The organism is Streptomyces sp. NPDC104226 (assembly GCF_055584085.1).
In genome coordinates this window covers 55,856-112,719 of sequence record NZ_JBVJMS010000017.1, presented here as the reverse complement: position 1 = coordinate 112,719, position 56,864 = coordinate 55,856, and the positions used below count along the sequence as shown (strand labels likewise).

The following is a 56,864-nucleotide window of genomic DNA, read 5'->3' as shown; positions in this document are numbered from 1 at the left end:
TCGGCCTGCCCCAGCGCGCCCAGCGCCTCCACGATCATCGCGATCAGACTCCCGTGCGCCGCACGGATCTTCTCCCGCGCCCCGGCGTCCAGCTCGCTCGCCGAGATCGCCACGACCGCCCGGTGCCTCTTGTCACCCACCAGCCCCAGCTGGCTGCGCACATACGCCTCGATCTTCGCCTCCGGCGCCTCCGCCTCGGACATCGCCGCCTCGATCTCGGCCGCCCACACGGGGAAGTCCACCGCGCACAGCTCTTCGACGACGGCCGCGCGGGACCGGAAGTACTCGTAGACGGAGGACCGGGCGAGGCCGGTCCTCTCGGCGAGGGCGGGGAAGGTCAGCGCTTCCGTCCCCCCTTCGGACAGCAGGGAACGCGCGGCGTCCAACAGGGCGCCGCGCTGCATCGACCGGTGCTCGGCCACGGAGGCCGCTCGAATCCTGGGCACGCATCCACTCTACGGACGTACCGCAAGGCCGTCGTCCGCTCCCGGCCCCGCCCCTGCCCCGGTTCAGCGCCCTACGTCCGCCAGCTTCGCCCGGAGCTGCAGGACCGACTTGGTGTGGATCTGGCTGACGCGGCTCTCGGTGACGCCGAGGACGTTGCCGATCTCGGCGAGGGTGAGGCCCTCGTAGTAGTAGAGGGTCACCACCGTCTTCTCCCGCTCGGGCAGCGTGTTGATGGCCCGCGCCAGCAGCCGGCGCAACTCCCGGTCCTCCGCGACCTCCACCGGGTTGTCCGCGGCGGTGTCCTCCAGGGTGTCCATCAGGGAGAGGCGGTCGCCCTCCCCGCCCACGTGCAGCAGCTCTTCGAGGGCGACCACGTTGGCCAGCGACAACTGGCTGAAAACGGCGTGGAGATCCTCCACCGCGATGCCCATCTCCCCGGCGACCTCGTGCTCGGTGGGGGTGCGCCGCAGCTGGGCCTCCAGCGTGGCGTAGGCCCGTTCCACGGCGCGCGCCTTCTGCCGCACCGAGCGGGGGATCCAGTCCAGCGCCCGCAACTCGTCGATCATCGCGCCGCGGATGCGGGTGATCGCGTACGTCTCGAACTTGATGGACCGTTCGATGTCGAACTTCTCGATGGCGTCGATCAGCCCGAAGACTCCGGAGGAGACGAAGTCGGCCTGTTCCACATTGGGCGGCAGGCCGACGCTGACCCGGCCCGCCACGTACTTCACGAGGGGCGAGTAGTGCAGGATCAGCTGCTCCCGCAGCCGCTCGTCACCCGAGTCCTTGTACGAGCGCCACAGCACCTCCAGCGACGAGGGCGCGGTGGACCGCTCGCTGCCGCGCGCAGCGGGGGGCACCGCAGCGCGGTCGGACCCTGAGGTGTGCTGGGGCATGCTTCGCCTTTGCCGGAGCCGGATTCCTTGGGAGCGTAGCGTGACGGAAGTGTCGCGGTGCGCGAAGAGTACGGGATCGCACGGGCCCGCAAAGGCGCCCCGACTCGCGCGGGCGACCCGGGACCGGCGCCTGGCGCACGGTCCCGGCGGGTGCCACCGGGAAGACCGCGTCTCTCATCGGCTTCACTCTTTCACCGGAACGCCCCAGGTCAACGACCGCCTCGCCGGGGAACTCCGCCTTATGCGCCTCCTCTCGGCCGCTTCGAGGTCAACTGCCAGCCGTCGCCCTGCCGTTCGACGAACCCCAGAGAGTGAAGTTCGTACAGTCTGCCGATGACTTCATCGGTGCCCGTGCCCGCCGCGAGGGCCACTTCCCCCAGGTCGGCCGGGCGCCCCGCCGGGAGGGCTTCGAGCACCCGGACCGCGTCGGGACCCAGCAGGTCCCGGGCGATGACGGGGCCCCGCCGCTCGGGGGCCAGCTCCCCCATCGCCCCGACCAGCTCGACGACCTCCGCCGCGTCCGTGACCAGCACGGCCTCGCCGCGCAGCAGTTCGTGCACGCCGGCCGAGAGGCCGCTGGTGGCCGGGCCGGGGATGCCCATGGTGATCCTCCCCAGGGCCTGGGCCCGCCGGGCGGTGACCAGGGATCCGCTGCGGTGGGCCGCCTCCACCACGACCGTGCCCCGGGTCAGGGCTGCGATGACGCGGTTGCGCAGGACGAACCGGCTCGGCGTGGGGTGGCTGCCCGGCGGCAGTTCTCCGAGGAGCAGCCCCTGGGAGGCGATCCGGCCGAGCAGTCCGGCGTGCCCGCGCGGGTAGGGCACGTCCACCCCGCAGGCCAGCACGGCGACCGTGGCTCCCCCGGCGGCGAGCGCCCCGCGGTGGGCGGCGCCGTCGATCCCGTAGGCGGCGCCCGAGACCACCACCCAGCCGCGCTCGGCGAGTTCGCCCGCCAGGCCCTGGGCCATGTGGGCGCCGTACGGGGTGCACGCGCGGGCCCCGACCACCGCCACGGAGCGCAGGGCCCAGGCCCGCAGGCTCGGCCCGCCCCGCACCCACAGCCCGATGGGCCGGGCGTCGCCGAGGTCGTCCAGCTGGCTCGGCCACTCCGCCGACCCGGGGCAGACGAACCGGCCCCCGGTCTCGGCGGCGAGCGCCAGGTCCCGCCGGGGATCGGCCGCCGCGGCCCGGCGGCGGTATCCGCCGAGCCGCTCGGTGCCGACCCCGCTCAGCACTCCGGGCTCCGGTGCGGGCCCGGTCAGCAGCCGTATCAGCCCGGCGGCCCCGAACTCCCGCAGCCAGCGCCCGCCGTGCTCCTCACCGGGCTCCAGGACCCGGGTGAGCGCGGCCCGCGCGAGCACCTCGCCGGGCTCCGCCTGCGGCTCCGGGCCTGCTTCCGGTGGCACCCGTACGGGTCCGGGACCCGGTCCGGATGCCGGACCCGCGCCCGGGCCCGACGCCTCGGGGGTCATGAGGCGGCGTCCAGGTGCGCCGCGGCTCCGCGGGCGACCCCGGTGCGCAGTTCGAGGGCGACCGCCACGTCCAGGGCGTCGGGCCGGTCCCGGCTCCTCAGGTCGGCCACCGTCCAGGCGACCCGGAGCACCCGGTCGAGCCCCCGCGCGGTCAGCAGCCCGCGCTCCAGGTCCCGCTCGGCCTGGGCCAGCGCTCCGGGGGCGGCCGGCCAGCGCGTCCGCAGCTCGTGGCCCGGGACCTCCGCGTTGAGCCGCCAGGGCGTGCCGTCGAGGCGGGCCGCCGCCCGGTCACGGGCCTCGCGGACCCGGTCGGCGACCACCGCCGTGGCTTCGCCGCGGCCGCCCCGTCCCAGCAGGTCGGAGCGGGTGACCGGCTCGACCTCGACGCGCAGGTCCACCCGGTCCAGCAGCGGCCCCGACAGCCGGGCCTGGTAGCGGCGGACGACCGAGGCCGGGCAGTCGCATCCGGTCCCGTGCAGGGTGTGCCGCCCGCAGGGACAGGGGTTGGCGGCCAGCTTGTGGGCGTAGTTGAGATCTGACCGTTGACCGTTTCAGCGCCTTGCCGTCAACGGCGACGACGTCTTAGCACAACGCCATGTTGTTTCCTGTTCAACGAAGCCTGCTCACGCTGTTGATGTTCGTCACCTTCGATGTGGACTCCAGCGCTTCCTGGAGCCGGACGTTGCGAATAGCAAGGTGCTGGATCTGTGCCGCGGCGAGGGCGAGCTGAGTGGTCAGATCGCGGTTTCGTCGGCGGAGCTTCGCATTGCGAGCGATGAGCTTGTCGTGCTCGGTCGGGCCGCTGCGTGGGACCGCGGGAGCTGCGCGATGCTCGGAGATCTCGCGGGCGATCTCGGGATAGCGGCGGCGGAAAGTGGTGTTGGTCAGGTCGAGCCGGCGGGCCAGCATGAGGACGCTGGGCCTGGTGTTGGTCTCACGGCAAGCGTCCAGCACCTCCTGGAGGTGCTTGCGGATCAGAGCCTCGGGCAGATCGGGGACTCGGCGGGTCATGCCGGGACGGCCTCCTGCCCGTTGTCAGTGAGGAACTCGACGACCTCGGCCCGCCGATGCTGGATGACCTGCCGCCGGAGGGGAGGCATGAGTGGCCGGGAGGCGAGCCGCCGGTCGATCTGGGCGATCACTCGTTGCCAGGCGGCCACGTTCTCCGGAGTAAGCGCGACGTTGCGGCACTCCAGGGGCAGGCAGCCTCCGTGCGAGGGAAGACCTTCGCTGTTGCCGCGCCGCGCCTTCTCGCAGAGGGCTTTGGCCGGGTCGTTGACGCAGGTGATGTATTCGCCGGGATAGACCGCCGGATCGTTCCGCTTCATGATCCTTTTCAGGCGGTGCTTGTCCAGGGCGATCTGACCCTGGAACTGTGCGCGGTCACCGAAGTCCTTCAGCCGTCGAGCAGCCTCTTCAGCCGAAGGTCCGGCGAGGTCGAGGTGCTGGTGGGCTTCGATCATTTCCATGTAGACCTCGCCGCGGGTGATGGCCTGCTCGCTTTCGACCTCGGCTCGGAAGCCGGAGTCGCTGGTGCCGGCATAGCCCTCGAACATCTGGATTGAGTGATGCCGATATTGCAGGGCTCCTGCAATGACGCCGCCGGGGCGTCGGGCGATGTGCCAGGCCAAGGTTCGCCTGAACTGCCGGGTCTGCAGCCGGATCGCCCGGCCGGGGCCGGCCGCGACGGTGTCGGTGCGATTGTGCTCGGTGCAGAGGTAGTTCACGAATTCAGCGAACTGGTTCAGGTTCTTGTTGGTCGTGGTGTTGCCGAGGGCGAGGTTGGTGCCTTTGTGGCTGCCAGCGCTGTGGAGAAGGCGACCGAAGAGATAGTCCTCGTCGGGCGCGTGAAGGTCCTCGAGGGCCTTGATCGCGCGAGCGACAGCCTCGTGGACGACCCATGTCGCAGGAACGCCGGTGACCTCGTCTTCTCCTTTGAACGCCAGGCTGTTCAGCTTCCATCGGTATGGGCGGTCGTCGTCGTCGTACTTGACCTCCAGGGATCCTCGCTTGAGGTGCTTAACCTCGCAGTCCCGCATCCCGCTGAGGAAGGCGATCACGATGTAGCAGGCAGCCTGCAGATGGCGGGCGAGGCTGGCGAGGCTGTGGACTGCGGTGTGGTTGGTGGTGATCGACGTAACCCAGGGCTGCCCGTCCAGGCGCCCTTCGATGTTCACGACGTAGGCACTGTCGGTGACGCCGACGGCGGCCACTGCCGTATCGATGGCTTGCCGGTGCTGGCTGATGGAGTCGCGGTGGCAGCCAAGGACCCGGGCGAAGTAGAGGACGTTGGGCTTCCCTCGATAACCGGGAAGAGGACGCCCCGCAGCGACGTGCTCGTCGAGGAGCCGCTGCAACAAGGGCCCCGCGTGGCCGTAGGGTGCCCTCGGCCGGGTATCGGCGGCGCGTCCCTCGTGCCAGTGGCGATTGGCCTCAAGGATGTCGGGGGCGAAGTCGTCGATGAACCGCAGGGCCCAGCCGAGGAGAGGGCCGAGGACAGTCTCGGGGAGCCGGTCAGTGTCGTTGTCCCCTTTCCTCTGGTTCGGCGTGGACTCGCTCCAGCCGTCGATGTGGAGTGGGTCGAACCGAAGGGCGTGCTGGCCCAGATGCCGGCGCCAGCGCCAGAACAGTCGCAGAGCCGACCGGGACCGCTCGCGTTGCGCCTGGTGGTTCGGGAAGCGGGCCAGCAGGTACTTGCGATATGCATCGAGGTCGCCGGGTGTGAGCTCGGAGAGCTCGTTCTGTTCAGGCGGCCACCGGCGGTCCAGCCACTTCAGGAAGCGTTTGAGCTCGGTGAATTTGCCGCGGATGGTTGCGATCCTCGGAGAGTCCTCACCATCCGGCGCTTCCAAGGACAGCAGCGCATAACACAGCTGCTTCGCGGCAGGGCGGAACCGCTGCGGCAGGGTGGGGAAGTTCAGGATCAGAGCGCATTCGTGGGCCTGGTGCCGGGCGGCGGTCAGTTGCCAGACGTCGTCGCTGTAGCGGGAGGTGTCCTCTAGCCGGGATCCGGACCGCAGTTCACGGCCATGCAGAACGTACGGATCCTTGAGTGCAATGGCCGTGGGGTTGGCGGCGAAGGTGGTGATGCTCATGGCAGTTCCCAGGGTGCTTCGACCAGGTCGAGGAGGGCATCGGGCAGGGGTTGCCGGCGTGCTTCGGCGACCTGGGCCGGAGTGAACTTGGTGAGGACGTCATAGCGAACGGCGACCCAGGCAGGTCCGTAGCGTCTCCACCAGTCGTCCTCGCTCATGCGCTGACGCAACGTCCCCAGGCCTTCCAGTAAGCCCAGGAGTCTCGGCAGATGAGTCCGGGTGACGAGACAGTTTCCGCAGTGGAAGCAGTCGAGGAATGAGTCGCCGCAGGGGGTTCCCGTCTCAGGGTGGTGATCGTGGTCCTTGCAGGCGGTCCAGGCCGTGTCGAGATCGCCACTGGCAAGCTCGCGGGCGGTCGCCCCGGGGAGCCCCGCGTCTTCAAGCTGCTCGGGTGACTCAGCGTCCGGGATCACGGTGGGCTCCCCACGACGGCCGATAGCGGTCGCGTGCGCATCCCAGGCCGCCTGTTTGGCGTCCTCGAGCGCTTCAGTGATCACTTCCTCGGCCCACTCGCGGGTGGCTTCATCGGGCTTGAGGTAGTTCTTGAACAGCACCTGGGCCGTGTTGCTCTTCGCGGACGAGGGCAGGTGCCCCCCGAGTTGCTTGGTGCGACGAGCGTCGACGCTCGTCTTGATCTGGTTGAAGGTCACCTTGAGTGGCGTCGGGCCGCTGGGGGGCGACTCCTGGTCCGGGGTGCCCTTCGGCTTCTCAGCCTGGTTCTTCTTCGTCTTCGGGACGGGCCGCGGGTCCGCAAGTACGGGCTTGGATCGGGTGGCCGCCCAGCCCGACAGCTCCATCGCCGCCCCCTTACGAAGGCTGAGCTCGAAGGGCGCCCAGTGCTCGTCGCGGCCCGTGACCCCCTGCTTCAGGCCGTTGCGCCAGAAACACACGGCTGCGGACGAATGACAGAACCCTCGACTGCGGGCCGTCAGCTCCAGCAGGAGGAGATAGAGGCCGCCGGGCGTGTGCAGTGCACGCTCCTTCGGTCCGATTTCCCAGGTCACCGTCTCGGTCCAGCGCTTGGTCCCGCGTCGTCGCTTGACCGCGACGAGCTCGACCGCGCGGTCCTCCAGGATCCGGTGCTTCGCGGGAAGCTCCTTGAGTGTCTCCCCGTTGCGCTCGGAGAGGAGAGCCAGCAACACCATCAGCGGGGCGAGGTCTCGCCAGGTCAGAAACAGCTGTGAGGCCAGCTCGGTCCGCCAGCTGAGGTGAGTGATCCCGCGGCCGGACCCTGGCCAGGGGACTTCCCCGGTGGCGGCCATTGCGGCGAGGACCTCGGCCCGCTCCCGTGCCGGTGAGTCCAGCTGTTTGGGGTCGTCGTGTAGTTGGCGTACGAGTTGTTCGCCTGCGCGGATCCGGCGGACGATGCGGGCAGTGTCCGCCCTCGCGGCCGCAGTCAGCCGGTCGAGTTCGCCGTGCGAGTAGCCGCCGACCGCCTCAGAGTCGATCCGCTTCAGGCGCCGGTTGAACGCGTCCCACGCGTCAGCGGGCAGCATGCCGTCAAGGTGGGGGTTCTTGAACTGGAGCAGCAACTCGCGCATGTCCCGTTGCCTCGTGAACGGCGCCACCTCTGGTCGAGCGTAGAAGGCCTCGACGTGGGCCCGGGTGAGATCGCCGGGGACGGCCGGCGCAGGAAACGTCTTCGCCAAGAACCGGGCCCACCTGACCACCACCTGCCAAGCACTGGACGCGCCCGTCAACGTGGTGAGGTCTCCGCTGGCGCCGATCCGCAAGGCCAGGGCCTGGGCCAGCAGCGGGTGCCAGCCGGGCATCGGCAGTGTGCCGACGTCAAAGCTTGCGCGGCGATTGTCATCACCGTGGAAGTCGACCACCAGTCCTCCCGAAGGTCCTTCACGGACCGGAAGAGGCGCCTCGTAGCCTTCTGGCGGCAGGTGGGACGGGCGGCCTGGCCCGGTGCTGCCTCGGCCCCGACGGGTCACGCTGACACCTCGTCCCGGGGCAGGTCGCTCGGCGGCTTCTCGTCACCCAGAGCACAAACTGGCGTGTCGCGCGGGTCCTCCCAGGTGTCGGGGACCAGCGCCATGCGTGTCTCCATCTCGAGCTCTTGCAAGGCGTGCAGATAGATCAAGGTCGACAGCTGGGACGCGTGCCCGAGCCTGCGACGGACCCAGTCCATGGGGTCACCGAAGATCCGTTGGTAGTGCAGCCGCTGGGCCACGTTCAGGTCACCAAGCGCCGTGATGTGCCCGCGCTGGAGCTGTTCGAGGGTGATGACCGCGAACGTGTGCCTCAGCAGGTGGGCGTGGGCGTAGAGCTCGAGGCCCTGTTCTTCGCACCGACGGTTGGCGTCGGTGAACATGTCCTTCCAAGTCGACAAGGACAGCGGCATGCCGCTCTCGCCGAGCCAGAACATCGCCGGCTCCAGGCCGTCCCCGGTGTCGATGAGCAGCCGGCGTCGCTCGCGCGGGTCCAGGAGCCTCACATCGACCTTCTCCCCGCGGTTGATGCCACTCGTGTACTGAGCCAGGTGCGGCCTCCCCGGATCGAAGATCACGATCGGTCGCCGGATCTTGTCGTAGCGGCCCGCGTCGCGGGCTTCCTCGATGACCCACCGCCGGTCCTCGCTCGCGTAGGAAGTCAGGTCCCGACGAACCGACGCTGGCTCGTAGATCCAGCGGGCCGAGTTCCGTTTCGCGATCGACTTGGGCAACCAGGACTTGCTGTAGCCGCGCGGGCCTGGGCCGATCGGCACTTCTAGCGTGAGGCGGCTGGCTTGTTCCTCCAGTCGCAGGCCGGTTCGCACCGTGGAGTCGGTGAAGGTGCCGTTGCGTGGGGCCCACCGGCCGCGAAAATTGTCCCGGGGCAGGCCCTCGCGGTCGTAGCCGAGGACGCCGACGTCCCGCCACCGGCGGTATGACCGTGCGGGGAGCCACTCGATGACCTGGCCACCCGTGTCATGGGCGTAGGTCGCCGGCACCGTCTCCGCGGTGCTGTCCGGCTTCGGGCGACGCCTGCCCGTCTTGTGCTCGCTCTTGTCATCCCGCCGTGGTCGCTGCGGGATCGGGACTGACGGGACCCAAGATTTGCCCTTGGCGTAGACGTAGAACTGCTGGAGGTGCGAGATCTCCTGGCTCCACGTATCACCGTCGACCCGTGGCCCGCATGGATCGCGGCGCCGCCAGTAGTGGTAGGCCGTGTGATCGGCTTCCGTCGCGTCCCGCCAGTCCTTCCCGCCCCGGCTCTGGTGCAGGAAGTTCAGCTTCCTGCAGAGGGCCGACGCCCGGTTGAGCTGGCTGTTGAGCGGGCCCTCCATGAGGTTCACCCGATGGAAGTACGAATTCAGGTCGGTGTCGTAGACGAAGGATGGCGACAACAGGTACGGCGTCCCGTCAGGAATGCCCAGGTCATCGAGCCAAAGCTCCCACTCATCCTGGGAAAACCGCAGGTGCCAGAGCTGTGGCTCCGGCTGCGGCAGGTCACGCGAGCTGTAGTGGACTGACCAGGCACCTTGTCTCAACACCCGCGGACCGTACAGCCGCCCGGTCAGTGACCAAGCGCGCACAAGCCAGCACCATCAGGAACCGGGCCGGCAGCCGTACCACCCCGGCCGCCCTGGCGATGACCACGTGTCCCGCTTCGAGGGGCTGCCTCAGGGCGTCCAGGGCCTTGGTGCTGAACTCCGCGGCTTCGTCCAGGAAGAGCACGCCCCGGTGAGCCAGGGAGACCGCCCCGGGCCTGGCCACACCGGCTCCGCCTCCAACAAGGGACTGCATGGTCGCCGAGTGGTGCGGGGCGCAGTACGGGGGCCGGGCGACGAGCGGCTCTCCCGGGGGCAGGATTCCCGCGACCGAGTGGACGGCCGTGACCTCCAGGGAATCCTGTCGGGTGAGCGGAGGGAGGATCCAGGGGATCCGCTCGGCCAGCATCGTCTTGCCCGCGCCCGGCGGTCCGCTGAGGAAGAGGTGGTGTCCCCCGGCGGCGCCCACCTCCAGGGCCCGGCGTGCCGCGTGCTGTCCGGCGACGTCGGCGAGATCGGGGAAGTCCCGCCCGTCGCGGTCGCGGGCGACGCCCGTGCCGAGTCCGGCGCCCGGGACGACCAGGCCGGCGAGCATGGGGTCCGGGCGCCCGGACGGGTCCGGCGGATCCTCCTCGGGCACCTCCCCCTCGGTGAGCACCGCGATCAGCTGCCGCAGGCTGCGCACCCCGAGCACGGAGACGTCGGGGACCAGCATGGCTTCGGCCGCGCACTGCTGCGGGACCACGACCTGCCGGTATCCGGCCTCGGCGGCGGCGAGCACCGCCGGGAGGATCCCGCGGACGGGGCGCACCCGGCCGTCCAGCCCCAGCTCCCCGATGAGGACGAGATCGGCGATCGTCTTCGGGTCGACCACCTCGGCGGCGCCCAGCACGGCGGCCGCAACGGCCAGATCGAAGCCCGCGCCGCCCTTGGGGACCGACGCCGGGCTGAGGCCGACGGTGAGCTTCTTCTGCGGCCAGGCGGCGCCCGAGTTCACCACGGCCGCCCTGACCCGGTCCCGGCTCTCGACCAGCGTCTTGTCGGGGAGCCCCACCAGGGCGAAGGTGGCGACCCCGGGCTCCAGGTCGGCCTGGACCTCCACCACCACGCCGTCGACGCCCACGAGGGCGACCGAGCAGGCCCGTGCGAACCCCATCAGGCCGCCCCCCTGACGTGCTCGACCACGGGCCCGCCGCGCCGCGGCAGCAGCACGCCGACGAGGTCGATGCGCACCCCGCCCGGGGGTGGTCCCCCGTGGTCGGCCAGCCAGCGCCCGGCGAGCCGGCGCAAGCGCTCGGCCTTGGCGGGCCGGAGCGCGGCCATGGGATGCTCGAACTCCCCGGCCCGCCGGGTCTTGACCTCGCACACGACGAGGGCGTCCCCGTCCCGGGCGACGATGTCGATCTCCCCGCCGCGGCACCGCCAGTTCCGCGCGATCACGGTCATCCCGGCCTCGGTGAGCCGCCGCGTCGCGAGATCCTCGCCGTACCGCCCCAATGCCTGCTGTGCCACGCCCTTCGCGTTCATCCGGCACCACCTCCGGCACCGACGATCCCGCGTCCCCGCCCACCTGGTGGATCTTGGTGGACAACCAGGGCCTTGTGGACAACCCCGTCACCCCGGCGAGGGAGCCGGGCGAGGGCAAGGCCCGGGAATCAGCACGCCCGGCAATCAGCAGGCCCGGGAATCGACTGCCGGGTCAGCTGCCGGATCAGCCCTCAGGTCAGCTGCCCGGAAGTTCGAGATCGCTCTTGTTGAGCTCCTCGATGTTCACGTCCTTGAAGGTCAGCACCCGCACCTGCTTCACGAACCGGGCCGGCCGGTACATGTCCCAGACCCACGCGTCGGCCATCGAGACCTCGAAGAAAACCTCCCCCTGGACCGAGTGCACCTGCATCTCGTAGTCGTTGGTGAGGTAGAAACGGCGTTCGGTCTCGATCACATACTTGAACAGCCCGACGACGTCGCGGTACTCGCGATAGAGCTTCAGCTCCATCTCGGTCTCGTACTTCTCGAGGTCCTCGGCACTCATGGCATGTTCCCCTTCAGCCGTGCGTCCCCCTATTGTGCGCCAGGCCCGTGCGCCCCTAAACGATTTCCGGGGCCAGGTTCACGGGCGCACCCGGGGGACCGTCGTCGAGCAGCCTGCGGAGCAGCTCTGCGAGTCTGGTCGGGTACACCGTCTCATGGGCCGCAAGCAGTTCCTCGGAGGTCCACCACCTGGTGCCCGAGACGCTGCGGCGCTCCAGCTCCGTGAGGCCTCCCAGGACCGTCGCCGTCTGGCTGGTGCGGGCCAGGAAGTACCACTCGTCCTGCTCCCAGCGGCGCCCGTCGAAGGGGAACGAGCAGTAGCGGTGCCAGAGCACCGGCCCCAGCTCCACGTCGGTGATCCCGGTCTCCTCCGCGAGCTCGCGCAGCGCGGCCTGCTCCCGGGTCTCAGCCCCTTCCAGACCGCCGCCCGGGGTGAACCACCAGTCGTCCGCCGGGTCTCCCGGCTCGAAGCCGTGCAGCAGCAGGATCCGGTCCTGCGGGTCCAGCAGGATCACCCGGGCCACCTTGCGCGGCCCGGCCGACCCGGAACCCTCCCCCGGCCCCGGCGTGGCGTCAGCGGACATCGGCCCGCTCCCTCCTCCGCCCACGCCCGAGAACCCGTACGACCGGCCCGTACGCGGCTCCGAGGACCACCAGGGCGGCTCCGGCCACCACCGCGGTCAGCTGGAGCAGCAGCGGCCCCGCGGTCGAGGTCCCGCCGGGCAGGGCGGCGTAGGTCCTGGGCCGCTCCAGCATCGACATGTCGGGCCATGCGAGGGCGTCGACGCGGGCCTTCACCGCCGAGCGCGGCACCGTCCCCTGTCCGGCCTCCTGCAGGTGCGCCCGGGAGTCCAGCGAGGCTCCGCGCCGGTCGCCGAGCAGGAAGAGATTGCCCTCCGGCACCGTCACCTCGAACGAGGTCCCGAAGCCGGCGTTGGCCGGGGCACCCTCCAGGTCGAGCTGCTGCACCTCGATGTACGGCTCGTCCAGTTCCTTGCCGTTCACGACGAGCCGGCCGCCCGCGCCGCAGCACTTGACCATGTCCCCGCCGACGGCGACGACCCGCTTGACCATCGGCGAGTCGCTCCACTGCTGGTCCTTGAAGACCACGACGTCCCCGCGGCGCACCTCGCCGCCGCCGATGCGCTGCGCCAGCACCCGGTCTCCGGGCTTCACCGTGGGCACCATCGAGTCGGTCGGCACCGTGTACGGCTGGTACACGACGGCTCCCCACACGAACCCGCCCAGGAAGAGCACAAAGCCGATGGCCACGGCGATTCCCGACAGCGTGCTGCCGAGAGCACCGCGGCCATCGCCGTCACCTGCTCGTATTGCCTGTGTTCCGCCCATTGCAAGCGCCCCCACACTCGGAGATCGTCGACCTGGGCGGCACCCTACCTGCCAGTACGCCCTGCGGTCAGCCTCTGCCTGCGCCACAGCACGACCGGCACCGCGCCGGCGAAGCCCAGTGCGGCCGGACCGAGCCCGACCGGGGCCAGGCCGGCGGCGTCCATACCGAGCGCGGTGGCCTTGGTCTGCGTGCCGATGCCCGGCTGGTCGAAGGTGTCCGGAATCGGCAGCGTGGACCAGCGGGTGACCGGCCAGGCCACCACCACGGCGCGTCCGACGACATCGCTGACGGGCACGAAGCCCTGGGTGGAGTCCTGCTGGTGGTAGCGGGAGTCCTGCGAGTTCTGCCGGTGGTCGCCCATCACCCAGATCTTGCCCTTGGGCACGGTGAGCGGACCGAAGGGGAAGTCGTCGCACGGGGTGTTGCCCGGGAAGATGTACGGCTCGTCGAGCTCCTTGCCGTTGACGACGACCGGTCCCCCCTTCTTGCACTCGACCGTGTCACCGCCGATGGCGATCGTCCGCTTGATCAGGTCCTTCTCCTCGGCGGACGGCATGAGGCCGATCCAGCTGAGGGCCTTCTGCGCGATGTTGGGCTCCGGGGTGGCCTCACCGCTCAGCCAGTTCGCCGGGTCGTGGAAGACCACGACCTCGCCGCGCTCGGGCTCCGATCCGAACCACGGCGTCAGTTTGTCCACGAGCACCCGGTCTCCGCGCTGCAGGGTGTTCTGCATCGAGTCGGAGGGGATCGAGAACGCCTGCACCAGGAAGGTCTTGATCAGCAGAGCGAGCAGCAGGGCGATGCCGACCAGGAGCGGCAGCTCCTTCCAGAACGACCGGTGCGGGCGTGCCGCGGCACCGTCCTGCGCGTCGCCGTCGTTCTCCACGGCATCGGACCCGGAGGAATCCCTCGGCTCCTCGCCGCCCTCGTCGCGTCCGGACCGTGCGCCAACCGCCACGTCCCCCACATCCACTCCTCGTTCGGAAATCGACGCCCGGACCTGATGAGGCACGGGCCCTCCCCTCCCCTAACGAGCGGGAGTTCCCGAAGGCGCGGGAGACCAAGGACACACTATGCGAACGCGGAGCCGCCCCGGCGCCTACGGGGCGCGCGGCGACCACCGCGCGCCTGGTCGGGAACCATGCGGAAGGTGGCGGGCTGTTCCAGCCGGTGCCAGTGCCCGAAGGGCCAGGCGATCACCACGGCCTGGCCGACCACGTCCTTCTCGTCGATCGTGCCGTGGAAGGCCTCGTCGAGGTGGTAGCGGGAGTCGGCGGAATTCGCCCGGTGGTCGCCCATGACGAAGATCCGCCCGGCGGGCACCTGCACCTCGAAGCGGATCTCCGAGGGCGCGTTGCCCGGGTTCACGTACGGCTCGTCCAGCGGCGAGCCGTTGACGCTGACCCGGCCCCGGGCGTCGCAGCACTTCACGGTGTCCCCGCCGACGCCGATGACCCGCTTGATCAGGTCCTGTTCGTTCGCCGAGGGCAGCAGGCCGATGAAGGTGAGGGTCTGCTTGATCTGTTTGATGCCCACCGGGTCCTCGGCGGACTGGATGCTGTCGGCGCCCAGCCAGCCTCCCGGGTCCTTGAACACGACCACGTCTCCGCGCTCGACCCGGGAGCCGAACCACGGGGTGAGCTTGTCCACCAGGACCCGGTCGCCGATCCGGATCGTCTGCTCCATGGAGCCCGACGGGATGAAGAAGGCCTGGACGAGGAAGGTCTTGAGGATCAGGGCGATGCACAGCGCGACCACCACGAGCAGCGGCAGCTCCCCCACCCGGCGGGTACGCCGTCTGCGCCGGACCCGGCGGGCGAGGCGGCGCCGTTCGGCCCGGCCGCCGGGCTCCGCGGGCTCCGCCCCCGGCCCGTGGGCCCGCTCCGGCTCCGGCTCCGCGGCGGCGTCGGTGTCGCCGGGATCGTCCCAGTCGCCCCGCGGGCGCCCGCGGTTACCCACGGCCCCCGCCCGCGGATCCCGCGGCACCCCAGCGCGACACCGGCCAGCCGATCCAGTCGGCCCGCCCGATCACCTTCTCCACCGGCACCATCCCCCCGCCCGGCTCGCCCAGGTGGTCCCGGGAGTCCCGGGACTGGGAACGATGATCGCCCATGACCCACAGGCTCCCCAGGGGCACGACGATGCGGAACGGCACTTTCGATCCCGAGTCGCCCGGGAAGAGGTACGGCTCGTCGAGCAGGACCCCGTTGACCTTGATCCGGCCCTGTTCGTCGCACACCACGTCGTCGCCGCCGACGCCCACGACCCGCTTCACGAAATCGGTGTCCGAGGGCTCGGCCAGTCCGAGCGCCGAGGCCGCCCCGTGCAGGGCCCTGCCGAGGGGATTCCCGTCCGGCTCCTCCCGTACGAAGGAGCCCTTGCCGTCGAAGACCACCACGTCCCCGCGCTCCGGCCCGCCGCCGAAACGGTACGCCAGCTTGTTGACCAGCACCCGGTCCCCGACCGCGAGCGTGGGCTCCATCGAGCGGCTCGGGATCAGGAAGGGCTGGACCACGAAATTGCTGAGCAGCAGCAGGAAGGCGGTGCAGACCACGCCGAGCAGCCCGGCGCGCCGCCAGGTCAGCCAGCCGGTCTTCCCGGGGTCCGGGGCTGGCCCTGCTCCGGGAACTGCTCGGGAATCCGCTCCGGAAAGCACGAAACGCGACCGCCCCTCCCCCTCGTCGGGGGAAGAGTGGCCGCGCTGCGTGTGAGGTGCTTCGGTGTCCATCGGGGGCGAGCCTATCCGGCCTACCCCCCAACCCCGAGAGCAGATCAGCGGTCGCGCTTCTCCTTGATCTTCGCGGCCTTGCCGCGGAGCTCACGGAGGAAGTACAGCTTGGCGCGACGGACGTCACCGCGGGTGACGAGCTCGATCTTCTCGAAGATCGGGGAGTGGACCGGGAAGGTACGCTCCACGCCGACGCTGAAGGAGACCTTGCGGACCGTGAAGGTCTCGGAGACGCCGGCGCCCTGGCGGCGGATGACGACACCCTTGAACTGCTGGATACGGGAGCGGCTGCCCTCGATCACGCGGACGTGCACGTTGACGGTGTCACCCGGGCGGAAGGCCGGGAGGTCGCTGCGCAGGGTGGCGGCGTTGACGCCATCGAGCAGGTGAGACATGAGATTCGTCTGCTTTCTTCGCATGACGCCACAGGTCGCCGATGCGGGGATTTCGGAGAGAATTCGGGAGCTGCGGGACTCGGCGGACGACGGTCCCCCTGTGGCAGGGGCGTACGCGAGCACACAGCAGCCGCCTATTCTTCCACGGTCGGGGGCCTGCGCCAAAATCGGCCGTCGGGGGACGGCTTCCAGCCGAGGGTGCTCAGCAGCTCGCGGTCCTTCTTGTCGAAGGCGGAGGCCTCGCAGCGCTCGATCAGATCCGGGCGGTTGGCCGCCGTGCGGCGGAAGGCCTCGTCGCGGCGCCACCGGGCGATCTTGCCGTGGTGCCCGCTGACCAGTACGTCGGGGATCCCGTGGCCGCGCCACTCCGGCGGCTTGGTGTAGACGGGCCCTTCCAGCAGGTTGGCCATGTCCCCGGGCGCGAAGGAGTCGTCGCGGTGCGATTCGGCGTTGCCGAGCACCCCGGGCAGCAGCCGGGCCACGGCCTCGGTGACGACCAGGACGGCCGCCTCGCCGCCGGCCAGGACGTAGTCGCCGATGGACACCTCGTAGACGGGGAGGCGCGTGGCGTACTCGTCCATGACCCGGCGGTCGATGCCCTCGTACCGGGCCGGCGTGAAGATGAGCCAGGGGCGTTCGGAGAGTTCGACGGCCAGTTCCTGGGTGAACGGCCGGCCGCTGGGGGTCGGGACGACGATGACGGGCCCGTGCGCGCCCGCCTCGTAGCCGTCGGCCAGGGCCGAGTCCAGGGCCTCGCCCCACGGCTCGGTCTTCATGACCATGCCTGGACCACCGCCGTAGGGGGTGTCGTCCACCGTGTTGTGTCGGTCGTACGTCCACTCCCGCAGGTCGTGGACGTGTACGTCGAGCTGGCCGCGCGCCCGCGCCTTGCCGACCAGGGAGACGTTGAGCGGCTCCAGGTACTCGGGGAAGATCGTGACGACGTCGAGACGCATCAGGCTGTTTCCTCGGCGTCTTCGGCATTCGTGGCGTTCTCGGCGTCGGTGGCGTCCTCGGCATCCCCGTCACGGGTCGAGGCGACGACCGCGTCGCGCTCGTCGAGCAGGCCGGGGGGCGGGGTGATGACGCAGCGCTGCTCTTCCAGGTCGATCTCGACGACGATCTCCTCGACGAAGGGGATCATCACCTCGGTGCCGTCCGGCCGCTCGACGATGAAGAGGTCCTGCGAGGGCAGGTGGGAGATCTCGGTGATCCGGCCGATCTCTGTCCCGTCCTCCAGCACCACGTCCAGGTCCATCAGCTGGTGGTCGTAGTACTCGTCCTCCTCCTCCGGGAGTTCGGACGGGTCGACTTCCGCGATCAGCAGGGTGTTGCGCAGCGCCTCGGCCGCGGTGCGGTCCTTGACGCCCGCGAAGCGGAGCAGGAGGCGGCCGCTGTGGACCCGGCCCGCCTCGATGGTCAGCGGACCCGTCGACGCCGGTTCGGTGAGGAGCACGGCGCCGGGCGAGAGCCGGAGCTCCGGCTCGTCGGTCCGCACCTCGACGGTGACCTCACCCTTGATCCCGTGGGCGCGGCCGATCCGCGCGACTACCAGCTCCACTGTCTCTTCTCCTGTTCAGACGACGACGGGCCGGGGCGGGCGCAATCGCCCTCCCCGGCCCGTGCCGGTGATTCAACTCTTCAGCGGACCTGGTCCACGTCGACGAGGTCGACGCGGATCCCCCGGCCGCCGATGGCGCCCACGACGGTACGCAGAGCACGTGCGGTGCGGCCGTTGCGGCCGATCACCTTGCCGAGGTCGTCGGGGTGGACCCGGACCTCCAGCACCTGCCCGCGGCGCAGGTTGCGCGAGGCGACCTGCACTTCGTCGGGGTTGTCCACGATGCCCTTCACGAGGTGCTCAAGAGCCTCCTCGAGCATGCTCAGGCCTCGGTCGACTCGGCGGTCTCGGCCTCAGCCTCGTCCGCCTTCTTGTCGGCCTTCTTCGCCTTCTGGGTGATGGCTTCGCCCTTGCCCTCGCCGATGCCCTCGAGGGCCTTGGCGAACTCGTCGAAGGAGCGACGCTTGCTCTCCTTCGTCGCCGGCTGCAGCAGCGGCGCGGGGGCCGGGAGGCCCTTGTGCGCCTGCCAGTCACCGGTGAGCTTCAGGATGGCGAGCACAGCCTCGGTGGGCTGGGCGCCGACCGACAGCCAGTACTGCGCACGCTCGGCGTTGACCTCGATGCGCGACGGGTTGTACGTCGGGTGGTAGATACCGATCTCTTCGATCGCGCGACCGTCCCGACGGGTACGGGCGTCGGCGACGACGATGCGGTAGTGCGGCTGGCGAATCTTGCCGAGGCGCTTGAGCTTGATCTTGACTGCCACTGGAGTGGTGTCTCCTGAACTTGACGTGGTTGGGCACATGAGATGCCACGTGGGGTTGCGGTACTCGGGTGCCCGATGGACGCGTCAGCCGGAGGAGAGAGGGGTCCTATGCGACTGTCGAGTACAGCTGTCCATTGTGCCACACGCCCGCGGCACGCTCCGCCGGGAGGTCGCGGAGCGAGCACACCGGGTCAGGAGGCCACCGCGATGGCCACGTCGGGGATGCGGAAGGGCTTCATGCAGCCTCCGCACACGATCGGGGCCTGGGCCAGTACGGACGGGACCACGCGCACGTTGCGCCCGCAGTCGCAGACCGCCTTGACGCGGACTCCGCCGCCGGACGACCCGTGCCGGGCGGCCGGACCGCGGAAGCTGCGCTTGGTGTCGGCGGCCGTGGCGGCCGTGTGGGCCTTCAGCGCGCGCTGGAGCCGCTCCATGGTGGGGCGGTAGCGCTTCTTCGCCTCGGGATTGAGCGAGACCAGGGAGAAGCCGCTGCTCGCGTGCGGCTCGTCGGAGTGGTCCAGCCCCATCTCCTCGGCGATCGCGAGGAACCTGCGGTTGTGGTAGCGGCCGGCGCGCGAAGTGTCACGCACTCCGCGGGCTGCGGCGATGCCGTGGACTGCCTCGTGCAGCAGTCGCTCGAAGGAGAGCTCGGCGCCGCAGGCGGACGAGGACTCTCCGATCAGGGACTCGGGCGCGGCAAGGTCAGGCAGCTCGGAGTGGTACCGCTGAATATCGGCCCACGCCTGCGCCAGCTCTGCGGCGAGAACAGGTGGTGTCGTGCTCACGTCGTGACAACGAGCCGGGGTGCCCAGGTGTTCCGATTCCGGGCCATTCCAAATTTTTTGCACGTACCAGTCAGTTCAGTCTCATGCGTCCCGACGAGGACGGGTGCGCATATCTCCGGAGGAGTCGGTACGTAGCGAGGCCCACCGACGGACTCAGCCCCGGCGTGCGGCGGATGCCGCGCGCCGGGGCGTGGGAGCCGTCAGACGGACCGCCTAGTACGAGCGCGCGACGATCGCCAGGTTACCGGGGGCGTCGTCCGCCTGCGGCACCGACCCGTCCTCGGCGACGAGGCAGCGTACGGAGACGGCCTGCTCGGCGAGCTTCGCCTCGCCCTCGGGGCCGAGGTCGGCCCACGGGATCCGCGCCCAGCCACCGGCGATGGCGGCCTCGGCGGCCTCCTCGATGGTCGAGACGTCGGAGGTACGGGCGATGCGGCGCTCGCGGGACTCGCGCAGCAGCTGCTCCTGGTCCTCCTCCAGCACCTTGGGCAGCAGGGCGGCGAGGTCGGAGATCTGCACGGCCTCCTTGCCGCCCGGGATCCGGCGGGCCAGCATCGCGGTGCCGGCCTCCAGGTCGCGGGGGCCGATCTCGACGCGGACCGGTACGCCCTTGAGCTCCCAGTCCACGGCGCGGCGGCCGAAGGGGGTGTCGACGCGGTCGTCGACGAACACCCGCAGGCCCGCGGCCTTGAGCTGGGCGCCCAGCTCGCGGACCTTCGCCACGGCCTCGTCGCCCTTGATCGCCATGACGACGACCTGGACGTGCGCCAGGCGCGGCGGGACCCGCAGGCCGTTGTCGTCGCCGTGCGACATGATCAGGCCGCCGACCATGCGGGTGGAGACGCCCCACGAGGTCTGCCAGACGAGCTCCTGCTTGCCTTCCTTCGACAGGTACTGCGTGTTGAAGGCCTTGGCGAAGTTGGTGCCGAGCTCGTGGCTGGTGCCGAGCTGCAGGGCCTTGCCGTCGCCCATCATGCCCTCGAGGGTGAGGGTGTTGATGGCGCCGGCGAAGCGCTCCTTGGCGGTCTTGCGGCCGAGCACGACGTCGATGCCGAGCACGTTGGTCATGAAGTCGCCGTACACGTCCGTGTGGATGCGCGAGGCGTAGTCGCGGGCGTCCTCGTACGTGACGTGGGCGGTGTGGCCCTCCTGCCAGAGGAACTCGCTCGTACGGAGGAACACGCGCGGGCGCATCTCCCAGCGGACCACGTTCGCCCACTGGTTGATCAGCAGGGGCAGGTCGCGGTAGCTCTGGACCCACTTGGAGAAGTAGTCGTTGATGATCGTCTCGGAGGTGGGCCGGACGACGACCGGCTCTTCCAGCTCCTTGCCGCCGCCGTGCGTGACGACCGCGAGCTCGGGCGCGAAGCCCTCGACGTGCTCGGCTTCCTTCGTCAGGTACGACTGCGGGATGAACAGCGGGAAGTACGCGTTCTGGGCGCCCGCGTCCTTGATGCGCGCGTCCATCTCCTGCTGCATCCGCTCCCACAGGCCGTAGCCGTACGGCCGGATGACCATCGTGCCGCGGACCGGACCGTTGTCGGCCAGCTCGGCCTTGTTGATCAGATCCTGGTACCAGCGGGGAAAATCCTCCGCCTGGGGGGTGAGAACGGGTGCCTTTGCCATGGCGCGAATGGTACGGCGCCCGGGGTGCGATGCGTGAATCGGGTGCGAATCGGGTGGCGCGCTCCTCTGGACGCGGGGGCGAATCGGGAGTTCTCTGGCAACGGGGGCAGGGGGGCGAGACGGAATCAGGAGCGCTCTTTCGATGACACCGACGCCGACGGCGACGCTTGTCGCCCGGGACTGGGCGGAAATCCAGGAACGGATGCTGGTACCGCTGTACGAGGCGGTCTACGACCGGCTGGAGGTCGGGCCGGGCGACCGGCTGCTGGGCCTCGACTGCGGGGCCGGACTGGCCCTGCTGCTGGCCTCGGGCCGGGGAGCCCTGGCCACGGGTGTGGAGACGGATCCGGCACGCCGCACGCTGGCCCGGGAACGCCTCCTGGAGGTCCTCGCGGCCCCTCCGGTGCCCGCGGTGCCCTACGACGTCCTGCTGGCCTTCTCGCCCTCCCCGGGCGCGCTGGCCGCGGCCCTGCCGGCGCTGCACCGGCAGGGCGCCGCGGTGGTGCTGGCCGACTGGGGTCCGGCGGAGCGGTGCACGGTGCCCTCCGTGCTGGGCGGCGGGCCGGCCCCGCGGGACCTGGACGCCATGGCGGCCGCGGCCGGGCTGGTGCCGGACGGGTCGGGACGGGTGTTCTGCCCGTTCGGGTACGCCGACGTGGACAGCGCGGTGCGCGGGCTGCTGTCGACCGGGCTGTACGAGTGCTCCGACCCGGGGCAGGTGGAGAAGGAACTGGCGGAGGCGCTTCACCCGTACGAACGGGGTGACGGGGCCGTCTGGCTGCCGAACATCTTCCGCTACGTCATCGCCCGTACGGCGTAACCGGCGCCGTGCGGGGCCTCGTACGGCCCCGCACGGCGCCTTACCGCGTCCTAGGGCGTCTTACGGCGCCCGCCGGGCGCTCAGTCGTGCGGCGTCCCCTTGTGGAGACGGGGGATGCCCGCGGCCGCGTAGGCCGCCGGTTCGTCCAGGGTCTCGTTGGCCATCAGGGCGTCCGCGAGGGCGTCCAGCTTGTCGCGGTTCTCGGTGAGCAGACGGCAGGCCTCCTCGTAGCACTCGTCGACGATCCGGCGCATCTCGTGGTCCACCGCGTCGAGGGTGGCGGGGGCGGCGGAGAGTCCGTACGGGCTCTGGCCGTCGGAGGGGATGGCGGTGAGGCGGCCGATGCGCTCGCTCATGCCCCAGCGGCCGACCATGCCGCGGGCGAGGTTGGTGACCTGTTCGAGGTCGTTCTCCGCGCCGGTGGTGATGACCTCGTAGACCACCTGCTCGGCCGCCATGCCGCCCAGCGCCCCGATGATGCGGCCGCGGAGGTACTCCTCCGTGTAGGCGTAGCGGTCCGCCTCCGGGGTGGAGAGGGTGACGCCGAGCGCCCGCCCGCGCGGAACGATGGTGATCTTGCGGACCGGGTCGGCGCCGGGCTGGAGCATGCCCAGCAGGGCGTGCCCGCTCTCGTGGTAAGCGGTGCGCCGGCGCTCCTCGTCCGGCATGACCAGCGGCCGTTCGGCGCCGAGCTGGACCTTCTCCAGAGCGTCGGAGAGGTCGGCCTGGGTGACCTCCTCCTGCCTGCGCTTCACGGCGAGCAGGGCGGCCTCGTTGGCGAGGTTGGCCAGTTCGGCTCCGGTCATGCCCGGGGTCGTACGGGCCATGTGCTCGAGGTCGACTCCGGCGGCCAGCGGGATGTCCCGGGTGTGGATGCGCAGGATGGCTTCCCGGCCGGCCCTGTCGGGCGGGGAGACCATGACGGTGCGGTCGAAGCGGCCGGGCCGGGTCAGCGCCGGGTCCAGGACGTCGGCCCGGTTGGTCGCGGCCAGGACGACCACGCCCTCGGAGCCGGAGAAGCCGTCCATCTCGGTGAGGATCTGGTTCAGGGTCTGCTCGCGCTCGTCGTGGCCGCCCATGGCGGCGCCGCCGCCGCGGGCCCGCCCGATGGTGTCGATCTCGTCGATGAAGATGATGGCGGGCGCCACCTTGCGGGCCTCGGAGAAGAGTTCGCGCACCCGGGAGGCGCCGACGCCGACGATCATCTCGATGAACTCGGAGGCGGAGGCGGAGAAGAAGGGCACCCCGGCCTCTCCGGCCACCGCGCGGGCGAGCAGGGTCTTGCCGGTGCCGGGCGGGCCGGCGAGCAGGACGCCGCCGGGCATGCGGGCGCCCATCTTCCGGTAGTCGTCCGGGTTCTTGAGGAAGTCCACGACGTCGTTGAGCTCGCCCTCCACCTCGTCGATGCCGGCCACGTCCTCGAAGGTGGTGCGCTTGGCGCCCTCCAGCTCGACCGGCTTGGGCGGCGTCTTGCGCCCGATCCCGCCCATGCCGCCGCCCATGGCCGATCCCATCCGGCGGGCGATGACCACCCACAGGAGGACCAGCAGCAGCATCGGGGCCAGGGAGATCAGCAGATTGGCCAGGAAGCTGCGCTGCACGACGACCGGGGAGGCCGTGACGACGACGTTCTGCTTGGTGAGGTTGGCCCACAGGTCGTCGTCGGCGAAGGCGGGCCGCTGGGAGACGAACTTGGTGTAGTCGCCCTTGCCCCCGTCCGGCATGGGCTGCTTGGCCTTCAGCTGGCCCTGGATCGCGTCGCCCTTGGAGTAGATCTTCGAGACGTTGCCGTTCGCGACCTGCTTGCTGAACTCGGTGTACGAGATGGTCGGCTCTTCGCCCTCGTTGAAGAAGGACAGCACCAGGTTGGTGATCAGGTAGACGATCAGGGCGGCGAGGATCAGGCCGCGCCAGCCGCCGGGCATCCGCTTCTTCGGCGGCGGGGCGGGGGGTGCGCCTTCGGAGCGCCAGGGCGTATCGGCCCGGTCGCGGGGCGGTACGGGGGTGGGGCTGGGCACGTGGCCTCCTTCTGCCGTCCTCCCGGCCGACCATAAGCGACAAACCGGACCATCGCCCCTGGTGGGAGGCCACACGGCGAAGCCCCGGCCGGAGTGATCCGACCGGGGCCCGCGTGGCTCCGTACTGCTGCGTCGCCGCTACTTCATGAACTTCTTGAACTCGTCCGGCAGGTCGAAGTCCTGCCCCGACTGGCCCCCACCGGCCGGAAGGCCGAAGGGGTTGCCGCCTGCGGCGGGCTCGATCGCCTGCGGGCCGGCCTCGCGGCGCGCGGCGGCCGCGGCCTCTTCTTCCTTGCGCTTCATCGGGTTGCCGCTCTTGCGCTTGCCCTTGGCCTGCTTGACCTGCTTCTTCTGCCGGCCGGGGCCGCCGCCCATCCCGGGGATGCCGGGCATGCCCGGCATGCCGCCGCCCTGGGCCATGCGGGACATCATCTTGCGGGCCTCGAAGAACCGCTCGACGAGCGCCTTGACGGCGCTGACCTCGGTGCCGGAACCCTTGGCGATACGGGCGCGGCGCGAGCCGTTGATGAGGTGCGGGTCCTGGCGCTCGGCCGGGGTCATCGACTTGATGATCGCGGCGGTGCGGTCCACGTCGCGCTCGTCGATGTTGTTGATCTGGTCCTTGATCTGCCCCATGCCGGGGAGCATGCCGAGCAGCTTGGAGATGGAGCCCATCTTGCGGACCTGCTCCATCTGGGCCAGGAAGTCGTCGAGCGTGAACTCCTTCGGCCCCTTCTGCAGCTTGGCCGCCATCTTCTCGGCCTCGGCCTGCGAGAAGGTCTTCTCGGCCTGCTCGATCAGGGTGAGCATGTCACCCATGTCGAGGATCCGGCCCGCCATGCGGTCCGGGTGGAACGCGTCGAACTCGTCGAGCTTCTCGCCGTTCGAGGCGAACATGATCTGCTTGCCGGTGACGTGCGCGATCGAGAGCGCGGCACCACCGCGGGCGTCGCCGTCGAGCTTCGACAGCACGACGCCGTCGAAGCCGACGCCGTCGCGGAAGGCCTCGGCGGTGTTGACCGCGTCCTGGCCGATCATTGCGTCGACGACGAAGAGGATCTCGTCCGGGCTGACGGCGTCGCGGATGTCCGCGGCCTGCTGCATCAGCTCCTGGTCGATGCCGAGGCGGCCGGCGGTGTCGACGACGACGACGTCGTACTGCTTGGTGCGCGCGTACTCGATGGAATCCTTGGCGACCTGGACCGGGTCCCCGACGCCGTTGCCGGGCGCGGGGGCGTAGACGGCCACGCCGGCCCGCTCGGCCACGACCGAGAGCTGGTTGACGGCGTTGGGGCGCTGGAGGTCGCAGGCGACGAGGAGCGGGGCGTGGCCCTGCCCCTTTAGCCACAGGCCGAGCTTTCCGGCGAGGGTGGTCTTACCGGCACCCTGGAGGCCCGCGAGCATGATCACGGTGGGCGCGGTCTTGGCGAAGCGCAGCCTCCGGGTCTCGCCACCGAGGATGGAGACCAGCTCGTCGTTGACGATCTTGAGGACCTGCTGGCCCGGGTTCAGGGCCTTGGAGACCTCTTCGCCGCGGGCGCGCTCCTTGACGTTCGCGATGAACGAGCGGACGACCGGGAGGGCGACGTCGGCCTCGAGGAGGGCGATACGGATTTCCCGCGCCGCAGCGTCGATGTCCTGCTCGGAGAGGCGGCCTTTGCCCCGGAGGGACTTGAAGGTCGCGCTGAGGCGGTCGGAAAGCGTATCGAACACGGTGGTCGCGATTCCTCGGGTCGGGGGCGTGTGGTCGTCCCCCAGGGTATCGGGCCCCGCCAACTCTGTGACCCGGCGGCCCGTCCCCCCTTCCCCCGGGGTCCGGGACGGCACCTGCCGTGGCCGCGGCCCGGCGCCCGCAAGGCCCCGCTGCGCGGGACGAAGCCCCCGCCACGCCCGTCACCGCTGCGCGGGGCGGAGTCCGCTGCGACCGTTGCCGCTGCGCGGGGGCGAGGTCCCCGCAGCACCCTTTGCCCGCTGCGCGGGGCGAAGTCCCCTACCCGCCCTTCCACCGTTCCCCGGGCGCCGCCCGGACCCCGGTCCTCAAGCGCCGGACGGGCTGGAGGGGCCCGGGCTGCGCCCGGACCCCCCGGGGCTCCGCCCCAGACCCCGCGCCTCAAACGCCGGCGAGGCTGGATATGGCGCAGCGCGGACCGGGTCCGGGCGGAGCCCGGGGAACGGGCGAAGGGCGGGTAGGGGACTCTTCCCCCACTGCTCCGCGCCGCGCTAGGCCAGGGCCGCCTGGACCGCCTCGGCCAGGGTTGCCGCCGCCGGGCCGGCGAGGGGTTTGCCGTCCGCGTCGACCACGTACACCGTGTCCACCGCGTTGGCGCCGAGCGTGGAGACGTGCGCGCTGCGGACCCGCACCCCGGAGGACTCCAGCGCGCGCCCGATCCGGTGCAGGAGCCCGACCCCGTCGGGGGCGCGCACCTCCAGGACGGTGGCCAGGGAGGAGACCTCCGGGACCACCGCCACCCGGGGCGGCGGCGGGACCACCCCGCGCCGGCGCGGGTACGCCGCCTCGCGGTCCGCCAGCTTCGCCGGGACGTCCAGCGAGCCGTCCAGGGCCCGCACCAGGTCGGTGCGCAGCCGTGCGGCCTCCGGCAGGGCCCCGTATTCCGCGGCGACCCGCCAGCGCAGGACCAGTACCTCGCCCAGCCGGTCGGGAAGCTCCATCGAGCGGAGGTCGGCCGCCCGCACGGTGAGCCGGTGCAGGGCCAGTACGCCGGCTGCCGCGGGCAGTACTCCCGGCTGGTCGGGGACGGCCACGACGAGTTCCACGCCGACCGCGTCCTCCTCCTGGCGGGCGTGCAGGGCCAGGACCGGCTCCCCGGTGCGCAGCGCCTCCACCGCAAGCCGCTCCTGCTCCGCGGTCGGGATCTCCAGCTCCGTCACCTCGGGGGCGGCCCCGCTCAGCGCGGCGGCGACGCGTGCGACCAGGTCGGCCACGAGCGAGCCGCGCCAGGCGCTCCACGCCGCCGGGCCGGTGGCCAGGGCGTCGGCCTCGGTCAGCGCGTGCAGGATCTCCAGGGTGCCGGGCGACCCGACCGCCTCGGCGACGGCCTTGACGGTCGCCGGGTCGTCCAGGTCCCGCCGCGTGGCCGTGTCGATCAGCAGCAGGTGGTGGCGTACGAGCACGCCCAGCACGGCGACGTCCTCCGCGTCGAAGCCCACCCGCAGCGCCATGTCGCGCGCGATCGTCTCGCCGGCCACCGAGTGGTCGCCGGGCCAGCCCTTGCCGATGTCGTGCAGCAGCGCCGCCATCAGGAGGAGGTCGGGGCGGCCCACCCGGCGGGTCAGTTCCGAGGCCCGCACCGCCGTCTCGACGAGGTGCCGGTCCACGGTCCAGGTGTGCACCGGGTTGCGCTGCGGCCGGCAGCGCACCCGCTCCCAGTCGGGCAGCAGCTTCGTGATGATCCCCTCGGCCTCCAGCGCCTCCCAGACGGCCACCGTCGGCTCCCCCGCGCCCAGCAGGGTCAGCAGCTGCTCCCGGGCCTCGGCCGGCCAGGGCACCGGCAGCGGCTTCGTCTGCGCCGCGAGCCGGCGTACGGCGTGCAGCGAGACGGGCAGTCCGGCCTGGGCGGCGGCGGCGCCGAAGCGCAGGGGCAGCACCGGGTCCCGGTCGGGCCGCGCGGCCAGGGCCAGTACGGCCTCGCCGTCGGACTCGACCACGCCTTCGGCCAGCGGAGCCCGCTCCGGTGCGGAGCTGCGGGTGCCGAGCAGTCCGCGGAGCCGGGGGCGGGCGGACCGCGCCCGGAGCACGCGCCCGACCTCGCGCCAGGTCACGTCACCGGCGTACGAGACCACCCGCGCGGCCTCGTACACCTCCCGGAGCAGGGCGTCGGCGTCGAGCAGGCCGAGCTGCGCCGCGACCGGCGTCTGTTCCTGGAGGGAGAGCCGCTCGGTGGCGCGGCCGGTCACCAGGTGCAGCGCGTCCCGGGCGTCGAGCAGCCGGCGCCGGGCTTCGGCGAGGCCCTCGCGGGGGGCGTCGGCCAGCCAGGACGCGGCGACGGCCCGCAGCGCGGTGACGTCGCGCAGTCCTCCGCGGGCTTCCTTGAGGTCGGGTTCGAGCAGGAAGCGGAGTTCCCCGGCGCGCTCGGCCCGCTCGCGGCACAGGGAGTGCAGCTGGGGCAGCCGCTTGGCCGCCTGGTTCCGCCAGTCCGCCAGGACGGAGGTGCGCAGTCCCGCGAGGAGTCCGGCGTCGCCCGCGACGGGCCGGGCGTCGAGCAGTCCGAGGTGCACCTTGAGGTCTTCGGCGGCGGTCTTGCGGGCTTCGCCGGGGGTGCGGACCGAGTGGTCGAGGGCGAGGCCGAGGTCCCAGACGGGGTACCAGAGCCGGTCGGCCAGGGCGGCCAGGGCGCGCGCTTCGGTCTTTCCGTCGTGGAGCAGGACCAGGTCGAGGTCGCTGCGGGGGGAGAGTTCGGCGCGGCCGTAGCCGCCGACGGCGACGAGGGCGGCGCCCCGCACGCCCGTCTCCTGCACGGCGGTGGCGAACAGCGCCTTGAGCCAGTCGTCGGTCAGGGCCGCCAGGGCGGAACGCCGGGAAGGCCCGGACCGCGACTCCTCCTGGAGGAGTCGCAGCCGGGCCGCGGCGTACCCGCTGGGTCCCGAGTCGGGCGTGCTGTCCGTGGTCTCTTCGACACTCGTCACCCAGGGGTTCCCATCACTTGAGGCCCGTCCGGCCGGTCCTGCCGGGCGGGCGGCCGGGGAGGCCTTAAAGCGCGTCCGCGCCGCGTTCGCCGGTGCGGACCCGGATGACCGAGTCCACGGGGATGCTCCACACCTTGCCGTCGCCGATCTTGCCGGTCTGGGCGGCGTCGACGACGATCCGCATCACGTCTTCGGCGTCGCCGTCCTCGACGAGCACCTCTATGCGGATCTTCGGTACGAGGTCCACGGTGTACTCGGCGCCCCGGTAGACCTCGGTGTGTCCGCGCTGGCGGCCGTAGCCGCTGGCTTCGGAGACGGTGAGTCCCTGGACTCCGAAGCGGTGCAGGGCTTCCTTGATCTCGTCGAGCCGGTGCGGCTTCACGATCGCGGTGATGAGCTTCATGCGTCAACCTTCTTGCTCGCTGCGGCAACGGGGGCGGGGACGGCGGTGCTCCGGGAGGAGGAGCCGCCGCCGGCTCCGCTGAAGTCGTAGGCGGTCTCGGCGTGTTCGACCTGGTCGATGCCGGAGACCTCGTCGTCCTCGGTGACCCGCATCCCCATCGTCTTGTCGAGGAGGAAGGCGAGTACCGCGGATGCCACGAGAGAGTAGGCGAGGACGGAGAAGACTCCGATCGCCTGCTTGCCGAGCTGCCCCAGACCGCCGCCGTAGAAGAGGCCGGCCACGTCGGACTGGACCCCTCCGGTGGCGAAGAGACCGACGAGGAGGGAGCCGAGGACACCGCCGACGAGGTGGACGCCGATGACGTCGAGGGAGTCGTCGTAGCCGAACTTGTACTTCAGGCCGACGGCCATGGCGCACACGACACCGGCGATGACGCCGATGGCGATCGCGCCGAGCGGGGAGACGGCGCCGCCGGAGGGGGTGATGGCGACGAGGCCCGCGACGGCGCCGGAGGCGGCGCCGAGGGTGGTGAAGGAGCCGTGGCGCAGCTTCTCGTAGCCGAGCCAGGCGAGCATGGCGGCGGCGGTGGCGACCTGCGTGTTGACGAACATGACCGCGCCGACGCCGTCGTCGTTGCCGAGCCAGGAGCCCGCGTTGAAGCCGAACCAGCCGAACCACAGGAGGCCCGCGCCGAGCATCACCAGCGGGAGGCTGTGCGGGCGCATCGGGTCCTTCTTGAAGCCCACGCGCTTGCCGATGACCAGGATCACGCCGAGGGCCGCGGCGCCCGCGTTGATGTGGACGGCGGTGCCGCCGGCGAAGTCGATGACGCCGAGCTCGAAGAGCCAGCCGCCGGCGCCCCACACCCAGTGGGCGACGGGGAAGTAGACGATCGTGACCCAGAGGGTGATGAAGAGCGCCCACGCGCTGAACTTGACGCGGTCGGCCAGGGCGCCGCTTATCAGCGCCGGGGTGATGATCGCGAACATCAGCTGGAAGACGGCGAAGACGTAGACGGGGATGGTGTAGCCGTCCCACAGTTCGGTGATGCCGATGCCGCTGAGTCCGACGTAGTCGGAGTTCCAGCCGATGAGCGAGCCGGAGTCGGTGCCGAAGGCGAGGCTGAATCCGTAGAGGACCCAGAGGATCGTGACGATCCCGAGGCTGATGAAGCTCATCATCAGCATGTTGAGGCTGCTCTTGACGCGGACCATGCCTCCGTAGAAGAAGGCGAGTCCCGGGGTCATCAGCATGACCAGGGCGGAGCAGATGAGCATGAACCCGGTGTTCGCGGAAGACAGCGTGGGGGCGTCTGCCGCGAGGGTCGTGATGGCTGATGCCATCGGCGTCTCCTCGTCGTCGGTACGTTCGCGTGCGGGCGATCGTGAAAACCTGAGCGGCGCTGCGTGAATCAGGCCTGAGGGGGTCCGGCCCGGGGGCTGGCCGGTTATTGGCCATGAGATTCGCGCAGGCCGGTTTCCGGCGGCGCCGCTGGGTGTTTCGCGTCGATGACGAAGAGGTCGCGCGTGTTACGCCTCCATGAACGAGTGGTTCATGGGGGTGGCGGGTGGAGACCCGGCCGCGGCGATGACCCGGGGAACCTGGCTGGGGGAGCCTGATCGGGCTTCACGGGGTGACTGCCGCGGCCGGGGGCCTGGGGGCGGCCGGGTGGCCGTCAGACGGCCTCCGCGGCCTCGGGGAGGCGGGAGGCGAGCTGGTCGGTCAGCCGCACGACGTCGGCGACGTCGCCGTACTCACGCGCGGCGGTGTCGACGGTCTTGCGCAGCCGGGTGTTGACCCGTTCGGACCGCACCTTTCCCGCCACGTCGAGGGCGCGGCCGACAAGGACGGTGGCCTGCTCGGGCTCGCGCTGGAGCAGGTGCACGGTGGCCATGCCGATGAGGTTGAGGGCGTAGGAGCGCTGGTGCTCGTCGTCCTTCTCGAAGAGCGCGACGGCGCGTTCCATGACCGGTTCGGCGAGGGAGGCGTACATGGGGCTGCGGCCCGCCACGTAGGCCAGGTCCCGGTAGGAGTGGGAGTTCTCGCCGTTGAGCTCGGCCTCGGAGAAGAAGCGGATCCAGTCGGGCTCGGGCTCGGCGTCGAATCCGACGTCGGAGAAGGTGTCCTCGGCCATCCGCACGGCCCGCTTGCAGCGGCTGGGCTGGCCCATGTTGGCGTAGGCCCGGGCCTCCATCGCATACAGCATGGCCTGGGTACGGGGCCCTGCGCAGTCGCGGCTGCCGTACTGAGCCAGGTGGATGAGCTCCAGGCCGTCCTCGGGGCGGCCCAGGTGGATCATCTGGCGGCTCATGTTGGAGAGGATGTACGAGCCCAGGGGCTTGTCCCCGGCCTCCTTGGCGGCGTGCAGCGCGAGGACGAAGTACTTCTGCGCGGTGGGGTGCAGGCCGATGTCGTAGCTCATCCAGCCGGCGAGTTCGGCGAGTTCGGCGGCGACCTTGAAGAGCCGCTTCATGACCGGGGCCGGGTGGTTCTCCTGGAGCAGGTCGGTGACCTCGTGGAGCTGGCCCACGACGGCCTTGCGGCGCAGTCCGCCGCCGCACTGGGCGTCCCACTGGCGGAACATCACGGTGGTGGCTTCGAGCAGGTCCACCTCGGGCTCGGAGAGCCGGGGCGGCCGGTGGCCGCTCAGGGCGCCCGCCGGCCCCGCCTCCCGGGGGCCCGGGTCGGCGACCGGGACCGGTACGAGCCAGCGCTGCATGGGCTCGATGAGGGCGGGGCCGGCGGACAGGGCGAGCGAGGTCCCGAGGAAGCCGCGGCGGGCCAGCATCAGGTCGCTGCGGGAGAACTCGCCGAGCAGTTCGATGGTCTGCGGGCCGGCCCACGGCAGGTCCACGCCGGAGACGGAGGGGGTCTGGTGGGCGGTGCGCAGGCCGAGGTGCTCGATGGCGACGACGGAGCCGAACCGTTCGGAGAACAGCTCGGACAGGATGCGCGGGACGGGCTCGCGGGGCTGTTCGCCGTCGAGCCAGCGGCGGACCCGCGAGGTGTCGGTGCTGATGTGGTGGGCGCCCATCTGGCGGGCGCGGCGGTTGACCTGGCGGGCGAGCTCGCCCTTGGACCAGCCGCTGCGGACGAACCAGGACGTCAGCTGTTCGTTGCGGACGGCGGCGTCCTGCCCGGAGTCCTGCCCGGAGCCCTCTGCGGAATCCCGGTCCGGCAGCCCTGCGGACGACACGTCGGACTCCGCACTCGTTCCGCTTGCGCCGTTGCCGCTCACTGGAACGCCCCCCATCCGTCAGCCTTTTCCACACGAAACCCTGCCGGGAAACGGTCTTCACAGGTCCTTCACGCATGCCTCCGGCATACCCGCGAACCCGTCTCCTCTTCGCGCTCGTGCACCGAAAGTAATCCTACGATCACCCCTCCTGCGAGGTCGATCCCGGAAACGCCACCATTCGCCACCCCTTCGAATGAACTCGCCACCCGCCAGGCGCGATTCACTTGACACGAAGGCAGGACCGATCGGTTGGACAGGAGTGCGCCGGGGCGCGCGCAGCGCACAACGCGCCGGTGTCGGGGCAGAGAACGCCGCAACCAGCCGATGTCGTAACCACCGGCACGTCCGACCCGTTGGAGGGGGCATGGGCATGGGCTTCACGATCGGCGGCAGCCGCGGCACCAAGGAGTTCCGTTCCGGCGCTCGGCGCCGCGGCCGGACGTCGGAGTGCACGGCGGTGGCGGAGTACACCGGACTGTGGGGCTGGGACGTGGTCCCCGGCGCCCGGGCCGCGGGGCCCGCCCGCGACTGCTCCTGCGGTCATACGAATTGCGGTGCGCCGGGGGCGCATCCGCTGGCCCTCGCTCCGACGGTCCCGGCCGGCGCCACCCTCGACGAGGTCACCGAGACCTGGAGCGGGTACCCGGGAGCCGCGGTGCTGCTCCCCGCCGGGCGTTCCTTCGACGTCATCGAGGTCTCCGAGGAGGCCGGGCGGCGGGCGCTGGTCCGGCTGGAGCGGATGGGCCTGCCGCTCGGCCCGGTGACCGCGACCCCGGACGGCCGGGCCCAGTTCTTCGTCGCCCCCGGGGCGGCGGCCGGGCTGCCGCAGCTGCTGTACCGGATGGGCTGGGACGACGCCGGCCTCGATCTGCGCGCTCTGGGCCAGGGCTGCTACGTCACGGCCCCGCCCTCGGACTTCGCCGGCCTCGGCCCGGTGAGCTGGCTGCGCCCGCCGGCCCTGGACTCGGCCGGGGATCCCCCGCAGGCCCGCCTGCTCCTGGGCACCCTCGCCTACCTGTGCCACCGGCTGCGCCGGCCGTAGCCGCGCCCCGCGGGACCGTGCGCACGGCAGTGCCCCCGAGTCGCGGGGACTCGGGGGCACTGGCCGGCGTAGGGGCGTCGGGTGCGGTCAGTCGCCGATCAGGGCGTCGACGAAGGCCTCCGGCTCGAAGGGCGCCAGGTCGTCCGCGCCCTCACCGAGACCGATGAGCTTGACCGGTACGCCGAGCTCGCGCTGGACGGCGATGACGATGCCGCCCTTGGCGGTGCCGTCGAGCTTGGTCAGCACGATGCCGGTGATGTCCACGACCTCGGCGAAGACGCGGGCCTGGGTCAGGCCGTTCTGCCCGGTGGTCGCGTCCAGGACCAGCAGGACCTCGTCGAGCGGGCCGTGCTTCTCGACGACGCGCTTGACCTTGCCGAGCTCGTCCATCAGGCCGGTCTTGGTGTGCAGCCGGCCCGCCGTGTCGATGAGCACCACGTCGGCGCCCTCGGTGATGCCCTCCTTGACCGCGTCGTAGGCGATCGAGGCCGGGTCGCCGCCCTCGGGTCCGCGCACGGTGCGCGCCCCCACCCGCTCGCCCCAGGTCTGGAGCTGGTCGGCGGCGGCGGCGCGGAAGGTGTCCGCGGCGCCGAGCACGACGCTGCGGCCGTCGGCGACGAGCACGCGGGCGAGCTTGCCGGTGGTGGTGGTCTTGCCGGTGCCGTTCACGCCGACGACCATGATCACGGCCGGGGTGTCCACGCCGCTCTCGGTCTTCACCGCGCGGTCGAAGTCGGTGCCGAGGAGCGTGACCAGCTCCTCCTTCAGCAGCGCGCGCAGGTCGGCGGGGGTGCGGGTGCCGAGCACCTTGACCCGCTCGCGGAGCCGGTCCACCAGCTCCTGGGTCGGAGCGACACCGACGTCGGCGATGAGGAGGGTCTCCTCGATCTCCTCCCAGGTGTCCTCGTCGAGGTGCTCGCGGGAGAGCAGCGTGAGCAGCCCCTTGCCGAGCGTGTTCTGCGACCGGGCGAGGCGGGCGCGCAGCCGGACCAGGCGGCCGGCGGTGGGCTCGGGCACCTCGATCTCGGGGGCGGGCGGAGCCTCGACGACCGGGTCCTCGACCGCGACCGGCGATTCGGTGGCGGCCTCCGCGTCGGGGAGGACGACCTCCTCGATCGTGCGGCGCGGTTCTTCCGCCGTCGGTGCGGCGTCCTCCCCCACCTGCGGTTCGGCGGGCGGGGCAGTGATGGTCGGCGTGCTGGGCGGGGCCGTGGGGGGCAGCTGCTTCTTCTTGCGGCTGCTGACCACGAGCCCGCTGATCGCACCGACCGCGACCAGGGCGATGACTACGGCAAGGATCAGGATTTCCATAACGCTCCCCAGTATCGGCCACGTGCGCCCCGAGCCGGGGACCCTGGAGGTTCATACCAGGACGTAAGCCTCTGTTTGTACTTTTTGCGGCGAATCTACGATGATGAGCAATCCCCCACGCCCCGCCTCCCCCCACGGAGTACACCTATGTCTGCCGAGACCGCCGTCGAGTCGCGCGGCCTGGAGCCCGTCCCGGACGCCGAGCGCCGCGGCCGGGTCCGCGAGCTCGTCCCGACCTGGGTGGCCGCCAACATCAGCGTGCTGCTGCTGACCATGGGCGCCGGTCTCGTCATCTTCAACAAGCTGAACATCTGGCAGGTGCTCGTCGTCGCGATCGCCGCCCCGGTCGTCTCCTACGGCATCGTCGGGCTCATATCCATCGCGGGCAAGCGCGGCGGCGCCCCCGGCATGGCGCTCTCGCGGGCCGTCTTCGGCCAGCGCGGCAACCTGTTCCCCGGCGCCCTGATCTGGGTCGCCCGCTGGGGCTGGGAGACCATCAACGCGGTCAGCGGCGCCTACGCCGTCCTGACCGTGCTCGACCTGGTCTTCGGCATCAAGAAGAACACCGCGCTGATCGTCGTCACCCTGCTCTTCTTCGTCGGCTGCACCTTCCTCGTCTCCGGCCTGGGCATCAACGCGCTGCGCGTCTGCTCCAAGTGGTCCACGTACCTCTTCGGCGCCTTCAGCGTGCTCGTGCTCGGCTACCTGATCGCCGAGACCGACTGGTCCGCCGTCTTCGCCAAGCCCGCCGGCTCCACCGCGATGATGATCGCGGGCATCGGCACCATCGCGGCCGGCGGCATCAGCTGGGTCCCCTCCGGCCCGGACTTCACCCGCTACCTGCCCCGCACCGCCTCCGCCAGGGGCATGGTCGGCGCGACCATCGGCGGCGCGGCCGTCGTGGTGATCCCGATGGTGCTCATGGGCGCGGTGATGGCGGTCGCCACGCCCGACCTCGCCACCGCGCAGGACCCGGTGTCCTTCATCGGCGAACTGCTGCCGATGTGGATCTCGGTCCCGTACCTGCTGATCGCGCTCGTCGGCATGCTGCTCATCAACTCGATGTCCATGTACTCGGCGGGCTTCACCGCCCAGACCCTCGGCATCAAGGTCCCGCGCGCGGCCGCGGTCAGCGTCAACGCCGTCATCAGCCTGGTCTTCGGCTTCCTGCTGATGGTGGTCGCGACCAGCTTCTTCGGTTCGTTCATCTCCTTCCTGACCCTGCTGGCCGTGGCCTTCTCCGCCTGGATCGGCGTCTTCGGCGTGGACATGCTGCGCCGCACCTCCTACGACGGGGCCGCGCTGCTGGACACCACGCGGAGCAGCGCCTACTGGTACCGGGGCGGGTTCGCCTGGCAGGCCATGACCGCCTGGGGCCTGGCCCTGGTGGTGGGCCTGCTGTTCACGAAGGTCGACTGGTTCAGCGGCCCGCTGGCCACCACCTGGATCGGCGAGAACGGCCTGGGCTGGGCGGCGGGCATCGTCACCTCGGCCGTCCTGTACGCGATCCTGCCGCGCACGCCGGCGGCCCCGGGCGGCACGGGTCCGCAGGCCCCCTCGGAGGAGCGGGTCCCCGCCGGATCCCTGTCCAACTGACGCCACGTCAGCTAACGTCCCCCTTCGCCCGCCCACCCACCTCCGGCGAAGGGGGACTTCTCCATGCCCATCACCGTGGCCCGGTTCAACCTCATCGACCCGAACGGCACCCCGGAAACCCTCTCCGCCCGCTACAAGGCCGCGCTGGAGATGGCGAAGTACGCGGACGACCGCGGGATCGACACCATCCAGACCGAGGAGCACCACGGCACCGAGAACAACTGGCTGCCCTCCCCCTTCGCCTTCGCGGGCGCGGTCTTCGGGGCCACCCGCCGGATCGCCGTCACCGTCTCGGCGATCATCGGCCCGCTGTACGACCCGCTGAAGGTCGCCGAGGACATCGCGGTGCTGGACCTGCTCAGCGGCGGCCGTCTCGTCACGGTGGCCGGCATCGGCTACCGGCCCGAGGAGTACGAGCAGCACGGCGTGGAGTGGGGCCGGCGCGGCAAGCTCCAGGACGAGCTGCTGGAGACCCTGCTGAAGGCGTGGACCGGCGAGCCGTTCGAGTTCCGCGGCCGTACCGTACGGGTCACCCCGCGGCCCTTCACCCAGCCGCACCCGCTGCTCCTGGTCGGCGGCAGCTCGGAGGCGGCGGCCCGCCGGGCGGCCCGCCTGGGCCTGCCGTTCTTCCCGAGCGCGCACCTGCCCGAGCTGGAGGCGTACTACAACGCGAAGCTCGCGGAGTACGGCACGGAGGGCTTCTGCATGATGCCGGCGGCCGAGACCCCGCTGCTGCACATCGCCGAGGACCCCGACCGGGCGTGGGACCAGTACGGCGAGCGGTTCCTGCACGAGGCCGGGATGTACGCCTCCTGGCAGTCCAAGGACATCCGCAGCGCCGTACGGTCGGGCGCGCGCACGGTGGCGGAGCTGCGCGCCGAGGGCGTGTACCGCATCCTCACCCCGGACGAGGCGGTCGCGTACGCCCGCGGCGCCGGCGAGGCGGGGAACCTGGTGCTGCACCCGCTGTGCGGCGGGATGCCCGTGGACGAGGGGTGGCGGAGCCTGCAGCTCCTGTGCGAACAGGTGCTGCCCCGCCTCAAGGACTGAGACGGGGCGGTACCCGCTCCGGGAGGAGAGGGGCTGTCGGCAGGGTGGTCAGCCCATCTCCTCCAACGCCTTGCCCTTGGTCTCCGGCACCCATTTGAGGATGAAGGGGATCGAGAGCACGGCGAAGACCGAGTAGATGACGTAGGCACCGGACAGGTTCCAGTCCGAGAGCGTCGGGAACGAGACGGTGATGATCCAGTTGGCGATCCACTGGGCGGCGGCCGCAACGCCCAGGGCCGCGGCGCGGATCCGGCCGGGGAACATCTCGCCGAGCAGGACCCAGACCACCACGCCCCAGGACAGGGCGAAGAAGAGCACGAAGCAGTTGGCCGCGATGAGGGCGACGAGACCCTGGGTGTGCGGCAGGGCGATGTCGCCGCCGCTGGAGTCCTTGTACGAGAACGCCCAGGCGGCGAGCGCGAGGGAGACCGCCATGCCCGCGGACCCGATGAGCGCGAGGGGTTTGCGGCCGATGCGGTCCACGAAGACCATCGCGATCACCGTACCGATGATGTTCACGACCGAGGTCTCGAAGGAGTAGAGGAACGAGGAGCTCGGGTCGATGCCGACCGACTGCCACAGCGAGGAGCTGTAGTAGAAGATCACGTTGATGCCGACGAGCTGCTGGAAGACGGAGAGGCCGATGCCGATCCAGACGATCGGGAGGAATCCGAAGCGGCCTCCGAGGAGGTCCTTGAAGGTGGACTTCTGCTCGGAGTGGATGGCGTTGTCGATCTCCCGGACGCGGGCGTCGGCGTCGATGCCCGCTCCCTCGACCTCGCGCAGGACCGTCTTGGCCTTCTCCATGCGGCCGACCGAGACGAGGAAGCGCGGGGACTCCGGGATGGCGAAGGAGAGCAGGCCGTAGAGGACCGCCGGGACGACCATGACGCCGAGCATCCACTGCCAGGCTTCGAGGCCGCCGATCTCGCCCCGCTGGTCGCCGTCGGCGAGGTTCAGGATGCCCCAGTTGACCAGCTGCGAGATGGCGATGCCGATGACGATGGCGGCCTGCTGGAAGGAGGCGAGCCGACCCCGGTAGGCGGGCGGGGAGACCTCCGCGATGTAGGCGGGGCCGATCACCGAGGCCATGCCGATGCCGAAGCCGCCGATGATGCGCCAGAGCGCCAGGTCCCAGAGGGCGAACGGCAGGGCCGATCCGATGGCGCTCGCGGTGAAGAGCACCGCGGCGATCTGCATGCAGCGGATCCGGCCGATCCGGTCGGCGATCCTGCCGGCGGTGGCCGCGCCGAGGGCGCAGCCGATCAGGGCGGCGGCGATCACCTGGGCCAGGGTGGCCGAGCCGACGTCGAAACGGTCGCGGATGGCCTCCACCGCGCCGTTGATGACGGAGCTGTCGTAACCGAAGAGGAAGCCGCCCATGGCGGCCGCCGCGGTGATGAAGATGACGTGCCCGAGGTGGTCGGGCTGCGGTGCCGGGCCGCCGCCCGGGACCTGCGGCCGCGTCGTGCTGCTGCTCAAGGTGCGCTCCTGCGTGCCGGCTGCGGTGACGGGCTGTGGGTGTGATCCTTTCCAGTGGCGCACAGGTCAAGATCGGGCACCACCCGGAAGGGCCATCAGGGGCGCGCTTGCCCCGTACCGGCCCGGCCAACCCGGCCCACCGCAGCCGTCAGCGCAGCCGCTGGCTGATCACCTTCGACACCCCGTCGCCCTGCATCGAGACCCCGTAGAGCGCGTCGGCGACCTCCATGGTCCGCTTCTGATGCGTGATCACGATCAGCTGGGAGCTCTCCTGCAGCTCCTCCATGATCCGGATCAGCCGCTGCAGGTTGGTGTCGTCGAGCGCGGCCTCGACCTCGTCCATCACGTAGAACGGGCTGGGCCGCGCCTTGAAGATGGAGACCAGCAGGGCCACGGCCGTCAGCGAGCGCTCGCCGCCCGAGAGCAGCGACAGCCGCTTGACCTTCTTGCCCGGCGGCCGGGCCTCGACGTCGACGCCCGTGGTGAGCATGTTGTCCGGATCCGTCAGGATCAGCCGGCCCTCGCCGCCGGGGAACAGCCGCGAGAACACCCCCTCGAACTGACGGGCCGTGTCCCGGTAGGCCTCCGTGAAGACCTGCTCGACCCGCTCGTCGACCTCCTTCACCACCTGAAGGAGATCGGCTCTGGTCTTGCGCAGGTCCTCCAGCTGCTCGCTGAGGAACTTGTGCCGCTCCTCCAGCGCCGCGAACTCCTCCAGCGCCAGCGGATTGACCTTGCCGAGCTGCTGGTAGGCCCGCTCGGCCGCCTTCAGCCGCTTCTCCTGCCGGGCGCGTACGAAGGGCTCCGGCCCGGCGTCCGGATCAGGGGCCTCCCCGTCGGCGGACGGGCTCGGCGGCACCGGCTGGTCGGGCCCGTACTCGTCGACGAGCCCCTGCGCGGCCATGCCGAACTCCTCCAGCGCACGGCTCTCCACCTGCTCGATCCTCAGGCGCTTCTCGGCGCCGAGCACCTCGCCGCGGTGCACGGAGTCCGTGAGCTTGTCGAGCTCGCCCTTCAGACCGCGGCCCAGGCCCCGGGCCTCGTCGAGCTCCCGCTCCCGCAGGCCCTTCGCGTGCTCGGCGGAGGTGCGCTCCTGCACCGCGCGGCCCAGGGACACCTCGATGTGCGCCAGCAGCTGGCGGGCTCCGGCGGCGACGGCCGCCGCCACCCGCGCCTCGTACCGCAGCCGTTCCCGCCGGCGCTCGGCCCTGGCCCGGGCCTCCCGTTCGGCCCTGGCCCCGCGGTCCAGGGAGTCGGCCCGGCCCGCGAGCCCCTTCACCCGTTCCTCATGGGTCCTGAGCTGCAGCCGGGCCTCCATCTCGGTCTGCCGGGCGTTCGCCCCGTCGGCCGCGAGCCGGTCCCGCCGGGAGGTGTCCGGCTCCTCCTCCGCCGGCATCTCCTCGGCGACGGCGAGCCGTTCCGCGCACTCCTCTACGTCGGCCAGCGCCTGCTCCAGCGCATCCTGCGCCCTGGCCGCGGCCGCGGCGGCGCGCTCGGCTTCGCCCAGCGCCCCCTTCGCCTGCCCGGCGAGCCGCCCGAGCTGCTGCGCGGCCCCGGCCCGGGCCCGCTCGGCGGCCCGCCGGAGCTCCCCGAGCTCCTCGACCCGGGCGCCGGCCGCCACCTTGCGGGTGTCCGCGGCCGCCTTCTCCTCCGCCAGCACCAGACACCGGCCGTCCAGCCGGGCCAGCTCCGCCGCGGCCTCGTCGACGGCCGCCTGCACCTCGATCAGGCTGGGCACTCCGGCGGACCCGCCGTGCGCGAGGTGCGCACCGAGCACGTCCCCCTCGGCGGTCACGGCCACCAGCCCGGGCTGCGCGGCGACGAGCGCCTCGGCATCGTCGAGCCCCCCGACCACCACGAAGTCCCGCAACACCCACGCCACGGCCCGCACCACCTCGGCGTCCCCGTGCACGAGCCCGGCCGCGACCACCGCACCCGCAACCTCCTCCAACGCCACGACCGCGCGGCCCGCTCCCGGCCCCGCCGGCGCTTCAGCCACGAGCTCCGGGCCTCCCCCACCCACAGGGTCCGGGGCGAAGCCCTGACTCCCCCCACCCAGCCCCGCCGACGCATGAGGCGCGGGGTCCGGGGCGGAGTCCCGGTTTCGGGAAGGGGCGGGGTGGGGGAAAGTCGCCCCCGGCCCGACCCCAGCGGCCGCCCCGGCCCCGGGTACCTGGCCCAGGCTCTCGGAGCCGATCCGAACTCCCGGGACCTGAGCCGGAGCCGGGACCGGGGCCAGGGCCGAAGCCGAGCCCGGGACCTGAGCCGAAGCCGGTGCCGGTGCCGAGACCGAGACCGGAGCCGGGGCCGGGGCAGAGACCGGGGCCTGGCCCTGGACGGGGACGCCCGGACCGGCCGCCCCACCGCCGGAGGCCACCGCGCCCGGGGTGATCAGGAACGCGGCCCTCCCCGCATCTCCCTCCCGCAGGAACCGGATCGCCCCGGCGGCCGCCGCCGCCGAGGTGACGGCCACCGCGTCCGCCACCGCACCCAGCGCCGCCGCCACCGCGACCTCGTACCCCGGGGTCACGGACAGCCGCTGCGCCGCCGGCCCCAACAGCCCCTCCAGCCGCGCAGCGAGCAGCTCCGCCGTGCCGTCCTTGCGGCGCAGCCCCATCGCCAGCGCGTCCCGTCGCGCCGACACCGCCGCCCGCGACCGCTCCGCCGCCGCCAACGCGTCCCGGGTCTCCCCGAGTCCGGCCTCCGCCGCCGCCAGCTCGGCCCGGGCCGCCTCGTACTCCCCCGACTCCGACCCCGCACCCGAACCCGGTTCCGAACCCGCCGCCTCCGGGGACTCCCCGACCTCCTCCGCCAGCGCCTCGTACTCCTCGCGCGCTTCCTCCGCCCGCGCCATCGCCCCGTCCCGCGCCACGACCAGCCGGTCGATCTCCGCCTGGGCCGCGCCCGCACGGGAGCGGGCCGCACCGAGCCCGCCCCGCAGCCGCGCCAGCGCCTCGCGCCGGTCGGCGATGGCCCGCGCCACGTCCCGTAGCCGCCGTTCCTCGTCGGCCAGCGCACGCTCCAGCTCGGCCCGGTGGGCGACGGTGTCCTCCAGTGCCCGCGCGGCCGCCTCCATCGAGGCCGTCAGCTCCGCCTCCTGCTCGCGGATCCGCGCGGCCTCCCGCTCCATCTCGTCCGGGTCCCGGCCCGTCCGTTCCTCCCCGGCCGGCGCCGAGGCCGAGGTGACCCGGGCATCGGCCAGCGACACCGTCCCGCGCACCCGTTCGGCGAGCTGCGACAGCTCGTACCAGGTCTGCTGCGCCCGCTGGAGCCGTGGCGCGAGTTCCCTTACGGCCTCCTCCAGTTCGGATTCCCGCCGCACCGCCGCCGCGAGCTGCGCCTCGGCGGCCTCCTTGCGTTCCTTCAGGGCCGCCTCGTCCGCGATCTCCGCGTCGAGCGCGCCCTTCAGCGTGACGAGGTCGTCGGCGAGCAGCCGCAGCCGTGCGTCCCGCAGGTCGGCCTGGATCACGGCCGCCCGCCGGGCCACGGCCGCCTGCCGTCCCAGGGGCTTCAGCTGCCGCTGCAGCTCGTTGCCCAGGTCCTGCACGCGCGCGAGATTGGCCTGCATCGCGTCCAGCTTCCGCAGCGCCTTCTCCTTGCGCTTGCGGTGCTTGAGCACCCCGGCCGCTTCCTCGATGAAGGCGCGGCGGCCCATGGGGTCGGCGTGCAGTACGGAATCCAGCTGGCCCTGTCCGACGATGACGTGCATCTCGCGGCCGATGCCGGAGTCGGAGAGCAGCTCCTGGATGTCGAGGAGACGGCAGGTGTCCCCGTTGATCTGGTACTCGCTGCTGCCGCCGCGGAACATGATCCGCGTGATGGTGACCTCGGCGTACTCGATGGGCAGGGCGCCGTCGGAGTTGTCGATGGTGAGCGAGACCTCGGCGCGGCCGAGCGGAGGGCGGCCGGTCGTGCCGGCAAAGATGACGTCTTCCATCTTCCCGCCGCGCAGGGACTTGGCCCCTTGTTCTCCCATGACCCAGGAGAGCGCGTCCACCACATTGGACTTGCCGGAGCCGTTGGGGCCCACGACACAGGTGATGCCCGGCTCGAAGCGCAGGGTGGTCGCGGAGGCAAAGGATTTGAAGCCGCGCAGGGTCAGGGACTTGAGGTGCACGCCGCCGGACTCTACCTTTCACGTTCGGTTTCGCCCATGAAGGTGCAGGGCACATCAGACGTTAAAGGAATGGGCCCCCCACCTGGCGCAACGCCGGCGCGGAAAGAAAGAAGGGACGCCGAAGCGTCCCTTGCAGATCAAGCAGTTCCGTTGTTCGAGCGACGAGGGAGCGCGGATCAGGTGAGCGCAGGCTCCGCCTGGGGTACGTCGAGGTCGATGCCGTCGAGCAACGAGTCTCCGTGCTGTGCGGCGGCCGCGTTCAGAGCGTCGTTTTCGGACTGGATTCGTCCGAGCTCGGACTCGAGGTCCTGGACGCGCTGCTGAAGCCGTCGCATCTCGGCGAGGAGTCGCGGGTCGGAACCGCCGACGTAACCGAGAAGCGCCTTTGCCATGATGGATGGTCCTCCACACTGAGTGACCGACCGAAGCGGTGTGGGTCGTGAGGGAATCGCACCCGCGGATGTCCGGCAGCGACTGTCAGTCACTGCATCGATCTTTGGCTGACACTGTGTACTGCCAGCACTGCCAAACAGCTCAGGTGCGCGGGGCTTCCAGCGTCTCACCAAAAAGTTTGACGGTCAACACGATCACGCCCCGTATCGGCGGGCAGCCCGGGCCCCGCAAGGGGCGTGGAGATCATCCTCGTCTCCGAGCCTTCCACGGATCCCCCGCTTCGGCAACGCGTCGACGACGAATGCGCAGTTCCGACCGCATGCGGACCATCCGGCGATGTGTTCAGTGCATGATCAGTCGATCGCTCACCGGATCGCGAAACCGTCGTAGCCGCCGCGCGGTGTGCCCCAGATCTCCGTCACTCCGTCCACGTTCCCGGGCGTGTCGGCGCCGTGCAGCCATTCCAGGAGCCGGTGGCAATTCTCACGTTGACCTTCGGCCACCACCTGTACTCGCCCGTCGTCCAGGTTGAGTGCGAAGCCGATCAGTCCGCCGATCTCCATGGCGTTCGCCCTGGTGAACCAGCGGAAGCCCACTCCCTGTACACGACCGCGCACCCAGGCGGTCATCCGCACATCTTCGTTCATGCCTGAACGCTAACCGGGCAAACAAATCCGGGTCACCTCGCCCCCTCTCGCCATGGCGTACAGTCGCGCAGCAATGAGCTCACCCATTTGGGTGAGTAAAGGTTGATCTTGAAGTGCTTTGACGTGCTGCGAAGTGCCGTGAAGTGCTGATCCCGAACCCCAGGAAGGTGAGCCGCGATGGGACGCCACCGCCTCCACGCCGCGCCGCGCCCCGGCGGCAAGCGCCGCGCCGCCCTGCGAGGGGGTCTGCTCGGCGCGTCCGTGGCCGTGGTCCTCGGCACGGCGGCCGTCACCACGGGCTTCGTCCCGGTCGGCTCCTCCTTCCCCTACGTAGGGGTCGAGAAGGCGGACTCCGGTACGAAGACCTCGCAGGCCGGGGCCAAGGCCTCGCCGAGCCCCGGGAGCGTACTGGAGCAGCAGGGCGGCCTCGCCAACCTGTCGGGCCGGGCCCCTTCGGGAGCGAGCACCCCGTCCTCCCCCGCCACCCCCTCCGCCCCGCCCTCCCCGTCGGCCAGCCCGTCCCCTTCCCCGTCCCCCTCCACGGAGCCGGCGAAGACCCCGGTGGCGAGCCCGACCCCGACCCCGGTGAAGCCGAAGCCTTCCGCGCCGAAGCCCTCCGCCCCCGCGGCCCCGGCCGCCCCGCCCGCGTCGGCCGGCCACTCCGCCGAGGAGGCCGCCGTACTGACCCTGGTGAACCAGGCGCGCGCCCAGGCGGGCTGCGGTCCGGTCCGGGCGAACCCGCCGCTGGCGGCACTGGCCGGAGCCTTCAGCAAGGACATGGCCGTCCGGGGCTTCTTCGACCACACGGACCCCGACGGCAACACCCCGTGGGACCGCGCCACCAAGGCCGGCATATCGGGGATGGGCGGCGAGAACATCGCGCGCGGCCAGGGCGACGCGGAGGCCGTGATGAAGGCCTGGATGAACAGCCCGGGCCACAAGGCCAACATCCTCAACTGCGAGTTCCGCACCCTGGGCGTCGGCATGTACAACGCCGCCGGCGGCCCCTGGTGGACGCAGGACTTCGGCTTCTAGTGCCACGGCGCTAGAAGCCCGAAACGGGCGGGGGCACGGTCGGGTGCGGCGGATGTCGCCGCGCCCGACCGTGCCCCCGCCCGTTTCTCCGTACCTCACCCGTGCCGGGCGGGCAGTGCCCGGCACCGGGGCCGTACGTCAGCCGGTCAGACGGACGCCAGGGCGGCGCGGCCCGCGAGCAGGACACGGGTCTGCTCGGTGACGCGGCTGCCGAGGTGCTCGGCGGTGGCGATGTCGGCCTTGTGGACGAACTCGGGGCCCTGGTCGCCGTTGGACTGGGCCGCGACGCCGTCGAAGAAGCCGAGGCGGTTGAGGTCGTTCTCGGAACCGGTGCTGGAGTTCCAGCCCGGCTTCAGGCCCAGGTTGACCCAGCTCATGCCGTGCTGCGAGGCCAGCGTCTGGAAGTAGTCGAGGGTGTTGCCCTTGTCACCGGACTTGGAGCCGGAGTTGGTGAAGCCCGCGGCGACCTTGTCCTGCCAGCCGGCGACGAACCAGATCTTCGAGGAGGCCTCGGCGAAGACGTGGAAGGCGCCGGAGGCGGTGCCCATGTAGGTCGGCGAGCCGAAGATGATCGCGTCGGACGCGGTCAGCGTCTCCCACTTCGCCTCGTCGATCTCATCGACCTTGATCATGTGCACGGTCGCACCGGCTTCGATGGCGCCGACCTTGACGGCCTCGGCGATCACTGCGGTGTGGCCGTAGCCGGAGTGGTAGGCGATCGAAACGACGGGGTTGTACGTGATTCCGGACAAGACGGTCTCCCTCGGAAAACACCGTGGGGTACACGGCGTTGTGCGGCTGTGCGGCGTGAAGCAACGACACCGAGGTAACCACTAACTTTTCGAAAGCGCAACCTGGATGGCTGGCGCTGCGCAGTAGTAGGCTGAAACCATGCAGACTCAAGGGTGTGGCGAGACCGAGGGCGACGCCGTGCCCGAACAGGCCTCCGAAGCGTTCGGCGCTTTCGACGTGTTCGCACGTGAGTGCCCTTCCCGCGAGACGCTGGAACACGTCACGGGACGCTGGGGCAGCCTTACGGTCGGCGCCCTCTCCAAGGGGCCGTGCCGGTTCAACGAGCTGCGCCGGCGCGTGGACGGTATCAGCGAGAAGATGCTCTCCCAGACCCTGCACGCGCTGGAGCGCGACGGCATCGTCAACCGGGAGGCGCAGCCGACGAACCCGCCGCGCGTCGACTACGAGCTGACGGCGTTCGGCGTGGCCGTCGCGGAGCGCGTGGACGCGCTCATCGGGCTGCTGGAGGGCAGCATGCCCGCGGTGCTTTCTTCCAGGTCGGCCTACGACGCCACGCGCGAAGGCCGCTGGCAGCGCGGGCAGAAGTAGCTCGACCGGTTCATCCAGGGCCTGCGGCGCATCGGGGTGCCGCAGCGCCGGCAGGGCTCGTCCTCGCGCCCGTAGGCGTCGAGCGAACGATCGAAGTAGCCGGACTCCCCGTTGACGTTGACGTAGAGGCTGTCGAAGCTGGTGCCGCCGACGGCGAGGGCCTCGTTCATGACGTCACGGACGTGGCCGAGGAGTTCCGTGCTCCGGGGGCGCGTGAGGGTGGCCGTGGGGCGCTCGTAGTGCAGCTTGGCACGCCAGAGCGATTCGTCCGCGTAGATGTTCCCGACCCCGCTGATCAGCGACTGGTCGAGCAGCGCCCGCTTCACGGTGGTGCGCTTGGCGCGCAGCGCCAGGTGGTAGGCCGTCTCGTCGAACAGGGGATCCAGGGGGTCCCGCGCGATGTGCGCGATGACGTCGGGCAGCCCGTCCGTGCTGCCGGGCACGCTGGGGTGCAGGGACAGCCCGCCGAAGGTCCGCTGGTCGACGAAGCGCAGCTCCGTCCCGGCCCCGTCCCCGAACCGCACCCGGATGCGCAGGTGCTTCTCGTCGGGCGCCCCCTCGGGCTGCACGAGGAGCTGCCCGCTCATTCCGAGGTGCCCGAGCACGGAGTGCTCCTTGTCCGCCAGCGGCAGCCACAGGTACTTGCCGCGCCGCATCGGGACCCCGATGGTCTCCCCCGTGAGCCGCGCCGCGAAATCGGCGCCGCCGCCCTCGTGCCGGCGTACGGCGCGCGGATGCAGGACCTCCACGGCCACCACGGTCCGCCCGGCCACCCAGCGCTCCAGCCCGCGCCGCACCACTTCGACCTCGGGGAGCTCGGGCACGGTGTTCCTCCGGAGGGTTCGGATCGGGCGGTTCGGATCGGGCTCTCTCCCGCGAGCGTACCGACCTGTCGGCCGGCACCCGGAAACGGGTCCGCCCCGCCACCTGCCGGAGCAGATGACGGGGCGGGGAGTTCCCGGAAGAACGGGTCAGGCGTCCGGCGCCCGGTCGGCGGGGGTCGTCGCCCCGTCGCCCTGGGCCGCGGTCCCGGCCGGAGCCGCGGTCCGCTTGTCCGCCGCGGTGCTGATACCGCGCCATGCGGACTCGGCCGCCTGCTGCTCCGCTTCCTTCTTGCTGCGCCCGACGCCGGTGCCGTAAGAGGTCCCACCGACGCGCGCTGCGGCGGTGAAGGTCTTCTCGTGGTCCGGGCCGGTCTCGGTGACCAGGTATTCGGGCACTCCGAGACCTTCGGCGGCCGTGAGCTCCTGGAGACTGGTCTTCCAGTCCAGGCCGGCACCGAGGTTCGAGGACCTGTCGATGAGCGGGTCGAAGAGCCGGTGAACCAGCTCCGAGGCCGCGTCGAGACCCTGGTCGAGGTAGACCGCGCCGATCACCGCTTCAAGGGTGTCGGCGAGGATGGAGGCCTTGTCCCGGCCACCCGTGCCCTCTTCGCCCCGGCCGAGCCGGATGAAGGAGCCGAGTTCGAGGCCGCGACTGACCTCCGCCAGTGCACGCGAGTTGACTACCGCGGCCCGCAGTTTGGCCAGCTGGCCTTCAGGCAGGTCGGGGTGGGTCGTGTACAGCGTGTCCGTGACCACCAGGCCCAGCACGGAGTCCCCGAGGAACTCCAGGCGTTCGTTGGTGGGCAGACCGCCGTTCTCGTACGCGTACGAGCGGTGGGTCAGCGCACGCACCAGAAGGGCGGACTCGAGTCGATACCCGAGCCGCCCTTCCAGAAGCACGTGGGACGAGGCCGCGTTCTTACTGTCTGCCTGCTTCTCAGCGTTGGACAGCTCAGACATTGCGCCTCTCACCAGCCGCTCAGACCTCGAGGACCTGACGCTTGTTGTAGGTGCCGCAGCTCGGGCACGCGATGTGCTGGAGCTTCGGCTCCTGGCAACGCTCACACGAAACCAGGGTGGGGACCGCAGCCTTCCACTGCGACCGGCGGTGGCGCGTGTTGCTGCGCGACATCTTCCGCTTCGGAACAGCCACGGCTACTTCTCCTGCTTCTCGGCGGCGCCCTGAACTCCGTCGGAGGCAGTGCCGCTCATATTGTCCTTCTCGACGCCCTGATCGGTGACGAGTCCCTGCAGTGCCGCCCAACGGATGTCGACGGCGTCATGGTGGTGGTCCGGGTCTTCGTTCAGGCTGAGCCCGCAATCGGGGCACAGTCCGAGACAGTCCTCCCGGCACACCGGCTGCAGCGGCAGTGCGAGCACCACCACATCGCGCAGCACGGGTTCGAGGTCGAACAAACCGTCCTCGAGAAAGAGCGTGTCCTCGTCGTCCTCGGCGTCGTCGGCCGGTTCCGCCTTGGGGCGGCCCCGGTCGTCGGCGTCAGGGTACGAGAACATCTCCTGGAACTCCGCCTTGAGCTCACGCTCGACGGCCTCCAGACACCTTACGCACTCCCCGGTCGCCCGGCCACGGACGGTGCCTGTGACAAGCACCCCTTCCATGACCGACTCCAGGCGGAGCTTGAGGTTCAGCGGGTTGCCCTGGGGCACTCCGATGACTCCGGCGAGACCGATGTCGGCCGGAGCCGGGATCTCACGGGACAGCCGCAGCATGGCACCAGGACGCCGGCCCAGCTCGTGCGTGTCGAACACGAGGGGGTTGCGGTGGTCGAGGTGGGTGTTCAGGGCCGTTCCCGCTTTCACAAAATCACTGGAGACTGCTGAAAATCAAGGTGTCCGCCACTTAGGGGCAGCATGGATCGCGGTGCATACGCGCGACCGAAGAGCCAGGATACCCGCCGCTTCGCTCTGAGCCCAATCCAGCTCCGCGACGAGCTCAGCGCCCCTGTTCGTACTGGCGCAGCTGGTCCAGGTTGATCATGCTCGTGTCGAAGAAGCTGGTCTCGTCGAGCGCCGCCTGCTGGTCCTGGACCGGCTGCTGCTGCTGCTGGTAGCCGCCGTAGGGGTCGGGCTGCTGCTCGTACGAGACCGCGTACGGGTCGGGCTGCTGCTGGACCTGCTGGTAGCCGTTGTACGCGTCCTGGTAGGCGTACGCGTCCTGCTGGACGGGCTGCCCGGGATAGTGCGCGGCGTAGTCCGCTCCGGTGGAGCCGGTGCCCGCGCCGGAGTAGGCGTCGTACGAGGGCTGCGGCTCCGGCTGGGCCTGTGCGGGGATCAGCGGCGCCTGCGGCTCGGCCAGCCCCGCCAGGAAGTCGGCGTCGCTCGAGGAGCGCGACTGCGGGTGCCCTGCCGCGTCCTGGGCGGCCATGTGCGCGCCGAGGTCGTCGGTGGCCACGCGGCCGAGGAGCTTCTGGCGGCCCCGGCCGACGGCCTCCAGGGTCTTGGAGAGCACCGCTTCGAAGGTCGCCAGCTTGGTGTCCACGTAGTCGTCCGCCTGCCGGCGCTGCGTCTCCGGGTCGTGGCTGCGCTCGGGCGCCTCGGCGTCCGGGTAGCCCTGGTCGTCCAGTCCGGGTCCGCGGCCGAGCAGCTTCTCGCGGCCGCGGTCCACCGAGCCGATGGTCTTGGTGAGGACGACCTCGAAGTTCGCGAGCTTGCTGTCGACGTAGTCGTCGGCCTCGGCCTTGACCTCGTCCGCCTCGCGGCGGGCCTCCGCCAGGATCCGGTCCGCCTCGTCCTGGGAGCGCCGCGCGACCTCGGTGTCGGAGATCAGCGAACCGCGCTGGGCGTGCGCCGACTCGATGATCCGGTCGGCCTCGCGGCGGGCCTCCTCGACCATCTGCTCCCGGCCGCCGATGAGCTCCTGGGCCTGGGCGAGCGAGCCGGGGAGCGCTGCCCGGACCTCTTCGAGCTGGGCGAGCAGCTCGGCGCGGTTGATCACGCACGAGGCCGACATGGGCATGGACCGGGCGCTGCCGACGGCCGCGACGATCTCGTCGAGCTTCTTCTGCACGTCCATGGGTGCTCGCACTCTCTCGGCCCCGGGCGGTTCCCGAGACGGACGGGACGACTGTAAGGCCACCGGCCCGGGAGCCGACACCGGCTGACTCCCGGTCAGCGGGCGCCGGCGGGCGGGGTCAGCGCTCGGCCAGCCGCTCCAGCAGCGCGGCGTGCACGTGTGCGGGCAGCAGGTGGGCGACGTCGCCGCCCCAGGCCGCCACTTCCTTGACCAGGGAGGAGGACAGGAAGCTGTAGGTGGGGTTGGTCGGGACGAAGAGCGTCTCGACGCCCGACAGGCCCATGTTCATCTGGGCCATCTGCAACTCGTAATCGAAGTCGCTGACGGCGCGCAGGCCCTTGACGATGGCCGGGATCTCCCGCTGCTTGCAGAAGTCCACGAGGAGCCCGTGGAAGGACTCGACCACGATGTTTCCGTAGCCGGCGGTCGCCTCGCGGATCAGCTCGATCCGCTCCTCGACGGTGAAGAGTCCCTGCTTGGACTGGTTGATCATCACGGCGACGTGGACCACGTCGTAGAGCCGGGAGGCCCTGCCGATGATGTCGAGGTGTCCGTTGGTGATGGGGTCGAACGACCCCGGACAGACGGCGCGGCGCAACTGCATTCCCTCGTTCCCGGGTGCGGGCTTCATGACTCTTCGCTGACGGAAGCGGCGCGACCGTACCAAAGGGTGCCCTCGCCGTACTTCCTGGAGCGCAGCGGCTCGAAGCCGTCCGGCCACGGGAAGGCCCCGCTGCGGGTCCTGCGCTCCACGGTGACGAGCGCGTCGTCGGTGAGCCAGCCATTGGACCGGAGTGTGAGGAGGATCTCGCACAGGTGGGCGTGCTCCACCTCGTACGGCGGGTCCAGGAAGACCACGTCGTACGGGTCCCCGTGCGCGGCGCCGGCGGCGATCTGTTCGGCCTTGCCGGACCGGAATTCGGCGCCGGGCAGGCCGACCGAGGCGATGTTCTCCTTGATCGCCTTGGCGGCCTTGGCGTCGGGCTCGACCAGCAGCGCGTGGTCCGCGCCGCGGGAGAGCGCCTCCAGGCCGACGGCGCCGGAACCGGCGTAGAGGTCGAGGACGCGGGCGCCCTCGACTCCGTGCAGCGACTCCCAGGTGGAGAAGAGCCCTTCGCGCATCCGGTCCGAGGTCGGGCGGGTGCCGGTGCCGGGCGGTACGACGAGGCGTCGCCCGCCTGCGCTTCCGGCGATCACGCGGGTCATCTGGGGTCCTTCGGTGAGCGGGGCGGAGGATGGTGCAGGCCTCCAACGATAGGTCGTGCCCGTCAGCCCTTCTCCAGGTACTGCTCCCGCTCGGTGTCCAGCAGGGCGTCCAGGGCGGTCCGCAGGCCCGGCAGGTCGGCGAGTTCGGGATCGGCGGCGACCACGCGGGTGGCCTCCTCCCGGGCCTGGGTGATGACCTCCTCGTCCTCGATCACGGCGAGCATCCGCAGCGAGGAGCGGACACCGGACTGGGCCTGGCCGAGCACGTCGCCCTCGCGGCGCTGCTCCAGGTCGATGCGGGAGAGCTCGAAGCCGTCCAGGGTGGCGGCGACGGCCGCGAGCCGGGCGCGGGCGGGGCTGGCTTCGTGCATCTCGCTGACCAGCAGGCACAGTCCGGGGGCGGAGCCGCGGCCGACTCGGCCGCGGAGCTGGTGGAGCTGGGAGACGCCGAAGCGGTCCGCGTCCATGATGACCATGACGGTGGAGTTGGGGACGTTCACGCCGACCTCGATGACGGTGGTGGCGACCAGCACCTTGACCTCGCCCGCGGTGAAGCGGCGCATCACGTCGTCCTTGTCGGCGGGGTCCATGCGCCCGTGCAGCACCTCGACGGACAGTCCGGCGAGGGGCCCCCGGGTGAGCTGCTCGGCGATCTCCAGCACCGCGAGCGGGGGCCGCCTGTCACCGTCGTCCTCGGCCGCCGCCTTCTTCTTGGCGCCCTTGGCCCCCTTGGCGCCCTTGCCGTTCTCGTCCTCCCCGTCGCCGATGCGCGGGCAGACCACGTACGCCTGGTGGCCGTTCTCCACTTCCTCGCGGACCCGCTCCCAGGCCCGGGCCAGGAAGTGCGGCTTGTCCTTGGCGGGGACCACGTGGGTGGCGATCGGGGAGCGGCCGGCTGGGAGCTGGTCCAGTACGGAGGTCTCCAGGTCGCCGAAGACGGTCATGGCGACGGTCCGCGGGATCGGGGTGGCGGTCATGACGAGCAGGTGCGGGGGCTGCTTGCCCTTGGAGCGCAGGGCGTCGCGCTGTTCCACGCCGAAGCGGTGCTGCTCGTCGACGACGACCAGGCCGAGGTCGTGGAACTGCACCTTGTCCTCGATCAGCGCGTGCGTGCCGATCACGAGGCCGGCCTCGCCGGTGACCAGGTCGAGCAGCGCCTGACGGCGGGCGGGCACCCCCATAGAGCCGGTCAGCAGGACCACTTTGGTCCCCTGGTCGGAGCCGCCGAGCATGCCGCCCTCGGCGAGCTCGCCCATCATCTCGGTGATGGACCGGTGGTGCTGCTGCGCGAGCACCTCGGTGGGGGCGAGCATGGCGGCCTGCCCGCCGGAGTCGACGACGGCGAGCATGGCCCGCAGCGCGACCATGGTCTTCCCGCTGCCGACCTCGCCCTGGAGGAGGCGGTGCATGGGGTGGTCGGTGGCGAGGTCGTCGAAGATCTCCTTGGAGACGGTCTGCTGGCCTTCCGTGAGGGTGAAGGGGAGCTTGGCGTCGAAGGATTCGAGGAGGCCGCCGGGCACGGGGCGGCGGGGTACGGCCGGGAGCTGGGAGTCGGCGTGCCGGCGGCGGGCCAGGGCGACCTGGAGGACGAAGGCCTCGTCCCATTTGAGGCGGCCGCGGGCGTCCTCGATGTCGGCCTTGGTGACCGGGCGGTGGATCTTCAGCAGGGCCTCGGTGAGCGGGACCAGTCCGCGGTCCTCGCGCAGGGCCGGCGGGAGCGGGTCGACGACCTCCCGGGCCGCGGGGAGCACCGCGTCCACGCACTTGGCGATCTTCCAGGACTCCAGCTTCGCGCAGGCCGGGTAGATCGGGATGAGCTGGCTCGCGAAGGCGGCGGCCGCGTCCCGGTCGGAGGCGTCCGCGCCGAGGGGCTCGTAGGCGGGGTGGGCGAGCTGGAGCTTGTGGTTGAACATCCCGACCTTGCCCGCGAACATCGCGCGGCTGCCGGGCAGCAGTTCCTTGTGCGGCTTGTGGACGCCGGAGCCGAAGAAGACGAGCTGGAGCCGTCCTCTGCCGTCGGTGATGGTGACTTCGAGGCGCTTTCCGCCGCCCCGGCTGCCCTGGTACGTCAGCAGCCGCGCGTCGGCGACCTGTGCGACCACGGTGACGTGCTCGTCGATCTGGTCGGCGAGTTCGGCCAGCGACGTCAGCTCGCCCCGCTCCGCGTACCGCCGGGGGTAGTGGTGGAGCAGGTCCAGGGCCGTGTGCAGGCCGAGCTGCTCGGCCAGCACCTTCGCGGTGGCGGGGCCGAGGGTCTTCTTGAGGTCTTCGTCGAGCGCGGGCACGTGTTCCATTGCACACCATGGGGCCGACAACCCGGCTATTCCACCCCGATGAGCAGCGGGGCGGACCAGCGGCCGCCCTGGTAGGTGACGGTGTCGACGGCGAGGTGGCCGTGCTGGACGTACGCCTCCAGGCGCTCGGCCAGCGCGTCCGGCACCTCGGGGCCCAGGACGAGGGTGACCAGTTCGCCGCCCGATCCGAGCATGCGGGCCAGGACGGCCTCGGCGGTCTCGGCCAGGCCCGTGCCGATGACGGCCACGTCGCCGTCGATGAGCCCGAGCACGTCGCCGGCCTGGCAGATGCCGGCCGAGGTGAAGGACTGCCTTTCGGCGACGGCGAGTTCGCCGTAGCGGGTGGCTCCGGCGGCCGCCGTCATGGCGACCACGTCCTCGTCGAAGGTGCCCTCCGGGTCGTGGACGGCGAGCGCGGCCAGGCCCTGGACCTCGGAGCGGGTGGGGATCACGGCGACCCGTACGCCTTCGGCGCGCGCCTGCCGGGCGGCGGCTGCCGCGACCGCGCGCAGTTCGGCGCCGTTCGGGAGCAGGACGACCTCGCGGGCGTGCGCCTCGCGGATGGCGTCGGCCAGTTCGGCGACGGCCGGCGGTTCCCCGGGCCGGGCGAGCAGGGTGGTGGCGCCGGCCTCCCCGCAGAGCCCGGCCAGCCCCTCGCCCTGGACCACGGCGACGACCGCGCGCTGGGAGCGCTCGCCGCGGGCCCGGCGGCGTTCGTCGCCGAAGTGCGTGATGCGGATCCGGTACGGCCGCCCGGCGACCACCGCGGCCTCCACGGCCGCGCCGGGGTCGTCGACGTGGACGTGGACGTTCCACAGGCCGTCGCCGCCGACCACGACGAGGGAGTCCCCGAGGGCGTCGAGCCGGGTGCGCAGCCGGTCGACCTCCGTCTCGGGGGCCTCCAGGAGGTAGATCACCTCGTAGGCGGGTCCGCCGTCCTGCTCCTCCTCGGCGCAGGGCTCCGGCGGCCTCGGTACGGGCACGGCCCGGCCGCGCACCGGTTCGGAGGCCGGCTCCCGTCCGGACAGCGCCTGCCACAGGGCCCCGAGTACGGCGACCAGTCCGCAGCCCCCGGCGTCGACCACTCCGGCCCGCCCGAGCGCGGCCAGCTGCTCCGGGGTCTGCGCGAGGGCCGCGCGGGCTCCGTCGTAGGCGGCCCCGGCCACGTCGGCGGCGGTCTCGGTGGCCCGGGCCGCGGTCTCGGCGGCCTGTGCGGCGGCGGTGGCGACGGTGAGCATGGTGCCCTCCACCGGGTGCGCGACCGCCCGGTAGGCCTCTTCGGCCGCCCGGGTCAGCGCCTGCGCGAGCAGCCGCGCGGGGTCGCGTCCGGCGGGTTCGTCGCCGAGTACGTCGGCCACTCCGCGCAGCAGCTGCGCGAGGATCGTCCCGGAGTTGCCCCGGGCGCCTATCAGGGCGCCGTGCGCGAAGGCCCGTACCGCCTCGGGGAGGGAGGGTGCGGCTGTGCCGTCCGTCACTCCGGCGAGGAGGTCCGCGAGCTCGCGGTCGGCCGATTCGGCGGTCAGGTAGAGGTTGGTGCCGGTGTCCGCGTCGGCGACGGGATAGACGTTGATCGCGTCGATGTCCTCGCGGGCCCGGCCCAGTGCGGCCAGGGCCAGCGAGCTCCAGGTGCGTACCGCTTCGGCGTTCAGGGGGTACGGCTGAGGCTGGTGCGCCACCGGGCGTTCCTCCTTGTGCGGGCCAGGGTTCACCGCAGGGTAACGAAGGACTGCCGGGCCGGCGGGACCCCGGGGCGGGGGTGGCCGTGGCCATGGTAGTTTTCTTGGACCGAGGCAGTCGCTGTATGCTGCTCCGGTTGCCCGATGAGAGTCGGGCCATCCCCCCGGCAAGCCACTTCAGATCCCTGATACCGGTGCGCCGGGATTCACTGTAAGTGCATCTGAAGTCTTTGGAGTGACCTGTGGCTGCCAACTGCGACGTTTGCGCCAAGGGGCCGAGCTTCGGCAACAGCATTTCCCACTCGCACCGCCGCACCTCGCGTCGCTGGAACCCGAACATCCAGCGTGTCCGTGCCGTGGTCAATGGGACGCCGAAGCGCCTCAACGCCTGCACCTCGTGCATCAAGGCCGGCAAGGTCTCGCGCTGACGCCCGTCGCAGCGCAGCCCTTTCCGGTTGCTGAGAAGGCCGGTCCACCTGGTGGACCGGCCTCTTGCTTTGCCTGATCGAACGCGATCGGACCTGTAGGGCCTGCTCCCTTCCGTGAACCCACGGGAGGGAGCAGGCCCTACAGGCGTTTCAGCGCCACCGCCACGCGTGGTCCACCGGTCCGATGCCCCCGCCCAGGGCGAACCCGGCGGCGATGGCTCCGGTGACGTACTCCTTGGCCTCGGTGACGGCCTCCGGGACGGTCCGACCCTTGGCCAGGCCCGCGGCGATCGCGCTGGCGAGCGTGCAGCCGGTGCCGTGGGTGTGCCGGTTGTCGTGGCGCGGGGCGCGCAGCCAGCGTTCCTCGGTGCCGTCCGTGAGGAGGTCCACGGCCTCGTCCCCGTGGGCGGCGAGGTGGCCGCCCTTGATCAGCGCCCAGGCGGGCCCGTACGCGAGGACCGCGTCGGCGGCCCGGCGCATGTCGTCCTCGGTCTCCACGACGACTCCGGTGAGCTGGGTCACCTCGTCCAGGTTCGGCGTGGCGACCGTGGCCCGGGGCAGCAGTTCTCCCCGTACGGCGTCCAGCGCGGTGGCGGCGAGGAGCGCGTCCCCGTGCTTGGAGACGCCCACCGGGTCCACGACGGCCGGGGCGGCGGTCGCGGCGAGCAGCTCGGCCACGGTCTCCACGAGGGCGGCGGAGGAGAGCATTCCCGTCTTCACGGCCTGGACGCCGATATCGTCCACCACGGCCCTGTACTGGCCCTTCACGGCCTCGGCGGGCAGTTCCCAGACGCCTTTGACGCCCAGCGAGTTCTGCGCGGTCACAGCGGTCACCACGCTCATCCCGTGGACCCCGAGCGCCAGCATGGTCTTGAGGTCGGCCTGGATGCCGGCGCCGCCGCCGGAGTCGGATCCGGCGACGGTCAGGCACAGCGGCGGGTGCGGGCGCGGTATCCGGGAGCCGCTCACCGCGGGGTGTCCTCGGCAGCCGTGTCCCCGCCGAAGTGGTCCCATCCGCCGGTGGCGGCCCAGGGGGCGCCGTCGACGGTCACCTGGGGCAGCGCGGAGCGGTTCTGGACCTCGCCGATGACCTTCCAGCGGGCCGGGAGCTTCACGTCCGGCGGGAAGGTGGCGACGATCGCGTGGTCCTCTCCCCCGGTGAGGACCCACTGGAGCGGGTCCACGCCGACGGCCTGGCCGATGTCGTGCATCTGCGTCGGGATGTCGACGGCCGCCGAGCGCAGGTCGATCCGTACCTTGCTGGCCTCGGCGATGTGCCCGAGGTCGGCGATCAGGCCGTCGCTGACGTCGGTCATGGCGGTGGCGCCGAGCCCGGCGGCCGCGGGGCCCGCGTGGTACGGCGGCTCGGGGCGCCGGTGGGCCTCGACGAAGGCGCGCGGCGAGCGGAAGCCCCGCGAGAGCACGGCGAAGCCCGCGGCGGACCAGCCGAGCCAGCCGGTCACGGCCACGACGTCGCCGGGCCGGGCGCCGGAGCGCAGCACGGGTTCGTGGTTGCGCAGGTCGCCGAGGGCCGTGATGGCCACGGTGATGACGTCGCCGCGGACCACGTCGCCGCCGACCACGGCCGCGCCGGCGACCTGGCATTCGTCGCGGATGCCGTCCATCAGCTC

51 protein-coding genes and 2 pseudogenes (2 of these 53 running past the window's edge) are annotated in these 56,864 nt (G+C 71.3%); 7 read left to right on the top strand and 46 right to left on the bottom strand.

Going from position 1 to position 56,864, the window contains the following annotated elements; genetic code table 11:
- The 23 genes and pseudogenes from ACZ60J_RS37920 to proS all read right to left on the bottom strand — a co-directional run.
- On the bottom strand, positions 1-422 hold the 5' portion of the coding sequence (locus ACZ60J_RS37920; protein WP_250743946.1) for a TetR/AcrR family transcriptional regulator. The gene continues 136 nt to the left of window position 1, outside the view; the window shows 422 of its 558 coding nt (coding positions 1-422); the start codon lies at positions 420-422; its stop codon lies beyond the left edge, outside the window.
- Between the two features lie 87 nt (positions 423-509).
- Positions 510-1,343, bottom strand: a complete 834-nt coding sequence (whiG, locus tag ACZ60J_RS37915) for an RNA polymerase sigma factor WhiG (protein ID WP_469688718.1) — start codon at positions 1,341-1,343, stop codon at positions 510-512.
- Between the two features lie 239 nt (positions 1,344-1,582).
- The gene (dprA, locus tag ACZ60J_RS37910) at positions 1,583-2,815 is read right to left on the bottom strand and encodes a DNA-processing protein DprA (protein ID WP_469688717.1); all 1,233 of its coding nucleotides are present in this window, start codon (positions 2,813-2,815) and stop codon (positions 1,583-1,585) included.
- Positions 2,812-3,330, bottom strand: a pseudogene (locus ACZ60J_RS37905) (magnesium chelatase subunit ChlI family protein); the annotation flags it as partial. The gene dprA and the pseudogene ACZ60J_RS37905, both read right to left, overlap by 4 nt.
- 94 nt (positions 3,331-3,424) lie before the next feature.
- On the bottom strand, positions 3,425-3,826 hold the full coding sequence (locus ACZ60J_RS37900; RefSeq protein ID WP_469688716.1) for a hypothetical protein: 402 nt from the start codon (positions 3,824-3,826) through the stop codon (positions 3,425-3,427).
- The gene (locus tag ACZ60J_RS37895) at positions 3,823-5,910 is read right to left on the bottom strand and encodes a hypothetical protein (protein ID WP_469688715.1); all 2,088 of its coding nucleotides are present in this window, start codon (positions 5,908-5,910) and stop codon (positions 3,823-3,825) included. Before ACZ60J_RS37895 ends, ACZ60J_RS37900 begins: the two co-directional genes overlap by 4 nt.
- Positions 5,907-7,742: a hypothetical protein gene (locus ACZ60J_RS37890; RefSeq protein WP_469688714.1), complete on the bottom strand. Its 1,836-nt coding sequence runs from the start codon at positions 7,740-7,742 to the stop codon at positions 5,907-5,909. Before ACZ60J_RS37890 ends, ACZ60J_RS37895 begins: the two co-directional genes overlap by 4 nt.
- A gap of 104 nt (positions 7,743-7,846) precedes the next feature.
- Entirely contained in the window at positions 7,847-9,391 is a 1,545-nt protein-coding gene (locus ACZ60J_RS37885; RefSeq protein ID WP_469688713.1) for a tyrosine-type recombinase/integrase, read from the bottom strand.
- Positions 9,384-10,544 (bottom strand): annotated as a pseudogene (locus ACZ60J_RS37880) (YifB family Mg chelatase-like AAA ATPase); the annotation flags it as partial. The gene ACZ60J_RS37885 and the pseudogene ACZ60J_RS37880, both read right to left, overlap by 8 nt.
- Complete coding sequence (locus ACZ60J_RS37875; protein ID WP_243337661.1) at positions 10,544-10,915, bottom strand: YraN family protein; 372 nt, start codon at positions 10,913-10,915, stop codon at positions 10,544-10,546. The pseudogene ACZ60J_RS37880 and the gene ACZ60J_RS37875, both read right to left, overlap by 1 nt.
- A gap of 196 nt (positions 10,916-11,111) precedes the next feature.
- The gene (locus ACZ60J_RS37870; protein ID WP_005311352.1) at positions 11,112-11,420 is read right to left on the bottom strand and encodes a DUF2469 domain-containing protein; all 309 of its coding nucleotides are present in this window, start codon (positions 11,418-11,420) and stop codon (positions 11,112-11,114) included.
- A gap of 55 nt (positions 11,421-11,475) precedes the next feature.
- The gene (locus tag ACZ60J_RS37865; RefSeq protein WP_469688712.1) at positions 11,476-12,003 is read right to left on the bottom strand and encodes an NUDIX hydrolase; all 528 of its coding nucleotides are present in this window, start codon (positions 12,001-12,003) and stop codon (positions 11,476-11,478) included.
- Positions 11,993-12,769, bottom strand: coding sequence for a signal peptidase I (gene lepB / locus ACZ60J_RS37860; RefSeq protein WP_469688711.1), 777 nt, complete (start codon positions 12,767-12,769; stop codon positions 11,993-11,995). The genes ACZ60J_RS37865 and lepB (ACZ60J_RS37860) overlap by 11 nt, the downstream gene beginning before the upstream one ends.
- A gap of 44 nt (positions 12,770-12,813) precedes the next feature.
- The gene (gene lepB, locus ACZ60J_RS37855; protein WP_469688710.1) at positions 12,814-13,728 is read right to left on the bottom strand and encodes a signal peptidase I; all 915 of its coding nucleotides are present in this window, start codon (positions 13,726-13,728) and stop codon (positions 12,814-12,816) included.
- A gap of 113 nt (positions 13,729-13,841) precedes the next feature.
- The gene (gene lepB / locus ACZ60J_RS37850) at positions 13,842-14,729 is read right to left on the bottom strand and encodes a signal peptidase I (RefSeq protein ID WP_469688709.1); all 888 of its coding nucleotides are present in this window, start codon (positions 14,727-14,729) and stop codon (positions 13,842-13,844) included.
- Positions 14,722-15,498: a signal peptidase I gene (gene lepB / locus ACZ60J_RS37845; RefSeq protein ID WP_469688708.1), complete on the bottom strand. Its 777-nt coding sequence runs from the start codon at positions 15,496-15,498 to the stop codon at positions 14,722-14,724. Before lepB (ACZ60J_RS37845) ends, lepB (ACZ60J_RS37850) begins: the two co-directional genes overlap by 8 nt.
- 44 nt (positions 15,499-15,542) lie before the next feature.
- Positions 15,543-15,893 carry a 50S ribosomal protein L19 gene (gene rplS / locus ACZ60J_RS37840; RefSeq protein ID WP_382980500.1) on the bottom strand — a complete coding sequence of 117 codons (351 nt, stop codon included), beginning with the start codon at positions 15,891-15,893 and terminating at the stop codon, positions 15,543-15,545.
- Between the two features lie 134 nt (positions 15,894-16,027).
- Entirely contained in the window at positions 16,028-16,849 is an 822-nt protein-coding gene (gene trmD / locus ACZ60J_RS37835; RefSeq protein WP_469688707.1) for a tRNA (guanosine(37)-N1)-methyltransferase TrmD, read from the bottom strand.
- On the bottom strand, positions 16,849-17,454 hold the full coding sequence (rimM, locus tag ACZ60J_RS37830) for a ribosome maturation factor RimM (protein ID WP_469688706.1): 606 nt from the start codon (positions 17,452-17,454) through the stop codon (positions 16,849-16,851). The genes trmD and rimM overlap by 1 nt, the downstream gene beginning before the upstream one ends.
- An 80-nt stretch (positions 17,455-17,534) precedes the next feature.
- Positions 17,535-17,774, bottom strand: a complete 240-nt coding sequence (locus ACZ60J_RS37825; protein ID WP_030011889.1) for an RNA-binding protein — start codon at positions 17,772-17,774, stop codon at positions 17,535-17,537.
- Positions 17,775-17,776: 2 nt separating this feature from the next.
- Positions 17,777-18,220, bottom strand: coding sequence for a 30S ribosomal protein S16 (gene rpsP / locus ACZ60J_RS37820; protein WP_382757152.1), 444 nt, complete (start codon positions 18,218-18,220; stop codon positions 17,777-17,779).
- 191 nt (positions 18,221-18,411) lie between these two features.
- Positions 18,412-19,008, bottom strand: a complete 597-nt coding sequence (locus tag ACZ60J_RS37815) for a hypothetical protein (protein WP_469688705.1) — start codon at positions 19,006-19,008, stop codon at positions 18,412-18,414.
- Between the two features lie 213 nt (positions 19,009-19,221).
- Positions 19,222-20,634, bottom strand: a complete 1,413-nt coding sequence (proS, locus tag ACZ60J_RS37810) for a proline--tRNA ligase (RefSeq protein WP_469688704.1) — start codon at positions 20,632-20,634, stop codon at positions 19,222-19,224.
- Positions 20,635-20,776: 142 nt separating this feature from the next.
- Here proS and ACZ60J_RS37805 point away from each other — a divergent pair, with 142 nt between their 5' ends.
- The gene (locus ACZ60J_RS37805) at positions 20,777-21,454 is read left to right on the top strand and encodes a class I SAM-dependent methyltransferase (RefSeq protein WP_469688703.1); all 678 of its coding nucleotides are present in this window, start codon (positions 20,777-20,779) and stop codon (positions 21,452-21,454) included.
- A gap of 80 nt (positions 21,455-21,534) precedes the next feature.
- Here the strand turns inward: ACZ60J_RS37805 and ftsH are convergent, their stop codons facing one another.
- The 6 genes from ftsH to nsdA form a co-directional block, all read right to left on the bottom strand.
- Positions 21,535-23,472 carry an ATP-dependent zinc metalloprotease FtsH gene (gene ftsH, locus ACZ60J_RS37800; protein ID WP_469688702.1) on the bottom strand — a complete coding sequence of 646 codons (1,938 nt, stop codon included), beginning with the start codon at positions 23,470-23,472 and terminating at the stop codon, positions 21,535-21,537.
- Positions 23,473-23,610: 138 nt separating this feature from the next.
- Positions 23,611-25,185, bottom strand: coding sequence for a signal recognition particle protein (gene ffh, locus ACZ60J_RS37795; protein WP_469688701.1), 1,575 nt, complete (start codon positions 25,183-25,185; stop codon positions 23,611-23,613).
- 507 nt (positions 25,186-25,692) lie between these two features.
- On the bottom strand, positions 25,693-28,116 hold the full coding sequence (locus ACZ60J_RS37790) for a [protein-PII] uridylyltransferase (RefSeq protein WP_469688700.1): 2,424 nt from the start codon (positions 28,114-28,116) through the stop codon (positions 25,693-25,695).
- A 64-nt stretch (positions 28,117-28,180) separates the two neighbouring features.
- Positions 28,181-28,519 (bottom strand): P-II family nitrogen regulator, encoded by a 339-nt coding sequence (locus tag ACZ60J_RS37785; RefSeq protein WP_112451060.1) that lies wholly within the window; start codon positions 28,517-28,519, stop codon positions 28,181-28,183.
- Positions 28,516-29,862, bottom strand: coding sequence for an ammonium transporter (locus ACZ60J_RS37780; protein WP_469688699.1), 1,347 nt, complete (start codon positions 29,860-29,862; stop codon positions 28,516-28,518). The genes ACZ60J_RS37785 and ACZ60J_RS37780 overlap by 4 nt, the downstream gene beginning before the upstream one ends.
- Before the next feature lie 332 nt (positions 29,863-30,194).
- On the bottom strand, positions 30,195-31,772 hold the full coding sequence (gene nsdA, locus ACZ60J_RS37775) for a transcriptional repressor NsdA (protein ID WP_469688698.1): 1,578 nt from the start codon (positions 31,770-31,772) through the stop codon (positions 30,195-30,197).
- 355 nt (positions 31,773-32,127) lie between these two features.
- Here nsdA and ACZ60J_RS37770 point away from each other — a divergent pair, with 355 nt between their 5' ends.
- On the top strand, positions 32,128-32,799 hold the full coding sequence (locus ACZ60J_RS37770) for a bifunctional DNA primase/polymerase (protein WP_469688697.1): 672 nt from the start codon (positions 32,128-32,130) through the stop codon (positions 32,797-32,799).
- An 87-nt stretch (positions 32,800-32,886) separates the two neighbouring features.
- Here ACZ60J_RS37770 and ftsY read toward each other — a convergent pair whose 3' ends face one another.
- Positions 32,887-34,110 carry a signal recognition particle-docking protein FtsY gene (gene ftsY, locus ACZ60J_RS37765; protein WP_469688696.1) on the bottom strand — a complete coding sequence of 408 codons (1,224 nt, stop codon included), beginning with the start codon at positions 34,108-34,110 and terminating at the stop codon, positions 32,887-32,889.
- A gap of 147 nt (positions 34,111-34,257) precedes the next feature.
- On the opposite strand from ftsY, the gene ACZ60J_RS37760 reads away from it, so the two are divergent.
- Positions 34,258-35,706: a cytosine permease gene (locus ACZ60J_RS37760; protein WP_469688695.1), complete on the top strand. Its 1,449-nt coding sequence runs from the start codon at positions 34,258-34,260 to the stop codon at positions 35,704-35,706.
- Positions 35,707-35,769: 63 nt separating this feature from the next.
- Positions 35,770-36,756 (top strand): LLM class flavin-dependent oxidoreductase, encoded by a 987-nt coding sequence (locus ACZ60J_RS37755; RefSeq protein WP_469688694.1) that lies wholly within the window; start codon positions 35,770-35,772, stop codon positions 36,754-36,756.
- 48 nt (positions 36,757-36,804) lie between these two features.
- Here the strand turns inward: ACZ60J_RS37755 and ACZ60J_RS37750 are convergent, their stop codons facing one another.
- From ACZ60J_RS37750 to ACZ60J_RS37735, 4 genes are all read right to left on the bottom strand, one after another.
- Entirely contained in the window at positions 36,805-38,238 is a 1,434-nt protein-coding gene (locus tag ACZ60J_RS37750) for a sugar porter family MFS transporter (protein WP_469688693.1), read from the bottom strand.
- Between the two features lie 148 nt (positions 38,239-38,386).
- The gene (locus ACZ60J_RS37745; RefSeq protein ID WP_469688692.1) at positions 38,387-42,355 is read right to left on the bottom strand and encodes an AAA family ATPase; all 3,969 of its coding nucleotides are present in this window, start codon (positions 42,353-42,355) and stop codon (positions 38,387-38,389) included.
- A gap of 176 nt (positions 42,356-42,531) precedes the next feature.
- Entirely contained in the window at positions 42,532-42,747 is a 216-nt protein-coding gene (locus ACZ60J_RS37740) for a hypothetical protein (protein ID WP_214947849.1), read from the bottom strand.
- Between the two features lie 366 nt (positions 42,748-43,113).
- Positions 43,114-43,395 (bottom strand): acylphosphatase, encoded by a 282-nt coding sequence (locus tag ACZ60J_RS37735; protein ID WP_382980473.1) that lies wholly within the window; start codon positions 43,393-43,395, stop codon positions 43,114-43,116.
- Positions 43,396-43,572: 177 nt separating this feature from the next.
- Here ACZ60J_RS37735 and ACZ60J_RS37730 point away from each other — a divergent pair, with 177 nt between their 5' ends.
- The gene (locus ACZ60J_RS37730; protein ID WP_469688691.1) at positions 43,573-44,430 is read left to right on the top strand and encodes a CAP domain-containing protein; all 858 of its coding nucleotides are present in this window, start codon (positions 43,573-43,575) and stop codon (positions 44,428-44,430) included.
- A 146-nt stretch (positions 44,431-44,576) separates the two neighbouring features.
- On the opposite strand, the gene ACZ60J_RS37725 is transcribed toward ACZ60J_RS37730, so the two are convergent.
- Positions 44,577-45,173, bottom strand: coding sequence for a flavodoxin family protein (locus ACZ60J_RS37725; RefSeq protein WP_469688753.1), 597 nt, complete (start codon positions 45,171-45,173; stop codon positions 44,577-44,579).
- A gap of 148 nt (positions 45,174-45,321) precedes the next feature.
- Here ACZ60J_RS37725 and ACZ60J_RS37720 point away from each other — a divergent pair, with 148 nt between their 5' ends.
- Positions 45,322-45,771 carry a winged helix-turn-helix transcriptional regulator gene (locus tag ACZ60J_RS37720; RefSeq protein WP_469688690.1) on the top strand — a complete coding sequence of 150 codons (450 nt, stop codon included), beginning with the start codon at positions 45,322-45,324 and terminating at the stop codon, positions 45,769-45,771.
- Here the strand turns inward: ACZ60J_RS37720 and mutM are convergent.
- The 9 genes from mutM to ACZ60J_RS37675 all read right to left on the bottom strand — a co-directional run bounded on the left by mutM (position 45,726) and on the right by ACZ60J_RS37675 (position 54,805).
- Positions 45,726-46,595, bottom strand: a complete 870-nt coding sequence (gene mutM / locus ACZ60J_RS37715; RefSeq protein ID WP_469688689.1) for a bifunctional DNA-formamidopyrimidine glycosylase/DNA-(apurinic or apyrimidinic site) lyase — start codon at positions 46,593-46,595, stop codon at positions 45,726-45,728. The two genes, ACZ60J_RS37720 and mutM, sit on opposite strands and share 46 nt — an antisense overlap.
- 147 nt (positions 46,596-46,742) lie before the next feature.
- Complete coding sequence (gene rnc / locus ACZ60J_RS37710; protein WP_469688688.1) at positions 46,743-47,555, bottom strand: ribonuclease III; 813 nt, start codon at positions 47,553-47,555, stop codon at positions 46,743-46,745.
- 19 nt (positions 47,556-47,574) lie between these two features.
- Positions 47,575-47,748, bottom strand: a complete 174-nt coding sequence (gene rpmF / locus ACZ60J_RS37705) for a 50S ribosomal protein L32 (RefSeq protein WP_003965982.1) — start codon at positions 47,746-47,748, stop codon at positions 47,575-47,577.
- 2 nt (positions 47,749-47,750) lie between these two features.
- Positions 47,751-48,416 (bottom strand): YceD family protein, encoded by a 666-nt coding sequence (locus ACZ60J_RS37700; RefSeq protein WP_469688687.1) that lies wholly within the window; start codon positions 48,414-48,416, stop codon positions 47,751-47,753.
- A 133-nt stretch (positions 48,417-48,549) separates the two neighbouring features.
- Positions 48,550-49,629: a DivIVA domain-containing protein gene (locus ACZ60J_RS37695; RefSeq protein WP_469688686.1), complete on the bottom strand. Its 1,080-nt coding sequence runs from the start codon at positions 49,627-49,629 to the stop codon at positions 48,550-48,552.
- 118 nt (positions 49,630-49,747) lie between these two features.
- Positions 49,748-50,227, bottom strand: a complete 480-nt coding sequence (gene coaD, locus ACZ60J_RS37690; RefSeq protein ID WP_266960063.1) for a pantetheine-phosphate adenylyltransferase — start codon at positions 50,225-50,227, stop codon at positions 49,748-49,750.
- Positions 50,228-50,256: 29 nt separating this feature from the next.
- Positions 50,257-50,835 (bottom strand): 16S rRNA (guanine(966)-N(2))-methyltransferase RsmD, encoded by a 579-nt coding sequence (gene rsmD, locus ACZ60J_RS37685; RefSeq protein WP_469688685.1) that lies wholly within the window; start codon positions 50,833-50,835, stop codon positions 50,257-50,259.
- Positions 50,836-50,897: 62 nt separating this feature from the next.
- Positions 50,898-53,129, bottom strand: coding sequence for an ATP-dependent DNA helicase RecG (recG, locus tag ACZ60J_RS37680; RefSeq protein ID WP_469688684.1), 2,232 nt, complete (start codon positions 53,127-53,129; stop codon positions 50,898-50,900).
- 26 nt (positions 53,130-53,155) lie between these two features.
- Positions 53,156-54,805, bottom strand: coding sequence for a DAK2 domain-containing protein (locus ACZ60J_RS37675; protein ID WP_469688683.1), 1,650 nt, complete (start codon positions 54,803-54,805; stop codon positions 53,156-53,158).
- 242 nt (positions 54,806-55,047) lie between these two features.
- Here ACZ60J_RS37675 and rpmB point away from each other — a divergent pair, with 242 nt between their 5' ends.
- Positions 55,048-55,233, top strand: a complete 186-nt coding sequence (gene rpmB, locus ACZ60J_RS37670) for a 50S ribosomal protein L28 (RefSeq protein ID WP_073911113.1) — start codon at positions 55,048-55,050, stop codon at positions 55,231-55,233.
- Positions 55,234-55,383: 150 nt separating this feature from the next.
- On the opposite strand, the gene thiD is transcribed toward rpmB, so the two are convergent.
- Both thiD and ACZ60J_RS37660 read right to left on the bottom strand, forming a co-directional pair.
- On the bottom strand, positions 55,384-56,202 hold the full coding sequence (gene thiD, locus ACZ60J_RS37665; RefSeq protein WP_469688682.1) for a bifunctional hydroxymethylpyrimidine kinase/phosphomethylpyrimidine kinase: 819 nt from the start codon (positions 56,200-56,202) through the stop codon (positions 55,384-55,386).
- On the bottom strand, positions 56,199-56,864 hold the 3' portion of the coding sequence (locus tag ACZ60J_RS37660) for a thiamine-phosphate kinase (protein WP_469688681.1). Its footprint extends 318 nt past the window's final position; the window shows 666 of its 984 coding nt (coding positions 319-984); its start codon lies beyond the right edge, outside the window; its stop codon occupies positions 56,199-56,201. The genes thiD and ACZ60J_RS37660 overlap by 4 nt, the downstream gene beginning before the upstream one ends.

Excerpts from the sequence above, each read along its gene's own strand:
- ACZ60J_RS37770 (WP_469688697.1), top strand. The coding sequence starts at position 32,128 with ATGGGCTTCACGATCGGCGGCAGCCGCGGCACCAAGGAGTTCCGTTCC.
- rnc (WP_469688688.1), bottom strand. The coding sequence starts at position 47,555 with ATGTCTGAGCTGTCCAACGCTGAGAAGCAGGCAGACAGTAAGAACGCG.
- ACZ60J_RS37740 (WP_214947849.1), bottom strand. The coding sequence starts at position 42,747 with ATGGCAAAGGCGCTTCTCGGTTACGTCGGCGGTTCCGACCCGCGACTC.
- ACZ60J_RS37755 (WP_469688694.1), top strand. The coding sequence starts at position 35,770 with ATGCCCATCACCGTGGCCCGGTTCAACCTCATCGACCCGAACGGCACC.
- recG (WP_469688684.1), bottom strand. The coding sequence starts at position 53,129 with ATGGAACACGTGCCCGCGCTCGACGAAGACCTCAAGAAGACCCTCGGC.
- ACZ60J_RS37865 (WP_469688712.1), bottom strand. The coding sequence starts at position 12,003 with ATGTCCGCTGACGCCACGCCGGGGCCGGGGGAGGGTTCCGGGTCGGCC.
- ACZ60J_RS37805 (WP_469688703.1), top strand. The coding sequence starts at position 20,777 with ATGACACCGACGCCGACGGCGACGCTTGTCGCCCGGGACTGGGCGGAA.
- ACZ60J_RS37875 (WP_243337661.1), bottom strand. The coding sequence starts at position 10,915 with ATGAACGCGAAGGGCGTGGCACAGCAGGCATTGGGGCGGTACGGCGAG.
- ACZ60J_RS37730 (WP_469688691.1), top strand. The coding sequence starts at position 43,573 with ATGGGACGCCACCGCCTCCACGCCGCGCCGCGCCCCGGCGGCAAGCGC.
- lepB (WP_469688711.1), bottom strand. The coding sequence starts at position 12,769 with ATGGGCGGAACACAGGCAATACGAGCAGGTGACGGCGATGGCCGCGGT.
- dprA (WP_469688717.1), bottom strand. The coding sequence starts at position 2,815 with ATGACCCCCGAGGCGTCGGGCCCGGGCGCGGGTCCGGCATCCGGACCG.
- whiG (WP_469688718.1), bottom strand. The coding sequence starts at position 1,343 with ATGCCCCAGCACACCTCAGGGTCCGACCGCGCTGCGGTGCCCCCCGCT.
- ACZ60J_RS37780 (WP_469688699.1), bottom strand. The coding sequence starts at position 29,862 with ATGGCATCAGCCATCACGACCCTCGCGGCAGACGCCCCCACGCTGTCT.
- trmD (WP_469688707.1), bottom strand. The coding sequence starts at position 16,849 with ATGCGTCTCGACGTCGTCACGATCTTCCCCGAGTACCTGGAGCCGCTC.
- ACZ60J_RS37825 (WP_030011889.1), bottom strand. The coding sequence starts at position 17,774 with ATGCTCGAGGAGGCTCTTGAGCACCTCGTGAAGGGCATCGTGGACAAC.
- rsmD (WP_469688685.1), bottom strand. The coding sequence starts at position 50,835 with ATGACCCGCGTGATCGCCGGAAGCGCAGGCGGGCGACGCCTCGTCGTA.
- ACZ60J_RS37735 (WP_382980473.1), bottom strand. The coding sequence starts at position 43,395 with ATGAACGAAGATGTGCGGATGACCGCCTGGGTGCGCGGTCGTGTACAG.
- nsdA (WP_469688698.1), bottom strand. The coding sequence starts at position 31,772 with ATGGGGGGCGTTCCAGTGAGCGGCAACGGCGCAAGCGGAACGAGTGCG.
- rplS (WP_382980500.1), bottom strand. The coding sequence starts at position 15,893 with ATGTCTCACCTGCTCGATGGCGTCAACGCCGCCACCCTGCGCAGCGAC.
- ACZ60J_RS37760 (WP_469688695.1), top strand. The coding sequence starts at position 34,258 with ATGTCTGCCGAGACCGCCGTCGAGTCGCGCGGCCTGGAGCCCGTCCCG.
- lepB (WP_469688708.1), bottom strand. The coding sequence starts at position 15,498 with ATGGACACCGAAGCACCTCACACGCAGCGCGGCCACTCTTCCCCCGAC.
- ACZ60J_RS37900 (WP_469688716.1), bottom strand. The coding sequence starts at position 3,826 with ATGACCCGCCGAGTCCCCGATCTGCCCGAGGCTCTGATCCGCAAGCAC.
- ACZ60J_RS37895 (WP_469688715.1), bottom strand. The coding sequence starts at position 5,910 with ATGAGCATCACCACCTTCGCCGCCAACCCCACGGCCATTGCACTCAAG.
- ftsY (WP_469688696.1), bottom strand. The coding sequence starts at position 34,110 with ATGGAAATCCTGATCCTTGCCGTAGTCATCGCCCTGGTCGCGGTCGGT.
- ACZ60J_RS37695 (WP_469688686.1), bottom strand. The coding sequence starts at position 49,629 with ATGGACGTGCAGAAGAAGCTCGACGAGATCGTCGCGGCCGTCGGCAGC.
- ACZ60J_RS37870 (WP_005311352.1), bottom strand. The coding sequence starts at position 11,420 with ATGAGTGCCGAGGACCTCGAGAAGTACGAGACCGAGATGGAGCTGAAG.
- ACZ60J_RS37785 (WP_112451060.1), bottom strand. The coding sequence starts at position 28,519 with ATGAAGCTCATCACCGCGATCGTGAAGCCGCACCGGCTCGACGAGATC.
- proS (WP_469688704.1), bottom strand. The coding sequence starts at position 20,634 with ATGGCAAAGGCACCCGTTCTCACCCCCCAGGCGGAGGATTTTCCCCGC.
- ACZ60J_RS37720 (WP_469688690.1), top strand. The coding sequence starts at position 45,322 with ATGCAGACTCAAGGGTGTGGCGAGACCGAGGGCGACGCCGTGCCCGAA.